This window comes from Psychrobacter sp. H7-1 (genome assembly GCF_904846585.1).
Classification (GTDB): domain Bacteria; phylum Pseudomonadota; class Gammaproteobacteria; order Pseudomonadales; family Moraxellaceae; genus Psychrobacter; species Psychrobacter raelei.
In genome coordinates, this window is the sequence record NZ_CAJHBH010000022.1 from 1 (window position 1) to 48,443 (window position 48,443).

At 46.5% G+C, this 48,443-nt stretch carries 39 protein-coding genes; 18 read left to right on the forward strand and 21 right to left on the reverse strand.

Features of this window, described 5'->3' with window-relative positions; genetic code table 11:
• Positions 1–235: 235 nt before the first annotated feature.
• The 3 genes from JMX92_RS07885 to JMX92_RS07895 form a co-directional block, all read right to left on the reverse strand.
• Complete coding sequence (locus JMX92_RS07885) at positions 236–496, reverse strand: hypothetical protein (protein WP_201545030.1); 261 nt, start codon at positions 494–496, stop codon at positions 236–238.
• 3 nt (positions 497–499) lie between these two features.
• Complete coding sequence (locus tag JMX92_RS07890) at positions 500–1,477, reverse strand: zinc-binding dehydrogenase (protein ID WP_201545032.1); 978 nt, start codon at positions 1,475–1,477, stop codon at positions 500–502.
• A 192-nt stretch (positions 1,478–1,669) separates the two neighbouring features.
• Positions 1,670–4,672, reverse strand: a complete 3,003-nt coding sequence (locus JMX92_RS07895) for a GDYXXLXY domain-containing protein (RefSeq protein WP_201545034.1) — start codon at positions 4,670–4,672, stop codon at positions 1,670–1,672.
• A gap of 599 nt (positions 4,673–5,271) precedes the next feature.
• Here JMX92_RS07895 and JMX92_RS07905 point away from each other — a divergent pair.
• The 9 genes from JMX92_RS07905 (at position 5,272) to JMX92_RS07945 (ending at position 16,220) form a co-directional block, all read left to right on the forward strand.
• Positions 5,272–6,873, forward strand: a complete 1,602-nt coding sequence (locus tag JMX92_RS07905) for an ABC transporter substrate-binding protein (RefSeq protein WP_201545068.1) — start codon at positions 5,272–5,274, stop codon at positions 6,871–6,873.
• Positions 6,874–7,034: 161 nt separating this feature from the next.
• On the forward strand, positions 7,035–8,711 hold the full coding sequence (locus JMX92_RS07910) for an ABC transporter substrate-binding protein (RefSeq protein WP_201545036.1): 1,677 nt from the start codon (positions 7,035–7,037) through the stop codon (positions 8,709–8,711).
• 54 nt (positions 8,712–8,765) lie between these two features.
• Entirely contained in the window at positions 8,766–10,451 is a 1,686-nt protein-coding gene (locus JMX92_RS07915; RefSeq protein WP_201545038.1) for an ABC transporter substrate-binding protein, read from the forward strand.
• Positions 10,452–10,553: 102 nt separating this feature from the next.
• Positions 10,554–11,474, forward strand: coding sequence for an oligopeptide ABC transporter permease OppB (gene oppB, locus JMX92_RS07920; RefSeq protein ID WP_011959318.1), 921 nt, complete (start codon positions 10,554–10,556; stop codon positions 11,472–11,474).
• Positions 11,475–11,572: 98 nt separating this feature from the next.
• Positions 11,573–12,478, forward strand: coding sequence for an oligopeptide ABC transporter permease OppC (gene oppC / locus JMX92_RS07925; RefSeq protein WP_011959319.1), 906 nt, complete (start codon positions 11,573–11,575; stop codon positions 12,476–12,478).
• A gap of 120 nt (positions 12,479–12,598) precedes the next feature.
• Positions 12,599–13,645, forward strand: coding sequence for an oligopeptide ABC transporter ATP-binding protein OppD (gene oppD, locus JMX92_RS07930; RefSeq protein ID WP_201545040.1), 1,047 nt, complete (start codon positions 12,599–12,601; stop codon positions 13,643–13,645).
• A gap of 3 nt (positions 13,646–13,648) precedes the next feature.
• Positions 13,649–14,692 carry a murein tripeptide/oligopeptide ABC transporter ATP binding protein OppF gene (gene oppF / locus JMX92_RS07935; RefSeq protein WP_201545042.1) on the forward strand — a complete coding sequence of 348 codons (1,044 nt, stop codon included), beginning with the start codon at positions 13,649–13,651 and terminating at the stop codon, positions 14,690–14,692.
• Positions 14,693–14,825: 133 nt separating this feature from the next.
• Positions 14,826–15,560, forward strand: a complete 735-nt coding sequence (locus tag JMX92_RS07940; protein WP_227675318.1) for a hypothetical protein — start codon at positions 14,826–14,828, stop codon at positions 15,558–15,560.
• Between the two features lie 99 nt (positions 15,561–15,659).
• A complete protein-coding gene (locus JMX92_RS07945; protein WP_201545043.1) occupies positions 15,660–16,220 on the forward strand; it encodes a hypothetical protein in 561 nt (186 codons plus the stop codon).
• 132 nt (positions 16,221–16,352) lie between these two features.
• Here JMX92_RS07945 and JMX92_RS07950 read toward each other — a convergent pair whose 3' ends face one another.
• The 8 genes from JMX92_RS07950 to JMX92_RS07985 form a co-directional block, all read right to left on the reverse strand.
• Positions 16,353–16,628 carry a DUF2798 domain-containing protein gene (locus tag JMX92_RS07950; protein WP_110815857.1) on the reverse strand — a complete coding sequence of 92 codons (276 nt, stop codon included), beginning with the start codon at positions 16,626–16,628 and terminating at the stop codon, positions 16,353–16,355.
• 199 nt (positions 16,629–16,827) lie between these two features.
• The gene (locus tag JMX92_RS07955) at positions 16,828–17,868 is read right to left on the reverse strand and encodes an NAD(P)H-dependent flavin oxidoreductase (RefSeq protein WP_201545046.1); all 1,041 of its coding nucleotides are present in this window, start codon (positions 17,866–17,868) and stop codon (positions 16,828–16,830) included.
• A 205-nt stretch (positions 17,869–18,073) separates the two neighbouring features.
• Positions 18,074–18,973, reverse strand: a complete 900-nt coding sequence (locus tag JMX92_RS07960; protein WP_201545048.1) for a COG2958 family protein — start codon at positions 18,971–18,973, stop codon at positions 18,074–18,076.
• Between the two features lie 64 nt (positions 18,974–19,037).
• On the reverse strand, positions 19,038–20,549 hold the full coding sequence (locus tag JMX92_RS07965; protein WP_201545050.1) for an MATE family efflux transporter: 1,512 nt from the start codon (positions 20,547–20,549) through the stop codon (positions 19,038–19,040).
• A gap of 263 nt (positions 20,550–20,812) precedes the next feature.
• Positions 20,813–22,348, reverse strand: coding sequence for a PepSY-associated TM helix domain-containing protein (locus tag JMX92_RS07970; RefSeq protein WP_201545052.1), 1,536 nt, complete (start codon positions 22,346–22,348; stop codon positions 20,813–20,815).
• A 297-nt stretch (positions 22,349–22,645) separates the two neighbouring features.
• Positions 22,646–23,188, reverse strand: a complete 543-nt coding sequence (locus JMX92_RS07975; protein ID WP_011959329.1) for an acyl-CoA thioesterase — start codon at positions 23,186–23,188, stop codon at positions 22,646–22,648.
• A 129-nt stretch (positions 23,189–23,317) separates the two neighbouring features.
• Positions 23,318–24,478, reverse strand: coding sequence for a YheT family hydrolase (locus tag JMX92_RS07980; protein ID WP_011959330.1), 1,161 nt, complete (start codon positions 24,476–24,478; stop codon positions 23,318–23,320).
• A 180-nt stretch (positions 24,479–24,658) separates the two neighbouring features.
• Positions 24,659–25,255 carry a YigZ family protein gene (locus JMX92_RS07985; RefSeq protein ID WP_011959331.1) on the reverse strand — a complete coding sequence of 199 codons (597 nt, stop codon included), beginning with the start codon at positions 25,253–25,255 and terminating at the stop codon, positions 24,659–24,661.
• Positions 25,256–25,504: 249 nt separating this feature from the next.
• Here JMX92_RS07985 and JMX92_RS07990 point away from each other — a divergent pair, with 249 nt between their 5' ends.
• Together JMX92_RS07990 and JMX92_RS07995 are read left to right on the forward strand one after the other, a co-directional pair.
• Positions 25,505–26,209, forward strand: coding sequence for a pseudouridine synthase (locus JMX92_RS07990; protein WP_201545054.1), 705 nt, complete (start codon positions 25,505–25,507; stop codon positions 26,207–26,209).
• Between the two features lie 348 nt (positions 26,210–26,557).
• Positions 26,558–27,673 carry a thioredoxin fold domain-containing protein gene (locus tag JMX92_RS07995; protein ID WP_201545055.1) on the forward strand — a complete coding sequence of 372 codons (1,116 nt, stop codon included), beginning with the start codon at positions 26,558–26,560 and terminating at the stop codon, positions 27,671–27,673.
• Positions 27,674–27,703: 30 nt separating this feature from the next.
• On the opposite strand, the gene JMX92_RS08000 is transcribed toward JMX92_RS07995, so the two are convergent.
• On the reverse strand, positions 27,704–28,363 hold the full coding sequence (locus JMX92_RS08000) for a DUF2939 domain-containing protein (protein WP_201545056.1): 660 nt from the start codon (positions 28,361–28,363) through the stop codon (positions 27,704–27,706).
• A gap of 213 nt (positions 28,364–28,576) precedes the next feature.
• On the opposite strand from JMX92_RS08000, the gene dnaJ reads away from it, so the two are divergent.
• Both dnaJ and dapB read left to right on the forward strand, forming a co-directional pair.
• Positions 28,577–29,710 carry a molecular chaperone DnaJ gene (dnaJ, locus tag JMX92_RS08005; protein ID WP_011959335.1) on the forward strand — a complete coding sequence of 378 codons (1,134 nt, stop codon included), beginning with the start codon at positions 28,577–28,579 and terminating at the stop codon, positions 29,708–29,710.
• Positions 29,711–29,932: 222 nt separating this feature from the next.
• Complete coding sequence (gene dapB / locus JMX92_RS08010; RefSeq protein WP_011959337.1) at positions 29,933–30,760, forward strand: 4-hydroxy-tetrahydrodipicolinate reductase; 828 nt, start codon at positions 29,933–29,935, stop codon at positions 30,758–30,760.
• Between the two features lie 115 nt (positions 30,761–30,875).
• Here the strand turns inward: dapB and def are convergent, their stop codons facing one another.
• The 6 genes from def to erpA form a co-directional block, all read right to left on the reverse strand.
• Positions 30,876–31,406 carry a peptide deformylase gene (gene def, locus JMX92_RS08015; protein WP_011959338.1) on the reverse strand — a complete coding sequence of 177 codons (531 nt, stop codon included), beginning with the start codon at positions 31,404–31,406 and terminating at the stop codon, positions 30,876–30,878.
• Positions 31,407–31,734: 328 nt separating this feature from the next.
• Complete coding sequence (locus tag JMX92_RS08020) at positions 31,735–31,983, reverse strand: GlsB/YeaQ/YmgE family stress response membrane protein (RefSeq protein ID WP_011959339.1); 249 nt, start codon at positions 31,981–31,983, stop codon at positions 31,735–31,737.
• Between the two features lie 341 nt (positions 31,984–32,324).
• Entirely contained in the window at positions 32,325–33,836 is a 1,512-nt protein-coding gene (gene mpl / locus JMX92_RS08025) for a UDP-N-acetylmuramate:L-alanyl-gamma-D-glutamyl-meso-diaminopimelate ligase (RefSeq protein ID WP_201545057.1), read from the reverse strand.
• A 58-nt stretch (positions 33,837–33,894) separates the two neighbouring features.
• Positions 33,895–34,410, reverse strand: a complete 516-nt coding sequence (locus JMX92_RS08030; protein WP_011959341.1) for a disulfide bond formation protein B — start codon at positions 34,408–34,410, stop codon at positions 33,895–33,897.
• Between the two features lie 235 nt (positions 34,411–34,645).
• A complete protein-coding gene (gene gshA, locus JMX92_RS08035) occupies positions 34,646–36,226 on the reverse strand; it encodes a glutamate--cysteine ligase (RefSeq protein ID WP_011959342.1) in 1,581 nt (526 codons plus the stop codon).
• A 421-nt stretch (positions 36,227–36,647) separates the two neighbouring features.
• Positions 36,648–36,977 carry an iron-sulfur cluster insertion protein ErpA gene (gene erpA, locus JMX92_RS08040; protein WP_011959343.1) on the reverse strand — a complete coding sequence of 110 codons (330 nt, stop codon included), beginning with the start codon at positions 36,975–36,977 and terminating at the stop codon, positions 36,648–36,650.
• Between the two features lie 259 nt (positions 36,978–37,236).
• On the opposite strand from erpA, the gene JMX92_RS08045 reads away from it, so the two are divergent.
• From JMX92_RS08045 to JMX92_RS08055, 3 genes are all read left to right on the forward strand, one after another.
• Positions 37,237–39,231: an ABC-F family ATP-binding cassette domain-containing protein gene (locus JMX92_RS08045; RefSeq protein WP_201545059.1), complete on the forward strand. Its 1,995-nt coding sequence runs from the start codon at positions 37,237–37,239 to the stop codon at positions 39,229–39,231.
• A gap of 231 nt (positions 39,232–39,462) precedes the next feature.
• On the forward strand, positions 39,463–40,482 hold the full coding sequence (locus tag JMX92_RS08050) for a DnaJ C-terminal domain-containing protein (RefSeq protein ID WP_201545060.1): 1,020 nt from the start codon (positions 39,463–39,465) through the stop codon (positions 40,480–40,482).
• A gap of 39 nt (positions 40,483–40,521) precedes the next feature.
• On the forward strand, positions 40,522–40,851 hold the full coding sequence (locus JMX92_RS08055; RefSeq protein WP_011959346.1) for a chaperone modulator CbpM: 330 nt from the start codon (positions 40,522–40,524) through the stop codon (positions 40,849–40,851).
• 109 nt (positions 40,852–40,960) lie between these two features.
• Here the strand turns inward: JMX92_RS08055 and sstT are convergent, their stop codons facing one another.
• The 3 genes from sstT to JMX92_RS08070 form a co-directional block, all read right to left on the reverse strand.
• Complete coding sequence (sstT, locus tag JMX92_RS08060) at positions 40,961–42,181, reverse strand: serine/threonine transporter SstT (RefSeq protein ID WP_201545061.1); 1,221 nt, start codon at positions 42,179–42,181, stop codon at positions 40,961–40,963.
• A 540-nt stretch (positions 42,182–42,721) separates the two neighbouring features.
• The gene (locus JMX92_RS08065; RefSeq protein ID WP_110815877.1) at positions 42,722–43,222 is read right to left on the reverse strand and encodes a DNA polymerase III subunit chi; all 501 of its coding nucleotides are present in this window, start codon (positions 43,220–43,222) and stop codon (positions 42,722–42,724) included.
• A 15-nt stretch (positions 43,223–43,237) separates the two neighbouring features.
• The gene (locus JMX92_RS08070; RefSeq protein ID WP_201545062.1) at positions 43,238–44,884 is read right to left on the reverse strand and encodes a leucyl aminopeptidase; all 1,647 of its coding nucleotides are present in this window, start codon (positions 44,882–44,884) and stop codon (positions 43,238–43,240) included.
• 559 nt (positions 44,885–45,443) lie between these two features.
• Here JMX92_RS08070 and JMX92_RS08075 point away from each other — a divergent pair.
• The gene (locus tag JMX92_RS08075; protein ID WP_201545064.1) at positions 45,444–46,844 is read left to right on the forward strand and encodes an LptF/LptG family permease; all 1,401 of its coding nucleotides are present in this window, start codon (positions 45,444–45,446) and stop codon (positions 46,842–46,844) included.
• Positions 46,841–48,199 carry an LptF/LptG family permease gene (locus JMX92_RS08080; protein WP_201545066.1) on the forward strand — a complete coding sequence of 453 codons (1,359 nt, stop codon included), beginning with the start codon at positions 46,841–46,843 and terminating at the stop codon, positions 48,197–48,199. The genes JMX92_RS08075 and JMX92_RS08080 overlap by 4 nt, the downstream gene beginning before the upstream one ends.
• The last annotated feature ends 244 nt before the right edge of the window (positions 48,200–48,443 follow it).

The window sequence follows — 48,443 nt, forward strand, 5'->3', positions numbered from 1 at the left end:
AGTTTTAGAGGAGGGAAAATTGTTTGTTATTCCTGAACGTAGAAAGCGATCTTGCCCGAGGGTGGTTAAGGGGAAACCACAAAAATATCCCAAAAAAATACCAGTCAGCCTTAACTGACTGGCATTACCCAATTAGGGTGCTTTTTAATGTCGATTCGATTAATTAAATAGGGGAGGAGACAAAGTAGGTAAAAAGCAGCAGTGCAGATAGCGCAAAGTTAGCGGTAACATTGGTTCACAATGGCTTAAACTGTGGGCTTTGCTTATCAAACGATATTTGATACAACCGAATCAAATACATAACCCCTGTCAAAAGCACGATAAAGAAGGGGTATAAGGTGACAGTCGAGGTAAACTCACTACGCCTAAAGTCCGCTATCAAAATAAAGATCAGCTGCACACTGCAATACAGCATCACAATACTGATGATAAACTTTAACCAGAATATCGCTTTATTCTGGCTAAAATCGGCTCGAATTCTATCCCATAGGTTCATACGCTAAACTCGTAGTAGCACCTTACCTTTCTTACCTTTTTGTACCTCACCAGACACGGCAGTAGTGATGTCATCTAGCGTATAAATAGCGTGTACAGGTAAAGACAGCGTGCCTTCGAGTACGCGCTGCTTTAACTCATCAATCAGGCGCAGCTTATTGTCTAGACTCATCTCACGGCTGGTTTTACTGCCCCAGAAGCCTTTGACGACCACTTCTTTAAATATCAAATTACTGGGGTTTAATACCATAGGCTGGCCGGCCATCACACCAAAAGACACCAGAGTGCCGCCGCTGCCAAGTAAGGTTAATAAATCATTGCTGGCCTCACTGCCGAGTGAGTCTACTGCGGCATCAATTTGGGCGGCGCCAACAATTTTGCGAACCTGATCTTGCCAGTCAGATTCAGACACATCGACCACATGTGCCACTCCCAGCTCTTTAAGAGAGTTTGCCGCTTCTGCTCGGCGCACCAGACTAATACTGTTGACGCCGCGCGCTGCTGCGAGCATGGCAAATGATTTGCCCACCGCCCCATTGGCTGCATTTAACAGTGCCCATTGCCCAGCTTTAAGCTCTAAAAACTCAAGCAGCATTAGGGCACTAAGCGGCATCGCAATCAGCTGAGCGGCGATTTCATCGTCAATGGCATCAGCAATAGGGAACACCATTTTAGCCGGTGCAGTGAAGTACTCAGCCCAGGTGGCGTGTACGCTGGCTGCCGCCACACGTTGACCGACTTCAAAGCCTTCTACCTCAGAGCCAATCGCATCGACAACGCCCAGCGCTTCACTACCTGCAATGGCAGGCAAGTTAGGCTTGTCGCCATATTGACCGCGGATGGTGATTAAGTCGTGATTGTGAATGGTGGCCAAAACGGTCTTAATACGAACCTCATGGGGTGCCGGCTCAGGAATGGGTCGGTCTGTTATGCTAAGTACGTCTGAGGGTTTGCCAAACTGTGTATAACTGGCTGCGCGCATAGTCAAGTCCTTTATTATTTAAGTTGTTGTTTCAATTATCCATTTTTAGAGTATTACATCCTTGGGTTGGTTCACAGTAGCAAAGCAAGTGTGTGTGCATCAACCGGTGTTTGGTTAAAAAATAAGACAGCGGTTATCGGCAGTCTAAATGGTAGGGTGTTTAACATAAACGGCCTTTAAACAATAGCTGGTCTAATTGGCCTCGGTAGGGTCAATAGAGCTGCCTGTAATCACTTGTCGCGTGTCATCGGCCATATCAGTCAATAACAGCTTACCCGATGGGCCAACCCGAAATAAGCCATACTCTGCCTTTTCAAACGCTTTGGCGTGACCTTCTTGGAAGAAGAACGCATTGCTGGCCAGCCTCACCTCACCATGACGCAGCCGATAATAGAGAGCCAACTCATGTGGGCCTAGCGTATTCGCCTCTGTAGGAGCGGTGTCTTGCAAGCGTACAAAGTGCCCAATGCCTTGAGCATCTTTTTTGACAATTACCCAGCCATTTTTCGATAGGTTGTACACCTCAGATCCACCCTTTTGATCGGGGTTTTTTGCTGCCAACTGAGCCTCAAGGGCGCGAATTATCTGCTCAGATAGGGCGTAATTAAGCGCCATATAATCGCCCTGCATTAAGCTGCGCGGATCTACAGGTGCAAGCTTTAGTAAAACGCTCTCTCCTGTGGCCAGTAGCTTCTCATTTTTGGCAATACTGATATTGACTACGCTTAACGTCAGAAGTAGCCCTAATATAGCGGCAGCAAGGTTTGTGCTCCAAGCACGAGTTGTAGTAGGTACATTGGCATAAGTAGGTACATTGGCATAAATAAGCGATTGGGCGTCCGCTTGAGAGGGCAGATGGCTTGGAGTGAGGTGCTCAGTCGACTTAGGTATCCCCACCAAGCGCCGCATGGCCCACCGGATCATAAACAGTGCGGCGGCGACGGCCAGCATAGAGCCGGCCTTTAACAATAAGCTGCTGTCTAGCTGATAGTAGTACCAGAAGATATAGCCGACCAAGGCGCTAATACCCAGACCTCGTAGAGTACGGTTTTGATTGGCCATGGCAATAATGATGACCAAACTGCTGGCAAGCACTCCTGAAACATAGACTGAAACCACGGCAAGAAGCCCAATGGCCAGTGCAATTAAGCCGCCTGTTTTTGAGATACGCTTAAGTTGATAGCGCTGCAAAATGATATACGCGGCGTAAAGACTACTTAAGGTCAGTAAGAGCTGTGCAAGCGCATAACGGTACTGAAAGTCTGAGCCAATACCGATCAAGCCGTCTTGATATTCAGCGGCAATAAACACCACTGAGATAAGAAGTAAAACAAAGCTTGTGGCATAAGCCATAGCATTTAGTAGTGACGGCGAGAGGGTTTTTCTTCCTTTCAAGGGCTGCTTGACACTCTGTAGGTGCACGCCAAAAAGCACAGCAAGCAATGCCAATATGGCCGGTGACGCTTCAGGAAGCTGCACGTAAGCCAGTAGCCATACGAGCGCTAAAAGCCCCATAACACTGCTAAAAAATCGTGATAAAACATCGGTGAATAACGTAAGAAGCAGCGCCTGCATCAGCATAAAGGCGGCGATACTTAAGGCAATATCATCGATGATTTCAAACAAGAAAACCGCCAAAAACGCCTGACCTGACAGACTCAAGGCAAACGCCAGACTATCGCTAAAGGCTTGTTGTTTCGAGGGTTTATTCAGGTCACGACGAATAAATAATTCTTGGCGTGACAGCACAAAACTGACAAACAGTAATAATAGGCCAATGGTTAGCTTAATGATATCGTCTTTTAAGGCCACGTTTAGTAATAAAACAATAAAGCCGCTGATCAATCCACCAGCCAATAGGCCACTTAAGATCAAAAACAGCTGCAAATACCAAGGTGTATTTTGCGAAGAGGAGGGGGTTTTCGATGCAGTGGGGGCGGGTGGGGTGAGCTTGGTGGCCAAATCATTGGGTACGTTTGCGGGCAGCTGCTTGGCGTGCGTCCGCTGTACGCGGCCTGGTGTGTCTAGCGGTTCACTGGGCGGCTGTTGATTCGGTGGCTGTTGACTGTGCAAGTTACGCAGCCAACTGACTGCATAAGCGCTCATGGCAATCAGTAACAATGCCAAGATAAATAAAGCACTGGTGCTCATAAACTGCGACAGTACCCGAGTTGCCAGTCCTAACACAACGATAATAACCGACCCTGAAAGGCAAGTCAGCATAAATAAATCCGTGCGTCGACGACGAAACTGAGCATAGAAAAAACCAATAAATACCAGCCACAGACTTAGACAGGCGATACTGATCATATCGAGATGAAAGCTTTGTTGTAATACCGCAAATAATCCCAGCCGGGTGGCAAAATAAGTGGCCAATAATCCTACCAAATAAACAGACCAAGGCAGAGCGGTGGCCTGAAAGTTGGCGTCAGCAGAAGCAGAAGAGGCGGCTTGGGGTGGATTTTTTGAATTGGCCTTTTTATAAAAAAACAGCTTATTAAACATCGAGGTGTTGAATAGCTTTTGGCCAAAAAAACCATTAACAGCTGCCGACAAAGCCATCAAAAGTGCCACAGAGTTTATCGCGGTCATCAGCATCAGATACACCCCACGAAACAGCTGGTAATCCATCCCAGTGCCTAGCCAAGAGTCAACAAACCAAAAGCTGACATCGGCAAAGGACAGCTTAAGACTGACATTAATCAGTAGCAGCCACAATAGCCATAAAGCCGGCAGCCGCGCGATAACTGCCCAAGGCGTAATCAGCAATGCCCAATAAAAAAACAGCTGCCAACTGTCAGCCCCAGTCTGATAAATCTGACCAAATAATGCCAATAAGCTGCCCACCACTACGCTTGCGATAAGTAGCAGCAACGGCTCGATGAGATAAGTTTTATGCTGAGCCGATACTGTGCTCCGCTTATAGGCAAAGGCCACGTAGCCCAGCACACTGACAATCAAGGCCGACTGAACCAGAGCAAATTTGCCCATCTTGCCCATCGCTGTCCAGTTATAAGCCACAAAAAATATCAAGGCCAGCGCCAAGGCCGTGGCGGCAATGATTAATAAGCTGTTATCAAAAAACTTTATCCAGGCAAGCGGGCTGGGGCGGACACCATTAGGCTGTGAGGCTAGAGCGACTGCGCTATTAGGATCAGAGGCGGGCAGGTTCGATTTAGGGGCAGGCTGGGTCATAATTTTCTCGGCACGCAGCTTAAGATACAGCGAAAGCGGCAAATTGAGTGCAAGGTTTATTAATCATTTAATCAATTAATCATTGAGTATTTATAGCGGTTAAGAGTAACAGTTTTTAGGCCAATAGCGATGGATAAACTCTGGGTAATGCTGTTAATAGCAAACAAAAGTTTGCTAATTTTTAGGATATTGTCAAAATCGAGTCGATTTTTATCGTTTTAAATAAATAAAAAATCAAAGGTGTATTATCGTGTAAAGCCTTGCTACTATTGACTTTAATTTTTAATAAGTGACTTTGTGTATCACAGATACATGAATATTTATTGACAGACTCATATATTTTTTTTATTAATATAACTACAATGAATAACAAGTCTGTAATTTAGTTGCCAAAAAGAATTAGCTTGTTAGTTAGGTTTGAGCTTTTGTAAGATAGTGTGTTTTATTAACTATCGTGTTTTTGTTAGATTGTTGTTTTATTCGTTTATGCAAGCTTTGCATGAAAGCTTATATTTGCCATTGCCCAAAAGGATTTTATTGTGCGTAAATCAACCTCTTTAGTGAATACAGTTTTTCTTCCAACCACGTTAGCCTTAGCAATGATGATGGTCGGATGTGGTGATAAATCAGCCAGCAGTGGCAGTTCAGCCAAAGTAGACCCCAATGTTTTAGCCGATAAGCAAGAGCTGGTTATTAATAACGCAGCTGAGCCTGAGTCATTAGACCCACAAAAAGTCTCTGGGGTACCAGAAGCGGCAGTCATTCGTCAAATGCTGGTGGGTCTAACCACCACAGACCGAGATGGCAAAACCATTCCTGGCATGGCCGAAAGCTGGGAGAGCACAGACAATAAAGTTTGGACCTTTAAAATTCGCGATGCCAAATGGTCAAACGGTGACCCGGTTACTGCCAATGACTTCGTGTACAGCTGGCGCCGTCTGTTAGATCCCAATACAGCATCCCCTTATGCCAGTTACTTAGTCGATGCCAAAGTGGCGGGCGCTGAGGCCATCATGGAAGGTAAAGCTGCGGTAGATAGCTTAGGGGTTAAAGCCCTTGATGATAAAACCTTACAAGTGACTTTATCAGAGCCTGTGCCTTATTTCCCAGACACTTTAATCCATACCTCTGTAAAACCTGTGAACCAAAAAGCGGTAGAGCAGTTCGGTGATAAATGGACCGATCCGGCCAATATCGTGGTCAACGGCCCATACAAAATTAGCGAATGGCAGGTCAACGACAAGATTGTGTTAACCCGTAACGAGAGCTACTACGACAATGCCAACACCACCCTAGAAAAAATTACCATGTTGGCCATCCCCTCTAGCACCACCGACGTGGCACGCTATCAGGCTGGTGAGATTGATGTGACGAATGAAGAATTGCCCTCAGAGCAGTTCAAGTCTTTAAAAGAGCAGTTGGGTGATGAGGTAAGCGTATCGCCTATGCTATGTACTTACTACTACGAGTTTAATACCGTTAAGCCGCCATTTAATGATGCACGCGTCCGCCGTGCTCTGGCCTTAGCATTAGACCGTAACACCATTACCGATAAGGTCGTTGGACAAGGTCAGACGCCCGCTTATCAGTTAACTCCAGTATCGACCAATGGCATGGAAAACAACACACCTGAATGGCAAAACTGGGATCAAGCACGCCGTGTAGAAGAGGCGAAGAAGCTACTTAATGAGGCCGGATATAGCGAATCTAAGCCCCTAAAATTTGAGCTGTTATATAACACCAGTGACAACCACAAGAAAATCGCTGTCGTGGCAAGCTCGTTATGGAAGCAGTCACTTGGTTTCGTTGACGTAAGCTTAATTAACAAAGAGTGGAAAACCTATCTAGATACGCGCCGCAATGGTAACTATCAAGTGGCCCGTGCGGGCTGGTGTGGCGATTATAACGAGCCTTCTACCTTCTTAAATATCGTCAAATCTGGCAACAGTAATAACCAAGGTAAGTACTCAAGTGCCGCCTTTGATAGCTTGATGACTCAAACCTTAAAAGCGGGCGTTACCCCAGAGCAGCGTGCCAACTTGTACAAACAAGCAGAAGTGCAGCTTGACAAAGACATGCCAAATATCAACGTCTACCACTATGTAAGCCCTCGTCTTATCAAGCCTTATGTGGTCGGCTTCCCAGTTAATGATCCTTTAAACAACTGGCAAGGTAAAGATCTAAAAATCGCTAAGCATTAATCACTGATAGGCTTATTGCGACATTTAGCATCCCTGAGCGCCAGCCGTCTTCGGCTGGCCGCATCCTCATTAAATAGACAAACGGATAAGTCGACACTCAAGCGGCTTATCCGGTATTGATTTTAGCGATGGCCAATGTGACAACTAATAAGGATATAAGTATGGTCTCATCTTCGCGCAGGACTTTAAAAGCACTCCCTTCAATCACCTTAACTGCGGCGATAACCACGGCCGTTTTTTTAAGTGGCTGTGGCGACAAGTCGGCCAGTAATGCTGGGGCCTCAGCTAAGATAGACCCTAATGTCTTGGCCGAAAAACAGCAGATTGTTATTAACAATGGCACTGAGCCTGAGTCGCTTGATCCGCATAAGATATCCGGCCTACCTGAAGCCAATATTATCCGTCAGCAGCTGGTGGGGCTCGTCACTACTGATGCTAAAGGTAAGACCATTGCTGCGATGGCTAAGAGCTGGCAGAGTGAAGATAACAAGGTTTGGGTGTTTAAACTGCGTGATGCCAAATGGTCAAATGGCGATCCTGTGACCGCACAAGACTTCGTCTATAGCTTACGCCGAGTGGTGGATCCTAAGACCGCATCACCATATGGCAGCTACTTGGTCGATGCCAAAGTGGTGGGCGCTGAAGCCATCATCAATGGTAAGCAAAGCCCAGATACGTTAGGTGTTAAAGCTTTGGATAATAAAACCTTAGAGGTGAGATTAACTGAGCCGGTACCTTACTTTGTCGATATGCTGATACATACCTCAACCTCTCCGGTACATCCGGCCACGGTTGAAAAATTTGGGGTGAAATGGACCGATCCTAAGAACATAGTGGTCAATGGCCCTTATAAAATTAGCGAGTGGTCGGTCAATGACAAGATAGTGCTGCAGCGTAATCCGGCCTATTACGACAATGCCCACACCACCATAGATACCATTACTTTACTGCCGATTGAGTCGGAGACCACCAATGTGGCTCGTTATAAAGCGGGTGAAATTGATATTGGTGCCGGCATGCCAACTGAGCAGTTTGATGAATTAAAAGCAGAGCTGGGTGATCAAATTCAAGTCTCACCAAGCTTGTGCAGTTTTTATTATCAGTACAACAACAAAAAGCCACCTTTTGACGATGTGCGGGTGCGCCGAGCGCTGGCCATCGCCTTAGATCGCGATACCATCACCCAAAAAGTGATGGGACAAGGTCAAACGCCAGCGTATCAATACACGCCGCCATCGATTCAAGGAATGACCCCTTTTACACCTGAGTGGCAAAGCTGGGATCAGAAAAAACGGGTTACAGAGGCCAAAAAGCTACTCAATGAAGCCGGCTACAATGAGCAGCATCCGCTGAAGTTTGAGTTGTTGTACAACACCAATGAAGGCAATAAAAAGCTGGCTGTGGCCACAAGCTCGCTGCTAAAAGAGGCCATTGGCTTTGTCGATGTGAGCCTAATGAACAAAGAGTGGAAAACCTTTTTGGACACCTTTCGTAATGGTAATTATCAGCTGGCACGCTATACCTGGTGTGGAGATTACAACGAGCCATCTACCTTTTTGAATATTGCCAAGAGCGGTAATAGTAATAACTGGGGCGGTTATTCTAGTGTTAAGTTTGACAGCATTATGAATCAAACGCTCAAAGAGGGCGTGACCGCCGAGCAGCGAGCAGAGCTGTATCGTCAAGCAGAAGCTCAGCTCGATGCTGATATGCCGCAGCTTAATGTATTCCATATCGTCAAGCTCAGCATGGTTAAGCCTTATGTGATCAATTTTCCTTTGCAAGATCCTTTGAGCAACTGGCAGATTAAGGATGTCTCTATCGCCAAGCATGACTAAAAAAGAGTGGCTGCGATGAGGGTTGGATTTGGTATTAATAAAAGTGATTAAATTATGAAGATTTTAAGTCGTACAACATTACCGACACGCTTGCCACTGGTAATGGCTGTCCTAGCTGGCCTATCACTGAGTGCGTGTGGTGACAAAAACCCACAAGAGAGCGGTAGCACAGCCAAGACCTCTGAGCAGATTGAGCAGACAGCTTTGGCCGATACGCAGCACATCGTCATTAATAACACTGCCGAACCTGAGTCGATAGACCCGCACAAAGTCTCAGCGGTGCCAGAAGGCAACATCATCCGTCAGATGTTCACTGGATTGGTCGATACAGACCGAGAAGGCAAAACTGTGCCTGGTATGGCTGAAAGCTGGGAGAGTAGTGACAATAAGGTCTGGACCGTTAAGCTGCGTGATGCCAAGTGGAGTAATGGTGATCCGGTAACCGCTGGCGACTTCGTTTACAGTTGGCAGCGCCTCATTGACCCAAATACCGCTGCACCTTATGCCAGCTACTTGGTCGATGCCAAAGTGGCGGGCGCTGAAGCCATCATGGAGGGCAAAGCTGCAGTAGATACCTTGGGCATTAAAGCGCTTGATGACAAGACGCTACAAGTTACCTTAACCGAAGCTGTGCCTTACTTTCCTGACATGCTTATTCACACCTCTACCAAGCCGGTGCCTCAAAAGGTCATTGCTGAGTTTGGGGAGAAGTGGACGGCACCTGAGCACATCGTGGTGAATGGGCCTTATACGTTAAGCGAGTGGTCAGTGAATGACAAAATTGTGCTGACCCGCAATACCCATTACTTTGGTAATGCGAACACCAAAATTGATCAAGTCACCATTTTACCGCTGTCATCGCCCACAACAGATGTGGCACGTTACCGAGCAGGCGAGGTGGATGTCAGTGCTGAAGTACCGCCTGAGCAGTTTGATATGCTCAAAAAAGAGCTGGGCGATGAGCTCAGAGTAGCACCTAGATTGTGTACTTATTACTACAAATACAACACCGTCAAGCCCCCATTTAATGATGCGCGCGTACGCCGAGCTTTGGCCTTGGCTTTAGATCGTGACACCATCGCCACTAAGATTATGGGACAAGGTCAAGCGCCTGCTTATCAGTTGACGCCGCCGATTACCAATGGCATGGAGAACTTCACTCCGCAGTGGGAGAGCTGGAGCAAACAGCAGCGTATTGATGAGGCAAAAAAACTATTAAACGAGGCAGGCTACAATGCCAGTCATCCGCTGAAGTTTGAGCTGTTGTATAACACCAGTGACAACCATAAAAAAATTGCCGTGGCCTTTAGCGCTTTAATGAAGCAAGCGCTAGGGGAGGACACAGTGGATGTTACCTTGGTCAATCAAGAGTGGAAAACCTACTTAGATACCCGCCGATTGGGCAACTATGACATTGCCCGCTCAAGCTGGTGTGGGGACTATAATGAACCATCCTCGTTTTTAAACACACTTAAGACTGACAACACCAATAACCACGGTAAATACTCCAGTGCTAAGTTTGACAGCATTATGAATCAAACCTTAGTTGAAGGGGTCGATGCGACGCTGCGTGCCAAGCTATATCAACAGGCTGAAGCACAGTTAGATGCGGATATGCCCAATCTAAACATGTTCCATTATGTTGGGGTACGTCTGGTTAAGCCTTATGTGGTGGGCTTCCCAGAAAACGATCCACTAGATGTGTGGCAAGCCAAAGACTTGGCCATCGCTAAGCATTAAGGGTAAAACACACCCATAGCAGATAAAGAATAAGCACCAAACACGGATATTAATTATCGATTTTAACAACGGAATCAATGCGTTACTGATAACAGAGGGTTTATGTTAAAGCTTATATTTCGGCGGCTATTAGAAGCCATTCCCACCATGTTTATCCTTATTACCGTGTCATTTTTTATGATGCGATTGGCGCCGGGTAGTCCGTTTAGTGGCGAGCGTAGCTTTTCACCCGCGGTAATGGCCAATATTGAAGCCAAATATCACTTAAATGACCCCATGTGGCTGCAATATGTGCATTATTTAAAGCAAATTGCAGTGGGCGACTTTGGCCCCTCCTTTAAGTACAAAGACTACACCGTCAATGAGCTGTTATCACAAGCGCTACCGGTTTCGGTGGAGCTGGGCCTTTATGCCTTTATCCTAGCCTTAGTGCTCGGACTTATCTTCGGTATTGTCGCCGCTTTAAAACAAAACTCATGGATTGACTATATCGTTATGGCTTTTGCCAATATCGGGGTGGTTATTCCAAGCTTTGTCAAAGCGCCCCTGTTGGTACTTATTTTTGCCATTACTTTAAAGTGGCTGCCCGGTGGCGGCTGGAATGATGGGGCGGTACAAAACCTTATCTTGCCGGTGACGGCACTGGCTTTGGCTTATACTGCCAGCATCGCGCGTATCATGCGTGGCTCTATGATTGAGGTGATGAACAGCCAGTATATCCGTACCGCACGTGCCAAAGGCTTGCCGATGCAGCGTATTGTATTTAAGCATGCACTGCGCCCAGCGATGCTGCCGGTTATCTCATATTTAGGCCCTGCTTTTGTGGGTATTATCACCGGCTCAATTGTGATTGAGACCATTTTTGGTCTGCCCGGTATCGGTCAATTATTCGTTAATGGCGCCTTAAACCGTGACTATGGCATGGTGCTTAGCTTAACCATTTTGGTGGGCGTATTGACCATTGCCTTTAACGCCATTGTCGATATTTTATACGCAGTTATTGACCCACAGATTAAGTACTAGGCCGTTAAGTAGGCTCGCCAAAGCATCAATGAAATGCCCATTGCCCTAACGCCTACTTACCCCATTCACCTGCAAAAGATTAAGTAACAAGGATGACTATGAGTGTTATCACTGACAAGCCCATTGATTTAGTAGCGCCCACCGCACCTGCCATTAAAGGACGAAGCTTATGGCAGGATGCTTGGCGTCGTTTTTATAAAAACAAAGCGGCGATTGCCAGCTTGGTTATCTTATTTTTGGTCACAGTATTTGTGATTTTTGTGCCGATGTTTGCACCTTTTGGTTATGCAGAGACTGATTGGGGCTATATGCAAGGGGCGCCATCATTAGAGAATAAGCATTATTTTGGCACCGACTCTTTGGGCCGTGATTTATTGGTACGTACCGCCATTGGTGGTCGTATCTCGCTACTTGTAGGTATTGCAGGCGCCACTGTGGCGGTGATATTCGGTACCGTTTATGGTGCAGCTTCTGGCTACTTAGGTGGTAAGATTGATGCGATTATGATGCGCTTTTTGGAAATCCTAAACGCCTTTCCATTTATGTTCTTCGTGATTTTGTTGGTGACTATCTTTGGTCGTAACCTGATGCTTATTTTCGTGGCCATTGGTCTGGTTTCTTGGCTGGATGTGGCGCGTATTGTACGTGGTCAAACACTAAGTCTTAAGAGCAAAGAATTTATTGAAGCGGCGCACGTGGGCGGGGTATCAGGCTTTAATATTATTATGCGTCACATCGTGCCAAACGTACTTGGCGTGGTGGTGGTGTATGCCTCACTACTGGTGCCTAGCATGATTTTATTTGAGTCTTTCTTAAGCTTCTTAGGCTTAGGTGTACAAGAGCCGATGACCAGTTGGGGTGCTTTATTACAAGAGGGCTCGCAGACGATGCAGGTGGCACCATGGCAGATTTTGATACCTTCTGTGTTTTTGGTAGTGACTTTGTTTTGTTTTAACTTTATTGGGGATGGTTTGCGTGATGCGTTTGACCCCAAAGATCGCTAGTTAATGGTTTGAGTTAACCAATTCAATCCATAACGTGCATACATAAGTGAGTTAAAACCACAAAAAATACAGTGGGTAATGCCCGCCAATAGCCAAATAGCCAATACAGGGACAACCATTATGAGCGTATTACAAGACAGCAAAGCGCCAGATTTATTGCAGGTCAAAGACTTATCGGTACAATTTAAGACCGAAGATGGACTGGTCACTGCCGTAAATGGGCTAAATTTTAATCTTCACCAAGGTGAAACTCTGGGCATCGTAGGGGAGTCCGGCTCGGGCAAGTCACAGACTGCCTTTGCCATCATGGGGCTACTTGCCAAAAACGGTCTGACCAAAGGCTCAGTATTATTCGAAGGTCGTGAGCTGCTAGGCATGTCACAAAAGCACTTAAACAAGCTGCGTGCTGAGCAAGTGTCAATGATTTTCCAAGATCCGATGACCTCGCTAAACCCTTATATGAAAATCGGCGATCAGCTGGCTGAAGTGCTTATCTTGCACAAAGGCATGAGCAAAAAAGAGGCTTGGGAGGAGGCCATCAAGATGCTTGATGCGGTAAAAATCCCCGAGGCCCGCAAGCGTATCGGCATGTATCCGCACGAATTCTCAGGTGGTATGCGCCAGCGGGTAATGATTGCTATGGCGCTGCTTTGCCGTCCTAAGCTGCTGATTGCCGATGAGCCGACCACCGCACTTGATGTGACGGTACAAGCACAGATTATGACTTTGATGAATGAGCTAAAGCGTGACTTTGGCACCACCATCATTATGATTACCCATGACTTAGGCGTGGTCGCAGGTATTTGTGATCGGGTATTGGTCATGTATGCCGGCCGTACTATGGCTTATGGTCATACCGAAGAAATCTTCTACAATCCGACTCACCCTTATACCAAAGGCTTGCTGCGAGCGATTCCACGTCTTGATAATGACAGCGGTCAGCTTGAGACCATCCCTGGTAGCCCGCCAAACCTACTCAACCTGCTTGCCGGCTGTCCTTTTTATGAGCGCTGCACTTATGCGATGGAGCTGTGCCGTGATGTGCCACCACCGCTTGAATTTCTGCCCAATGAAAGACAGCGTGCTTGCCACTGGAAGCCTGAAGATGTGGCCAATACAGAGCCGCAAGATGCCCAAGCTCAACTTGCAAATAACATAGAGGGATAAGCCATGACACAGACTACAAGCAATCGAATCGATGTGGTAAATGATGCCCCTTTATTACAAGTAAGGGATGTGGTGACCAGCTTTGATATCAAGCAAAAGGGCAGCTATTTTTGGCAAAAGCCGGCGACTTTAAAGGCCGTCAACGGCGTCTCCTTTGAATTATTCGCTGGTGAAACCTTAGGCGTGGTGGGTGAGTCGGGCTGCGGTAAATCGACGCTGGCTCGCACCATTATTGGCTTAGTGACTGCCCGTTCGGGGAGTATTAAGTTCAATGGCGAGGAGATGATGGGCGCCACCAAAAAGCAGATGCGTCTTAAGCGAAAAGACATCCAGATGATTTTCCAAGACCCCTTAGCGTCACTAAACCCGCGTATGACGGTGGGTGATATCATTGCCGAGCCATTACGCACTTACTATCCCAAGATGCCAAAATCTGAGGTCGAACAAGAAGTACGGGCCATGATGAAAAAGGTCGGTCTACTGCCCAACCAAGTCAACCGTTATCCCCATGAATTCTCAGGCGGTCAGTGCCAACGCATAGGCATTGCACGCGCTCTTATCTTAAGACCTAAGCTGATTATCTGTGATGAGCCAGTATCGGCGCTGGATGTGTCGATTCAGGCGCAGGTGATTAATCTACTACAAGACGTCCAAAAAGAGATGGGCTTGGCGCTTATCTTTATTGCCCATGACTTATCTGTGGTCAAGCACATCTCAGATCGGGTACTGGTGATGTATCTGGGTAACGCCGTCGAGCTTGGTGTTGATAAGGACATATATGACAATCCCACCCATCCTTATACCCAGGCCTTGATGTCAGCTGTGCCCATTCCAGATCCACAGATTGAGCGGAACAAAACCATTCAGCTGTTAGAGGGGGATTTACCCAGCCCTATTAATCCGCCTTCAGGCTGCGTGTTCCGTACCCGCTGTCCGATAGCAGATGATGGCTGTGCGCAGACAAAGCCAGTATTAGAGGGCACACCAGATCACCAAGTGGCATGTCTAAAGAACAAAGTAACTCAATTACCAGGTGCCGTGGCTTAACGTATTAAGCCACTCAGCACAGCGCCATATACAAAAAACCTGCAGGGTTGGTAAAAGGATATTGACACTCAAGCGTACTGATAATATATACTAAATATTGGATTTAAAACATCATAATAAATAAGGATATTTTATGAATAAAGCGCTTAAGCTGCCAAATAAGGGTCTGAAACTAGCGGTAGGCGGTGCCTCACTAATGTCGCTATTATTGGCATCAGGCTGTGCTACTACTGAGCTGCTAAACTCAGGAAGCAGTAGCAGCCATACCACCACCAGCGAGCAGGTGTTGGTGGAGGATCAGTTGGTGGCCTTTGGTCGCCCTGCCACGCCGCTGGCCAATATGCCCTCAAGTAGTGTGGTCATAGTGGGTGAAAAGTACAGCTATGTACTCAGCCAAGGCGGCCCGGAGATGGTCAATCTATTGACCAATCTAACCCCTAAAAATATCCGCGTTGATAACGACATGCGCTTTTACTCTCCCAATAACGACGGGCACTTCCAAGGACAAATGAAGCTGTCTTATGCCAAGCTAAAAGATGAGTTTCAGCGCAGCGATTACAATTTCTTCTTACAAAATGGCGGTAAAGAGTGCAGTAGCTCAAGTGATGAGCGTATGAATGCCCAGCGCTTTTGCTTTACCGTACCCATTAAAGGTGGTGTCTATCCGGCAGTCAGTAATCTGAGCCTGATACAATCTAAATATAGTGCCTTAACCAAGCCTTATCCGGTCACTATCTATACCAATGGCAAAACCACCACAACCACCAGCAATGGTGCCAGTGCGGCGGGCAAGCTGGTGTTATTGCCTTTCGCTCTAGCCTTTGATGTGGTGACGTTCCCCTTCCAGCTGCTTGATGCCGCCAATTAAGTCGCTATAGCGTCAAGTCATAGGCTAAGGGCTAGAGAATAGAAATGGATAGCCCAAGCCTAGTGTTGATAAAACAGAGAATGGTGAGGATGTATAACAATGAATAGAGGTATAAAGACGTTAGCTATAGCACTGGCTTCACTGTTAACGGTGAGTGGCTGCGCAACCCTAAACGAGGTACAGCAGCGAAATATAGACAAACAAGCGATGAGAAGCTTACCTACGGCACAAGAGTATCAGGATATTTTGGATGCGGTGAAAAAGGTTGAGCCTACCACAGTAGTAGGTTCAGAAAAACCGCGGCGCTGGCTGTTGGTCAATGAGATACCACCGTTACTTGGTAATGCTGAAAACCAAAAAGAGTATTTGGATGTGGATAGTCCTTACCGCTCGAGAAATGTTGCTTATGGTGAAGTAAGGAGTGTGAAAGCCAGTGGTGCGTACACCGATACCACTTATCGTGTATTTTGTGAGGATGGTTATTATCGGGCATATACTGTCAATCAATATACTCGAAACCATAACAAGATACCGTGGTTATTGGCGTTAGGCAGAGACGATTATGATAAAGGTGTGTTTGAGTATCATATTAAAATGGCGAAACATATCTGTGCGCTATCTGGATTCTATAAAGGTATGCCAGATTCTAGCAAAAAATAACGGCATGCTTATGATTGGCCGTTCAAGCCCATTATAGCAGTCAATCATTAAAGTGAAAAAACATAGTGAAGAAGCCCCAAACGTAACCGTTTGGGGCTTTTTACCTAATATGTGCGGTGTTACTGATAAGCGTTAGTCATCATTATGGAAATGAATGCGGGTCAGTATTTTGGTCTGAATCACATAAGCACACACATAAGCACTGGGCCAAGCGAATATAAACGAGGTGCCCCATGAGTGCATCAGCTCACTAAAGAAGTGCTGACTATACCCTTGTTTTAATAGGATAAGCGCAGATGAAATGATCAGCGACATCAATAGCGCCATCAGACCAGTAAAAATCAGACGATAGTATTTGGTGTGAATACGTAACCCTTGATGAGGATTATCAGATACTCGTTCATTCATAAATATGCCCCAAAACTCAAATCAATAAATCATTAGTGACTCTTAGTATGGGTATGAAGATGAGAATTTAAATAGGGGCAAATGTTAAGTTTTATTAACTGATGAGCAATTATTAAATTATCATTTCAATAATTGCTACTAACAACAAGCCACTGCTCTTACTGCGGGCGACACACAGTCAGCTTAAAGCGCAGAGCAGCTAACCATTAGTCAACTGCGTCATGAGCTCATTAACCGATAATGCTTGAACCTGACTTACCCCTTGCCCTGCCCACAGTGACATATACTCTGGATTATTGGCTGTCGCGGCTGCCGCTCGCATCGGCTGAGTCATGGCATTGAGCTGAGGGTAGGCGGGCAGGGTCTCGTTATCATAGGAGCTAAAGCGCTCAAGATAGTCATTGACCAAACCGCGTGCCTGCTTGCCTGAGAACAGGCGAGTCAGGCGAGTTTGTGCCCGACGTTCACCCTGGGCAGCTTTCAATAACTGTGCCTTATATAGGTCGCTGACACCGCTTTCAGTCGTGGTCAAAAATGCCGTCCCCAGCTGTGCCAACTGCGCACCTGCTGCCTGTACCGCTTTAATCGCTTCAGCGCTCATAATGCCGCCTGCCGCAATAAGCGGTACGTCGGTCACCGCCTTGGTCTGCGTAATTAGCGTCAGTAAACCCAGTGGGTCTTGCTGACTTTGGGGCAGCCAGCCGCCACGATGCCCGCCAGCTTCGACCCCTTGCACACAGACCGCATCGGCTCCGATATCTGCCCAAGCTTTGGCTTCTAACGGATGGTTGGCGGTGCCCACTACTTGAGTGCCAACCGCATGTAACGCTGCCACTTGGGCCTTACTGATAATACCAAAGGTAAAGCTGGCCACAGGAACCGGATTGTTGAGCAGTACTGCAAACTGCGCTTCAAAAGATTGCGCCGGATGAGAAGGCAAATCCACTGGTATATTAAGCGTATCGTAATGCGCCTGTAACCACTCTGGCATCGGTGTATCAAAGGTGGTCGACTCAGTTGCAGACAATACCATCAGATTGACTGCAAACGGCTTGTCAGTAAGCGCTTTGATTTGATTAATCTGCTCATTAATCTTACTAGGTGCAGTGGTGCCCGCACCCAAGCTGCCCAATCCACCGAAGTTACTCACCGCAGCGATCAGCTCAGGTGTGGTGGCGCCGCCTGCCATTGGCGCTTGGACGATGGGGCAGGTTAGGTTTAGGGTAGTTAATAAGCTCATGGCAGGCATCCTTATCTTATGGTCTGACTTCTACAGTGATTTACAGCAGATATGGCTTTGATTTACTTTAGCAGATATTAAGTGATAGCAGTTCTTTTTCGTCAGTAGTTTAAACGTTTTATAGGTACAATATTTTATAGGTACTTAGTTAACATCGATTAGGGGCAGTCTATTTATTCCACAAACTTTTGGTTAGCCTGCCAGTCTAACTGTAAATACCAACTTGATCGATGAAAGCTTCGTAATCCTGATTCTCCTCTACAATACGATTTACCGAAAGCCAGTCAATATTAGTACGCTCACGAGCAGGGATTAAAATTTGACTGTCAAATAAAGACTGCTGATTTAATAGTAAAACCCCAACACCATGTAAACCTGAGAGCATTTGTAATTCAGCTTCGACAGCAGAGTCTAAATTGGCGGTCACTAAATAAGCAAAATTTGCCCAACTAGAATTGGATACGGCTTGGAAAAAGCTTTTGCGGACATTACTTCTATTCAAACTCTTTTTTACTTCAAATGACCATAGTCTAAAGAATGAGTCGTTACTGCCTCGTACGCAAGCACGAACCACCTCGCTCCACCCTTTATCCAGAGTCTCTAATGCGACAATATCTGGATGTAGCCAATGATTACCTCCTGAGCCGCGCATATTTCTGGATCGGCGCTCATCGATTCGGCGACAAAAAAGACCTAAATCCTCTGATAAATATGAAATCAGCATAGGGTATAGGTCGTGCTCTGAAAAGGAGCTAAGACTTGGGGCAATATTTTCTGCCAAGTCGTCATTGGCATCGATATCATCTTCTTCAATTAAATCAAAAGTATCGGGTGTGGCTTGCCAATAATAACGTCTAGGTCTGGGCTTATCTTGAGTCACGATATTTGGGCAAAGTCGTTTCGCCGCTTCAGTTCGTTCACCGCCAATTTCTGCAGCAAGCTGGATGATAAGGTCTGCATCAGTTTTATAACGAGGGTTTTTTCTTTTTTCATCTAAGTCGTGTGGATAACGTTCAAGAAACAGTTTACCTAACTGTCTTGCGGTGAACATTTGATCTGGGTAATCGCGTAACGTCTCTATTATCATCTGTACTCGAGTGGTCATACCCTATTCCTAATAAATTAATCTTCTATAAAGTTTACCTATTTATATTATCAGAAACCCACCCTCAAAACCGACGAGCCGCAACTTGCTGATCCTCTAAAGGCTCCCACGCCGTAGTGGAGGCCACATCACGACACGAGGCGCTACAGCTTCCCTGAGCACGGTAGCCCTCAGTGATTTGCGCCGCTTCTTTGGGCGGTAACACCTGACCTTTACGCCACTTGCCATGTAGATATAGCCCTGCACCCATAACCGCAGTCGCCACCATCCCCGCAGGGAACGACAGCCACAATGCATCGGCGCCAAGCCAGGAGTAGAAGCCAAAAGCAAAGCCAAGACGTACCGGATACATAGAGATGACCATCACCATCAATGGCCAAATCACATAGCCATTTGCTCGCATCGTACCAAAGAATACCTGAGCTATCCCGAAGAATAAAAACCCCCACGTCGCCATAATCTGAATATGACTGGCGATGGGCAACGCAGTACTGTCAGTGCCCAAGAATAAACTTAATATGGATTTATCGAATAAAGTCAGTGCTCCGATAAGTAGACCTGTCAATAATACGTTAAAAATAAGCCCCCAACGGGTGATGTCAGAGACCCTATGCCATTGGTTAGCACCGATATTTTGAGCCACCATAGCACTGGCTGCGGCACTGAGCGCCATTGCTGGCATCTGCACATAGGTCCAGAGCTGCTGAGTGGCACTATAGGCTGCGGTCGTCTGCACCCCTTCGCGGTTAATCAGCGAGAGCATAGTCAATGCGGCCGAAGAGATGACTATCATTTGTAGACCCATCGGCAACCCTTTAGAAAACATCGAGGCAAGAATACCTCGATCAGGGCGCAAAAAGCGTAAGTCAGACCTATTAAGAGCAAGTACTGAGCCGCGCAAATACAGGGTGATAATCATACCAATCAGCGCCAATGTATTGGCAACAGCCGTCGCAAAGGCTGAGCCAAAGATGCCCCACTGAGGAAAAGGACCCACGCCGATAATAAGCAGAGGCGTCAAAATCAAATCTATAGCCACCGACAGCGCTATAAACCAAAGCGGGGTTTTAGAGTCGCCCGTCCCTCGTAGCGCCATCATCATCAAAGTGAAGGTGAGGGTGATCGGCATGGCCACAAAAATCATGCGCAGATACGTCAATGCCAAATCAAAGGCACTGCTTGGCGTGCCTAATATATCGAGCAAGTTGGGCGCAAATAGCCAGCCTATAGTAGCCAATATGGCACTGATAGGAATAATACTGCCAAGGGCTGTGCCGAGCGTGCGCTTGACCATCACGTTGTCACGCTGTCCCATGGCTTGCCCAATCAAGATGGTAGAGGCCATACCAAAGCCAAACACAAAAGAGATCAAGATGAACATGACAATATTGCCGTTGGCGGTGGCGGCCAGTGCTTCTTCTCCCAAAAATCGGCCCACCCAAACCGCATTTATCGACCCATTTAACGACTGCAGTATCGACGACCCCAATGTGGGGAGTGCGAACAGCAGCATGGTTTTGGCGATCGACCCTTGGGTGAGATCGAGTTGTTTATTAGGGGTGGTTTTTTGACTCAATGTGGATCCTTGTACGTCATCTGGGGCCTATTAAATAACAGGCCAGTAAATGCAATGGTTTATCATAGAGGATAAAACCTATAGCGTCTTTAATAGAGCTGTAATCATATTTATCCGCCATTTACACTAGGCTCTCGTTAGGATGTCATAAAGAGATTTCAATAAAAAAGAGCTTACCGGTTGCGATAAGCTCTGATTGGTTTGCAGTGCTGGTTTATGCCACTATGAATAATCGACTATAGGCTAAACCATCTTATCTTGGCCTACTTAAGCAGCCTTTTTAATACAGGGACTCGGCCGATAATTACAAAGTCGAGCACCGCAATGGCCACAATGGCAATAATGGCGGTGGGAAAAATCACCGATACTATCAATAAGATAATGGCCAATCCCCAAGGGATATCGCCTTTGCTCGGTGGTGGATTTAGGCCTGATTTTTGAGTTGCAGCGGTATTAAGCTTACTGGGACGGCGCTGCCACCACATAACATAACCACTGATACATATGGTAATGACCGACAGACAAAATAACACATTGGCCATTAAGATCCACAGTCCCAAAGTACCCATATGAATGGCATTGCCTGCGGCCATAAATTTACCAAAGGCATTGTAATCCTCGAAGCGAATATCAGCCAATACCTTGCCCGAATAGCGATCTATATGCATGGTGCGATCTGCCATTGGGCTTGGCGTATCATAGCTCATCGAGTCTTGACTCAAGGTCCAGACGCCGGTTTCACCTTGCGGCAAGTTAAGCTGATAGCGGCCCTCAAACCCACTGTCACGGGCAAATCTGTCTACAGTATCTAGGGTTATCGGTAAGCTTGGGTCAATGCCTTTTTCACCAAGCGTGGAGCCTGACGTTGGCATAGGGGTTAGCTCAAGAATCCAAGGCACTTCTTTTATGCCACTGCTGTTTAAAGCCTCGCCGTGGGTAGGGGGTAGGGTGGAGGCGAGCATAGGCCCATTGCCCCATTTGCCGGCTGGGAACTGACTCCATGCCTGCACCACCTTACCGCCCCAGATACCTGCCCAGGCCATACCCGACACACAAAATAGCAATAACAAAACAGACAGCCAAGTGCCTAAAGTGGCGTGTATGGTGACGAAGGTTGAGCGTTTGTTGTTTAGCTTGGCATCTGGAATCAGCATGGCTTTGATCGATTTACGGCGGTACCACCACAGATACCAACCCGTTAATACCAGTAGCGTGGTGAGTGATGCTGCAGTCTCTAGCAGATAATCACCAACTTTTCCGATAAGCAAATCAGAGTGGATATTGTCAAAGGTATGGTAAAGGTTGCTGTCGCTAGGGGCGATTTTTATGACTTTTGCGCTATAAGGGTCGACAGCGACCATGGTTTGGCCTGTCTCTGAGCCCACACGAAATAAAGCCACATTGTGATCGCTTTTGGGCGCAATATATTGCTTTAGCGTGCCATCAGGGACAGCGCTCAAAGCGCTATGGGCCTGTACCGATACAGGCGTTATCGTGTCTTGTTTGGAGACAGTGAGCAGCTCATTATTTGGCCCCACTGTATTGGCCATAAACAGCATACCCAGCGCTGATAACGAGAGTATGAGCAAAAAAGGCGCAATAAACATGCCGGCATAGAAGTGCCATCGCCAAATAGTGGCGTATTTTTTATTGTTTTTGCCATCACCTTTAGCTGGCTTATTAATATTGGGCTTGGCAGTGGTGTGTAAAGGAGCAGGAGACTTGTTGAGCGGATTATTTGCCGGCGTATCGGCAAGGCCATGTAAAGGGGGGGTTGACGGAATGTTTGACGGGCTCATGAGTGGATATTCCAATATTCTGCCTAATAACAGCAGTTAACTCAATAGGATCTGTAGCAAAGCAAGGCAGGTATTCTACACCTCTCATGGGTATTTTTATAATGCGAATTTGGCTCATTTTTGCATCGAATGCTTTAAATACATCGAATATTTTAAATACCGAATTACAGTTACACCCACAACCACAATCACAGCCACAGCCATAAAAAAAGAACCCACAGTATCGGAGTTCTTTTTGACACTTAGTCTTTTATTTAGCTACTGATTTAGAGGGGGATAACGGCTATCTGGGAGGGCTTAAACACTAGGCGGCCAAGGGCGATCGGCATCGCTTTTAATCCACTCGGCCACATAGCCTGTGGGCGGTAGTTTCCAGTCAGATTTACCCAGCGCATCTAGCACCTGTTGGGTCTGCAAAACGCGTCCACCTTTGGTCACCCCAGTACGCAGTAGTGCCGAAGAGCAAGGCTGACCTTTAACCCACATTGACTGCTCCACATAGATCCAGCGCTCATCAATAGCAGCAATACGCGTCTTGATGGTGACCAAGTCAAAAGCCCGAATACGCTTGCGGTATTGAATGGTACTGCCTGCCACCACCAGTCCCCAGCGGTTCTCAAGCAGCTGCTTGCCTAAGCCACTGCGCACCGCAAAGTCGGTACGACCCAAGTCATATAAGGTAAACACGCGGCCGTTATTCATCTCCAAGAAGTTATCGATATCCGTCAGGCTGCATCGAAACTGCATCGTGGCCACATCTTCTAGGCCAACGGTGTCCCCTTTTTTTTGGGCGACAATCGCCTTAACAATAGATTTGGTATAACGATAAAAAGGATACATACACAGGTCTCAAGATTGAAGGTAGGACTTAGATTATGCGCAAAACTGTCCTGCTTTCAAAGCAGCGGGCGTGCCTAAGGCGTCACCCGCAACCATTTTCTTGAGACCATAGGCAGGCAGTAGCCGCCTTTATGAAGAGTGAGCGGCCTCATCGATGCCTACTGATTTAAAGTAAGCACTGACGGTTTCTGGAATCCAGTTGATATCGAACTTACCCTCTTTTGTGCTGGGTTTAGCGGCGCCATTTCGAGTGGTTTTAGCGGCTTTGGGTTGGTAGCGCAAATAGCCAATATGACCGCCATGCTTGGTGTCTAAGATAGTGACTTGGTCAGACACATCATTGGCGGTGGCGGTAAAGCCGATAAAGGGGTCATCTTTGGCACTGATCAGCAGCATAGGATGGGTCACATCACCAAGATGGGGCAGAGCCGATGAGCGATAGTAGTAATCCGTATTTGAGCGGTAGCCATGGCGCGGCGCTGTAAAGATGGTATCAAAATCACTGATACGATCGACCGACTTAATGGCTTCAATCTCCTCTTCACTGATCTCATTGAGCAAGGCTTTTTTAATAATGGGATTGAGCAGATATGGGGTGTAAATCTTATGGCTGACAAAGCGGTGCATACTTACCGCAGCAGAAGACATATCTACTGGAGCTGAGACCACCACTGCCGCCTCACACTGTGCATCATCTGCGTATTCGCCCATATATTTGGCCAAGGCATTACCGCCTAGCGAGACCCCAACGGCATAGATATTCTGATAATGCTGTCTTAAGGTTTGTAGCATGTGGTGAATCTCAGCGGTGTCGCCGGCGTTATAGAATACTCGGCCTTTAGCCGGGACGCCGCCGCAGCTACGAAAGTGCGCCACCACAAAGTGCCACCCTTCAGCGTGCATCTGATGCGCCAATACTCGGGCATAGTGGCTGTCACTGCTGCCCTCCATACCATGGAACAATACCACAAGCGGGGTTGTTTCGATTTTATCATCGGTATTATCTACCGGATGTGCATCATAAAAGTCATAGGCCACATCGCTTTCATTCAACGAGTCGCGCAGGATTTCACGTCTGTATTTAGGCGCCTGTGGGGCAACAAACTTTGGCAAAATGGTTTGTAAATGCGGGTTGCTTAACCAAAATGGAGGGTTAAAAGGCGGAGGATTAAATTGGCCTCTTTTGCTCAATGAGAGTTGAGATCTGGCGGTGGCTCTTTTCTTTTTGGCAGCTTTTACGGCCACAATTCTTGTTTGTAATTTTATTTGTTTTTTTATTAGATCGATCATAGCAATGAGCTCATCTTGTTATTGGTATAAAAATATTATTGATACAGATGAAAAAGGCCAATAACTTCTCCGTCATCAACGGGTCGTTATCAACCTTTCAGAACGCTATAATGCCGTTAAAATGAGAAAAAACCAACAACTTTCAGTGAACGATTGGTTACTGAGATTTGTTATATTATGTTATTCCTGCTCCAATAGCCTGCCATATATGCTCAAACGCTCTTTTAGCGCCTCGACATCAGCCTCTGGCAAAGTGGCAGTTAAGGTAACACACTTACTATAGCTGACATCACCAATTTCACCGCCCATGTCCTCTACCACATAGCGCACTTGCGATTCATTGGCAAAATCCGCCTCAATCTCAACCTGAGTCATCGGCACATAAGTAGTGAGTGTCATCTCATCTACCACGGCCTGAGCTGAGCCGGCATAAGCCCGAGTCAAGCCACCAGCACCGAGCTTAATACCGCCAAAATAACGCACCACTATGACAATCACATTGCCAATACTTTTGTGCTGCAACACATTAAGGATCGGCCGCCCAGCAGTCCCATTGGGCTCTCCATCATCATCGAAACCGGCACTGGTGGTGTTATTGGGGTCACCGATTATGTAAGCCCAACAGTGATGGCGGGCATCGGGATATTTGGCCCGCAATTGTTCCACGTGAAACATAGCTTTTTCACGGCTGTGAACCGGATAGGCGTAAGTAATAAAGTCAGACTTCTTGATTTCAAGTCGGGCGCTAACGGGCGCAGCTAAGGTTTGATAAGTCATAAGCGTTAGGGATTTAAGCGTTAGGGGTTATAGGTTATCGGGCTATAGATTTGTGAGTGGTTGATTAAAAATAAAAATAGACAAACTGCCAAAAATAGGTCGGGTCAAAAAAGTCATCAATCGCACCTAGAGCGGGTGTGTTAAACTGTGAATCATATTAACCACCCAAAAATATTTATATCTGATAAGTGAGGTTACCGCTATTTTGTATAGTAGACCCATTCAGTTATAGAACCAAGGATACCATAAATGCGTTTAGACAAATTTATCAGCAAGGCCACCGAACTGTCGCGTAAAGAAGCGAAAAAAGTGCTGCACGCCAGTGAGATTACGGTCAATGATGAAGTAGTAAAAGATGGCAGCGTACACGTTGATGTGCTTAATGATGAAGTGATGTGGGCCGGTGAGCCGTTATCAGTGGCGACCGGTAGCCGCTATATTTTATTGCATAAGCCTGAAGGCTTTGAGTGTACCCTAAAACCCAAAGAATATCCGATTGTTACTGAACTTATCGCAGTGCCTGAGCTGAGTAACTTGCGTATCGCAGGCCGTCTCGATGTGGATACCACCGGTGCCTTAATCTTAAGTGATGATGGCAGCTGGCTACACCGAGTGACCAGCCCGCGTCATCTGCATGAAAAGGTGTATGAATTAACCTTAGCCGATGCTATGGATGAAGAAGCGCAAGCGCATGCGGTCAAAAAAGTAGGCCAAGGCATCTTGCTAGATGGCGATTATGAGCCGACCAAGCCTGCGTTATTAGAATTCATTGATGAGACCCACGCGCGTCTAATTTTGACCGAAGGTAAATACCATCAAGTCAAACGTATGATGGCCTATTTTGGCAATAAAGTTGTTGAGCTACACCGTGCCAGCATTGGCGGCATAACACTTGAAGGATTAGAGAAAGGCGATAGCCGCTTCTTGACCGAAGATGAAGTAAATAGCTTCTAAATGATAGTAAGTTTATTCGTTTTTTTATTTAAATGGGCGCTTTAGGTGTCCATTTTTTTTGGCTATTTATGAGGCTGCTTAACGAGATTGCGAGCAGTAAGGGCAGGGTAGACGACAGGGTAAATGACTAAACGAAATCTAGCCGGCGTTGTCTGCCTAACAAAATATAACAAATAGAGTCATCGGGGTAGGATAAATAAGCTATTGTTATTATATCAATGCTGCTAAGAACATCCTTGCGGTCGGGCTTGACCGTCTAGCTGTACAATCCCCTCACTTTAGCGAGGGGAGGAAGTCAATTGTCCTCAGTACTTGTTATTGCATTAAGCGCTGAAATTAGGAGTTGTCATGTCGCACTTTTTAAACACACTTAGGCTCATATGCAGTAAATCATTGACCCTATTGCTAGCTATGCCAGTTCTACTATCGGCCTTGGTCATCATGCCCTCAGCCCATGCTGATTTGTCAGCCTTTAATGAGGCCTATGACAAGCTTGCTGCCAACGATATCAGCCCATTAAAAGCGCCAACGCCGCAGCAACAGGATTTTATTAAGCAGATACTGAGTAATGCGGGTATGATGACGCCCATTGCCTCTATACAGCCCTCAAAGCTGCCTTCTATGTACCAGATAACCTTGGTACAAAATCCCTCAACTGAGCCGCAGCCACCACTGCACATCACCGCTGACGGTGCTTATATTTTGCAAGGCGAATTAAAGCCCAATCCCAGTCCAGTAAAAGTCCCCACGCCGCAGCAATTACCGAGCAAAACTTTAAGTGGGATGCCAGTCAGTGATGATTTGCGAGCCTCTATGTTAAAAAACAGCAGCCTATTAAAGAATATGACGCCCGATGTGGCGCTATATCACACCGCCGTGCCAGGGGTGATTTGGGGCGCAACCTTAAAGGGGCAGCCTTTTATTACCAATACTGAGGCCACTGTATTTACCAGTGGTGAGATTTCGGTCATTGAAAATGGTCAATTTGCCGGTCTAGATGCTGATTTTGAACAAAAGAAGAACCTTCATGTCCTCTCTAGTCTTGATGACGACAATCTGGTCATTTATCCGGCGACCACTACCGAAAAAGCAGTCATTTATGTCGCCACCGACATCAATTGTCCTTATTGCCGAGTTCTACATCAGGATATGGCCAAGCTGAATGCCAAAGGTGTGACCGTTAAAGTCATCGCTTATCCTTACTATGAGCAGTCACCAGAACAAATGCGTCAGATATGGTGTGCCGCTGACAAAGCAGCTCGCAAACAAGCCTTAGATGAAGCGATGAGTGGCAAGCCTGTGACCAATACCTGTCGCAGTGGCATCGATCATCTAAAGGCAAATCAGGTGAAGGCAGCAGGGCTGGCAGTATTTGCTACGCCTGCTATTTATCGAGAGGATGGGGCGGCATTTAACGCACCCTATAAAGACCCAAGTTTTCTCCCTTTTTTAGGGCTAAATTAACGCCTGAAGGCCGAACGAAATGTTAAGCGGCTAAGGCAACACCACGTTAATAATTTTCCAGCCAATTAGACCCTCACGCTGCATCTGTAGCGTCAGCGGGTAGCCTTTAACTTGACCTGACAGGGTAAAGCAGTTGATGCCGCAGTAAGACAGCTTTGGTTTGGCGCTGTCCTCGCCACTTTGAACATGGCTTTCAAGCTCTGTGGATTGTGCACTCATAATCTGCTGCATTTGGTTTTTGAGTACCGCATTGATATCACCACGCTGCACGATGATGTCTTGAATCAAGCGCTGCAAATCCACCTTATTACTGGCAATAGCCCACGCGGCAGCAAGCTCTTTGGTGGCTTGATTGGCTTGGCCTTGGGTATTAATTAGGCTACGGATATTTTCCTCAGTGACCGCCTTAGTGACTGACGCATGGATGAACTCATCGGCCGCTTCGGTTAATGTTTCACCGCCCAATTGTGCCACCAGCGGATACTGCTGCAAAGTGTTGGCAAACTTGCTGGTGAGCTGGTTTTGGATATTGGGCTGTAGCTGCTCAAAGTCGATGTGATGGGTCAAAGTAGCGCCATCATGGGTGTCATAAGCATTCTTGAGTTGATACGCAGCGTAGTAAGGTGATCCTGCAAAAATCACAACGGCAATAATAACTAGGCTAATCAGTAAAAATTTTAATGATTTCATAGAGGCGAGGTATCAACTTCAATAAATAACAGGGAGAATAGGGCGATTTTAGCATAATTGCTTGATAATTGAGGTGTTTGTCACCATTAAACAGGCAAAGTATTGATTAATTATTTTGAATCATTTAAACCATTGTGTGTTTAGTACCCATTTTAATGCCAACTATAAATGTGTTTCACGTGAAACATAGCCGGCATGTTGATAGGAGCCTCCATGAGTAAGCGAGATTTTTACGAAGTTTTAGGCGTTGATAGAAGCGCAGATGAGCGCGAGATTAAAAAGGCCTACCGTAAACTGGCCATGAAATACCACCCAGATCGTAATTCTGATGATCCTGATGCAGAAGAAAAATTCAAAGAAGCCTCGATGGCTTATGAAGTATTAAGCGATAAAGAAAAACGCTCAGCCTATGACCGCATGGGTCATGCAGCCTTCGAAAATGGCATGGGTGGCGGCGGCTTTGGTGGCGCAGGTGCGGGTAACTTCCAAGACATCTTCGGTGATATCTTTGGTAACTTCGGTGATATCTTCGGTCAATCTCGTGGGGGCGGTGGTCGTCAGCGCCGTGGCTCAGACTTACGCTATGTCATTGAGCTGAGCTTAGAAGAGGCCGTACGAGGCTGCAAAAAAGAAATCAGCTTTACCGCACCTGCCCCTTGTGAAACTTGTGATGGTAAAGGTGCTAAGAATGCCTCAGATATCCAAACGTGTAGTACTTGTGGTGGCCATGGTCAAGTACGCATGCAACAAGGCTTCTTTGCAGTGCAGCAAACCTGTCCTAACTGTGGCGGCAGTGGTCAAGAGATTAAGAACCCTTGTAATGACTGCCATGGTACTGGCGTAAAAGATAAGTCACGCACCCTAGAGGTCTCTATCCCAGCCGGTGTTGACGATGGTGATAGAGTACGCTTGGCCGGTGAAGGTGAAGCGGGAGGCGCAGGCGTCCAAAACGGCGACTTATATGTTGAAGTGCGTGTCAAAGAACATCCTGTGTTCAAGCGCCAAGGTGCTGACCTTTATATGGATGTACCTGTGAGTATTACCGATGCGGCGCTCGGCAAAGAAGTGGAAATTCCAACGCTTGATGGCAAGGTCAAAATCAAAGTGGCTGAAGGCACCCAAAGTGGTAAGCTACTGCGTGTCCGCGGCAAGGGTGTCACCCCTGTACGCACCACCATGAAAGGCGACTTAATCTGCCGTATCATGGTTGAGACGCCTGTGAACCTAACCCGTGAACAAAAAGATTTACTGCGTCAGTTCCAAGACACTTTAGATGGTGACAGCAAGCATCATCAGTCGCCCAAGAAAAAATCTTTCTTTGAAAAGTTAGGCGATCTGTTTGACTAAGATAGCTTAGATGGCTTAGTTATGGCCCATATGTTTCACGTGAAACGTATGGGTTTTTTTGTGGGCTGTCTGCTACCCCCCTTATGGCTAGATAATGGGGCAATCAAAATCAAAGGACGACTGTCAGGTAGACGTCAAACTTATCATGGCAACTTGCAAATTTAGCAGCATAGATAATCATGCTATTATTAGCCTCATACAGATTACTTAAAGGATAAAATAATGACTCAGACTGCATCACAGACCATCAAAGTAGGCGTGATTGGTGCCGGCGGCCGGATGGGGCGCATGTTAATTGAAGCGGTACACAACAATGCTAACACCGTATTGGCTGCCGCCATTGAGCGCAGTGGCTCAAGTCTTATCGGGGTAGATGCGGGCGAATTGATTGGTCAACACAAAAATCAGGTCGCCTTATCAGATGACTTAGCCGCTGAGCTTGGCAACATTGATGTGCTAATCGACTTTAGCTTGCCTGACGCCACTGAAAAAAATGTGCAGTTGTGCGCGAAGCACAAGGTGGCGATGGTGATCGGTACCACAGGCCTCAGTGAAGCCCAAGAAGCCATGCTTAATGCCGCCAGTGCTCAAATCCCTGTGGTATATGCCGGCAACTATTCTACTGGTGTTAACGTGTCATTAAAGCTTATTGAGATGGCCGCTAAGGCTTTTGGTGATAGCGCTGATATCGAAGTCATTGAGTCACATCACAAGCACAAAGTCGATGCCCCTTCAGGTACCGCTTTTATGATGGCCAATGCCGCTGCGACCGCCCGTGGTCAGGACTTAAAACAAGTGGCTGTCTATGGCCGAGAGGGGCAAACTGGCGAGCGAAAACCAGGTAGCATTGGCATCCACGCTATTCGCGGCGGTGAAATCATTGGTGACCACAGTGTGATGCTAATAGCGGATGGTGAGATGGTGGAGATTAAGCATCATGCCCGTGAGCGTATGACCTTTGCCGCAGGTGCTGTGCGTGCGGCCACTTGGGTAGTGGCGCAGGCCCCAGGTCGCTATGACATGCAAGATGTGCTGGGTCTAAAGGGCTAAGGGCTGAGCCGCTCTGCTTTGATCTTCTAAATGGCCTAAAGTCAAAAAAGCCCATCACAGTTAAGTGTGATGGGCTTTTTTTTGGGTTTGATGTTTACCACGGTATCGTTAGCGACTAGGCTTTGTTGTGCTGTAGTTGCTTTTCACGGGTTTTAAGATATTTTTTGACCTTATCACGGGCACGGGTCTGCTTTAGGCGTGATAAATAATCGACGAACAAGACACCGTTTAAGTGATCCATTTCATGCTGGATACACACTGCCAATAGGCCTTCTGCAATCTCTTCAAAGGCATTGCCATCTGCATCAAGCGCTTCGATTTTCACTTTTACTGGACGATCCACTGAATCATAGACATCTGGTACCGATAGGCACCCTTCCTCGTAAGGCTTTTTATCTTCCACCAACGGGGTAACTTTGGGGTTAATAAATACCCGAGGCGAGTCATTGTTTTCAGACAAATCCATGACGATAAGCTGAATATGACGATCCACTTGAGTGGCTGCAAGCCCAATGCCTTTGGCGTCATACATGGTTTCAATCATGTCTTTGATAAGCTGTTTTATTTCAGCATCAACAGTTTTGATCGGCTCTGCGATGGTACGCAGCCTAGGGTCGGGGTAGCTTAAAATCGGTAATATGGCCATAAGAAATCACGCAATGAGTTAATTAATAGGTAAATGAGAGATGCAATTAAACGAAAAGTGCCGTTAAATAAAACGTGTAATCAAATCAAAAATGCAATAAGGGACAGTCGTTAGACTATTATATCTAACTGAATGAGGGGGGAGGGCATAAATATCAAGGTGCTACATTCAAAAAAGGCGAGTCAAAAAAAGGTGAGTCAAAAAAAGCGGACTTGAGGAGAAGTCCGCTGCAAACATAGTTAGGGTTACCGCTTGTTATTATTATTATTTAGTGAGCCATTTGATCTCATAAGATGTTTGAGCTCAATCACGTCTTAATCGTGCTCTATTAGCGTTTGCTCATGATCAATTCATAGATGAACAATAAGATAATAGCACCAATTACTGAGAAAGCCAGACCAATAAAGCCGCCATCAGCGTTCACGCCAATTGCACTGGCGATAAAGCCACCAACCAACGCCCCTGCGATACCCAGTACGATGGTCATAATCCAGCCCATAGCATCGTTGCCTGGCTTAATAGCACGTGCCAATAAACCGGCAATCAAACCTATAATAATTGTCCAAATAATACTCATGAAGTCTCTTCCTTACAAAAATTGTGATGGTGTTTTAACCATCTAATATGTTTAACTAATAATTTTAATAGTCGTTTTATGAGTTACTTATACCGTCGCTGAGACGGTACAGAACTTTTCTAATAAGGATTTTAATCAATAACTTATACAGGTGCTAAGGCTGAATTGTTAAGTACGTACGAGCTATGTGAGTTTAGTTGGGCGATTGATTGAAATTGGCAGTTTTTGGGTAATTGATTGTATAACTTATATAGAGTTTTGTTTCAAGCGAGGTTGACACATAAAAAAGCCCCATTGTGTTACCAATGAGGCCGTCTTATGTATTTGATGTGATTAAAAAATTAGTCTTTTTTTAGTGCCGCAATTAAGCGCTGATGAATGCCCTCAAAGCCGCCATTAGACATAATGATAATGGCGTCATCTTGAGAGGATTGGCCAAGCTTGGCGCAAATATGGTCAATGATCTTTTGGGTGTCATTCATCACGTATTGTTGGTTGCTGTTATTAGCGCCCTCAATGACATCAGTTAGACCCCATTCCAAACCGGCAGGCTCATACCAGATCACCTCATCTGCCAGCTGTGCTGAAGCCGCCAGATTGTCCTTGTGTACCCCAAGCTTCATGGTATTGCTGCGCGGCTCAATAATGGCCCAAATTTTGGCGCCTTTTAATTTCTTTTTGGCACCATCTAAGGTGGTGGTAATCGCTGTGGGATGATGGGCAAAGTCATCAAATACTTTCACCCCAAAAGTGCTGCCACTCTCAGCAGCGCCTAGCTCTGCGATCAGCTCCATGCGGCGCTTAATACCAGAGAACTGCGATAACGCCGCACAAGCATCGGCCACGCTGATACCGATGTCATAAGCGGCCGCCACGGCCACCATAGCATTCTCGACATTGTGACGGCCACTCATGCCCCAGTGTACCTCGCCACTCAAGATGTCGCCTTGGGTATTGGTGAAGTGAATGGCAAATTGACTGCCATCTTCGCTGATAAGCTCAGCCTGCCAGGCGATAGAGTCATCTTGGAGGGCTTTATCTTGAGCGCTCTTATCTTGCTGCCCGTTATTGGCAATCTGGGTGCGCCAGATGGGGGTCCAGCAGCCTTTGTCTATGGCGGCCTCTAAGCTTGGCGTATGAGCCGGCATAATAATTTGCCCAGAGCTTGGGATCATACGAATCATATGGTGGAACTGCGTCTGAATGGCATCCAAATCTTTAAAAATGTCAGCGTGATCAAACTCAAGGTTATTCAAGATAGCGGTACGCGGGCGATAATGTACAAATTTTGAGCGTTTATCAAAGAAGGCTGAATCATACTCATCGGCTTCAATCACGAAGTAACCACGCCCGCCTTGGGCATTTTTATCAGCGCCCAAGTAGCTGCTGTGAGCAAAGGCTTTAGTCAGATTGTCATTCTCGCTCTCGACCAAAGGCACACCACCAATTAAGAAGCCGGCATCGATACCGCAGTAATGCAGCACCCAAGCGAGCATAGTGGTGGTGGTGGTTTTTCCATGCGTACCCGCCACCGCCAATACATGGCGATGTTGTAACACATGCTCTGACAAAAACTGCGGCCCTGAGGTGTAGGGTATGCCAGTATCCAGCATGTACTCTACCGCTTCAATGCCCCGTTTCATGGCATTGCCCACGATAACCAAGTCAGGCGCAGGCTGTAAATGAGTGGCGTGATAGCCTTCTTGAATACTGACCCCAGCACGTTCTAGCTGAGTGGACATAGGGGGATAAATATTGGCGTCAGAACCGGTGACAGTATGGCCAAGATCGCGAGCCAACAATGCAAGTGACCCCATAAATGTGCCACAGATACCTAAAATATGAACGTGCATGGAACCTCTGATGTCTATCTAATAAATGAAAGCTAAATGAATGAACGCTGATGCACTACTAAGCGGTGCGCTTGCTAATAATACGCCATAAGACTAGTAGGTTAACCAAAATCAACGCGGTAAACAAGATAAGCGCTTGTTCTGGGATAGATAAGCCCAAAAATCTCCAGCTGATCTCAGCACACTCGCCTGAACCGGATAAAACTTGATTAATCACCTGCTTCATCGGTAACGCCTCAAGGAAGTAATCCAGACCAGGGCCACACGCCGGTACTTGATCAGCGGGCAAATGTTGAATCCACACATGACGCGCTGCCACACCTGCCGACCATAAGATACCAGCCATTGACCCTATCCACAGCAGTAATTGCATTCCCATTTTTTTGGGATGGCCCACAGCAGCAATCAGCGAAAATCCGCCCATGACCATCAAGCCGATACGTTGAAAAATACACAAGGGGCAAGGTTCAAGCCCTTTGTAGTTTTGCAAAAATATAATGGCAAATAGCATGGCCACGACAGAGGCGATGAACAAAATAAAGTTTAACGCACGGTAAGTGAGGAGACGCTGCATAAAAGTTTGCTCCTTAGGAACACTAACAAAGAGAGCCAGTATAATTAGCTAATACAGCTAATAATGATATCGGCAACATTAAGCGTTATATTCTAAACTCAAAAACCAGATTCAGAAAATTATTTCTGTGAACAGCTCAGATAAGGCTTTGCATCATTTGTGGTCGCTTCTTGACAGCCTAATAACCCTTATTGTCTGGCAAAACCTGACACGCTGATGATGAGCGCAAAAGCCTTTATCTATAATGCTGAATATAGTCATAGAAGTCTTGTGAGTCGTCTTTTTCAAGCTCCTGCTGTTGTAGCCAAGATTTTTCGGCCAACACTTCATATTTGGCCTGAGTTTTTGGACTCAATGAGCTGCGCAGGATAGATTCACGGTGCTGCTGGGCTAGGGCATGACCCAGCTGCCAAGTACTGCCCAGTCTTTGGGTATCGGCCAAGACTTGAGCAGATAAGGTGGCATCGGGGTATACCGCTTTACCTAGCATTAAGGTGACGGCCACACGATAATTATTGCCGCCATATTCTGCATCTAATAACGTGGCTAGAGGCATCATGGCCTCTAAGTGCTGCTGCATCCACTCGCTTAGGTTTTGCTCGCTACCGTCACAAGTTTGGATGGTCAAGCCTGGAGCACGACCGTTATTGACCACACGCTCAAGGTTTTCTGCCAGTACCGCATCCTCTTCTGGCAGTAAGTCAGGTGAGTCGGTAAGCAGGCAGTACAGTGCCAATACTTCTAAGAAACAGGCGGTCGATAAGCGAATACCGATATCACTATAGGGGTCTAAGTCAACGGCTCTAAACTCCACATAAGCGATGCCGCGCGCCTCTAAGGCATGGCTTGGAGCTTCTTCAGACTCAGCAATTTGTTTGGGGCGGATTGGGCTGTAGTATTCATTTTCGATCTGTAAAATATGATCGTTAATCTGAATCGGATTGCCCTCATCGTCATCTAGACCAAGCTCGGTAAAGCCTGAGAACGGGGTATTGATAGCGCGGCGCAGACCTTCGATATATTCAGGTAAATTGTTATAGCGGATGTCTAATTGATCTTGAACACTGTTGGTATAGCCCAATTTGCCCATACGCAGACTGGTGGCTTTGGGACTATAGTAAGTGGTGTTATTCATCAGCTGTAAGTTGTGCTTACGGCCAGTTAAGAAGCAAGGACATACTGAGGGACTGGCGCCAGTTAAATACAGCACCAAGCTGCTCATGCGCTTAAAGTTACGAATCAGGCCTAAGTATTTGGCATTTTTAAATTCGCTCAATGACTCTAATTGCTCAGACTTAGGGGTGTTGTCACGCCAAGCGCTGAATAAATCATCCCCAAATGACAGGTTGTAATGCAGACCGGCGATGGTTTGCATCCGGCGACCATAACGTATGCCAAGCCCACTGCGATATAAAGTCTTTAAGCGGCCGACATTAGAGCTGCCATATTCGGCAAGAGGAATGTCATTGTCATCGGATGAGAGCATACAAGGCATAGACAGCGGCCACATCAGCTCCCCATCTTCTAAAGACTGATACACCAAAACATGCAGCTCACGCAGCATATTAAGGGTCTCGGCCACAGTGGACTTAGGCGAGGTGATCAGCTCAAGTAAGCTCTCCGAATAATCGGTGGTGATATAAGGATGGGTCAATTTTGAGCCCAAAGATTGAGGATGCGGCGTCTGAGCCAAGTATCCATCAGACTGCATTCTTAACCCCTCTTTTTCTATACCACGCAACATGCCAGATAAGTGCTGGCTGGTTAACCAAGAGGGTATTAGAGGCTGGTGATTTGGGGCGGTTACTTCAGTCATACTATAGTCTCAAAATCAAAGGGGCCCATCACTGTTATTATAATTTTCAGTGGATATGGCGTTGTTTCTATCGGCAATATTTGGCCATTTATATTGTGATTAAGTGTAGCTTAAACCCATTTAAAAATCATATGTGGTTACAAATGATTGTAAAACAATAGGTAATAAGTCTTCAAAATATAGTTAAAAAATAACCGCTACAGTCTAAATAAAGACAGCTTGTAGCGGTTTTATGGCATTACTTTGCACAATAACGTGTCATTAGCAATCAGGTCTTTGGTATTCATAACTTATCTGCTTGAAATAAAAGCAGATATGGCAGGCTAAGCGATAGACGGTGTCAGAAGTTAAAGCAATGTGGTAGAGCGGTGACACTCATGTTGCCAAGGGCTTTAACCCAATGCTTAATGTGGGTCACAGCCTAAATAGAAAAAGAGGAGCCACAGCCGCAAGTGGTGGTCGCATTGGGGTTGGTTACCACGAAGCGTGCCCCTTCAAGCCCTTCTGTATAATCTACCGTTGAGCCTTGCAGGTATTGGTAACTGAGTGAGTCCACCAATAAGGTAACATCGGCATTCTCAAAACTGGCATCATCTTCGCCTTCTTCATCAGCGAAGTTAAAACCGTATGAAAAACCCGAACACCCACCACCAGTGACATACACTCGTAGCATAAGGTTGTTATCGCCTTCTTCTTCACGTAATTTGCGAACTTTATTAGCCGCACTGTCAGTTAGGGTAATGGTAGTCATAGTATCCTCGTAAAGCGCAAAACTTCACTGAACGTAAAATCAAATAGTCACACGCACCTGTCTTACAATAAGCAAAGAGGCAGATGAATAACTTAGCAGTGATTTTACGGTTATTTAAATTATTAGTCATTCAGTATAGCATAATGAGGCATAATGCTTGATTTTCAATGTCGCATAGCTGACCCTTTGTCCGTTTTTTGTTGAAAAAATTGTTAACTGGCTTAACCCGCGAAGAAATAACCAAAAGTGATTATTATCCATGATTGAATTTAATAAAGTTAGTGTCCGCCGTGATGGTAGAGTGCTATTTTCAGAGGCCACCTTTCAGATCCATCCGGGTCAAAAAGTGGGGTTGACCGGCAATAATGGTACCGGCAAATCCACCCTTTTTGGGGTAATCTTAACCTATATGGGTGAGCGCACCACCGATGAGCTGACCGTGGATGCGGGCAATATCAGTATTCCAAGCGGCTGGGAAGTGGCGCACATGGCGCAGGAAGTCGAGGGCAGCGCTCAGCCGGCCATTGACTATGTGCTAAGCGGTGATAAAGAGTGGTATGAGATTAACCAAAAAATGATGGCGCCTGATGAGTTAAGCGATGATGACATTGCACACCTGTATCAGCGCTTTGATGAGATTGATGGCTATCGTACGCCGACCACAGCAGCGCAAATTATGGCCGGGCTTGGGTTTCAGCCTACTCAGCATGAGCTGCCGGTGAATGATTTTTCAGGCGGCTGGCGCATGCGCTTAAACTTGGCCAAAACCTTGATGAGCCGTGCTGACTTGCTACTGCTTGATGAGCCCACCAACCACTTGGACTTAGATGCCATTTTATGGCTTGAGGACTGGATTGCTAAGTTTGATGGCACTGTCCTGCTGATCTCACATGACCAGACTTTTTTGGATGCCACCATTGGCTTTATTTTGCATGTCGAAAATCAGCGCTTGACCTTATATACCGGCAACTATTCGCAATTTGTGCGTACCCGCAGTGAGCGTCTGGCGCAGCAGCAGCAAGCTTATGAGAAGCAAGAGACCACGCGTGCTCATTTAGAAGACTTTGTACGCCGTTTCCGTGCCAAAGCGTCTAAAGCGAAGCAGGCGCAAAGCCGCTTAAAGCAACTAGAGCGTATGGCCGACCTGTCGCCTGTGATGGCAGACAACCCCTTTACTTTCCAGTTTTATGCGCCCAGTCACATGAGCTCACCCCTTATTTCGCTTAAGGGTGCGGACATTGGCTATAACGGTAAGCCGCTATTGACCCACACCAGTCTGGAGATTACCCCTGACACCCGCATTGGTCTGCTGGGTATGAATGGCGCGGGCAAGTCGACCTTGATCAAGGCCTTGGTGGGGGAGCTTGAGCCAATTACCGGAACTTATAAAGTATCGGACACCCTGCATATTGGCTATTTTAACCAGCATCAAATGGACAGCTTAGATGCAGAAGCCACGCCGCTGATTATGATGCGTCGTTTGGCCGGCAAAACCTCGGATGCTGAATTAAGATCATTTTTAGGCAGTTTTGATTTTCGTGGTGACCGTATTGATACCCCAAGCAAGCTATTCTCAGGGGGTGAGCGTGCTCGCTTAACGTTGGCACTGATCGTCTGGCAAAAGCCCAACGTCTTGGTGCTTGATGAGCCGACCAACCATTTGGATTTGCAAATGCGTCAAGCGTTGACCATGGCGCTACAAGGCTTCGCTGGTGCGGTAGTCTTGGTATCGCATGACCGTGAATTGATTGCCAATGTCTGTGATGAGCTGTATCTGGTGCACAATGGCAAGCTGCAAGAGTTTGAAGGGGATGTCTCAGACTATGGTAAATGGCTGTCTGAGCAGCGCAAATCTGATGCCAAAGAGGCGGCAAAAGAAAGCCGTGATGCCAAAACGGTTCAAGCGGCAGCTGCCAAAAAAGCAGAAGAGGCCAAAAAAGCCGCAGCAGCTAAAGCGGCGGCTGAAGACAATCAGTTGACCAAAGAAGAGCGCCGCAAATTGGCCGCAGAGCAGCGTAAGCTGACTGCCCCCATTCGTAAGCGTATTGAGCAAGCTGAAAAGCAGCTGGATAAAGTGACCGCAAGCTTAGAGGCACTGGAGCAGAAGCTGGCTGATACCTCACTGTATGAGGACAGCCGCAAAGATGAGCTGTTAACGCTGCTTGATGAGCAGGCCAAGCTACAGCAGCAGCAAGCTTCGCTTGAAGAGGATATGCTGATGGCGATGACTGAGCTTGAACAGTATGAGTCGTAAAGTGGGTATATAAAACCATATTGCCCAAACTGTTATGAAGCGTTATAAAAAAAGAGTCGTTAAACGGCTCTTTTTTTGTGGAAATTTATCTGTCAAAACCTAAGCCATTGCCTTTAATTAACCGACGAGCACAAAAAAGTATCAATAAGCAACGGTGAAATATGAGTTAATAACCCTTATATATACCGATATAAAGCAACTCTTTAGACCGCTTAAATAAGGATAATAACAATGGCAGAAAAAAGTTTTTATGAGGTTTTGGGTGTCAGCAAAGACGCCTCAGAACAAGATATTAAAAAGGCTTATCGTAAATTGGTGCGCAAATATCATCCGGATGTCAGTGATGCCAAAGATGCCGATGAAAAAATTGCAGAAATCAATAATGCCTATGAGACTTTAAGAGATAAAGAAAAACGCGCCCAGTACGATGCGATGCAGGCCAATCCCTTTGCAGGTGCAGGCTTTGGCAGCGGTGCAGGCTTTGGGAGCGGTGGCTCTGGAGCACAAGGTGGCTTTAGATGGGAGGACATCAAAGATCAGTTCGGGGAAGGGGCGCCATTTGGCAGTGGTAGCTTCCGCTTCGATGATATTTTTTCAGCATTTGGTGCCGGCAGGGGTGGTGCTCAGTCCTCTCGTCAATCTGGCTTTGAGGGCTATGACCACTTTGGCAGTGGCTTTAAAGATGCAGGCCCAGCGCCCGGTCAAGACCAACACGCTGAGATTAATGTCAGCTTAGACTCGGTATACAGCGGCGATGACTATAGCATTAAATTAAATGTACCCAGTCGCCAGCCCAATGGTAGTGTCATTCAAGAACAAAAAACCCTAAAAATTAAGATTCCTAAGGGCATCACTGAAGGTAAGCAAATTCGCTTAAGTGGCCAGGGCGCGGCAAGCTATGGCGGCGGCAAAAATGGCGACTTGTTCTTAAAAGTAAAAATCACCCACGATGCCAATATTCGCCTAGAAGGCGCGGATGTGTATCAAACCGTGAATATTACCCCTTGGGAGGCTGCGCTGGGCGAGAAGATTAATATCAGTACCCCCGCAGGCACACTTGGGGTTACCATTCCCAAAAACAGTAAGTCGGGCAGCAACTTACGAGTGAAAGGTAAAGGCATTCCCGCCAAGCAAGCTGGGGATTTATATTTGACCTTAAATATTGTTAATCCTGAGCTGACCACTGAGGCCCAAGAGGAGGCATTCGCTGCGCTAAAAGCCAGCTTTGCTGAGGCTGAAATAAAGCGTTGATAGCGCCAATAAAAATATAAGCATAAGAGGAGAGTTATCATGCAACACTCTAGTGAATTCAACGATATTATTATGAGCCTAGATGAGCTCATTGCCGCTTGTGGGGCTGAGCGCGGTTGGGTTTTGGCGTTGATTGAAGAAAATATCATTGAATATGATGTGCCCGAAAAGCAGCAATTCACCGGTTCTCAGCTGGCCACAGTACGCCGAGCTTCCCGATTGAGCCGAGATTTTGAGGCCAGTATTCCGGCTATTGGCTTAATTTTAGAACTGTTAGATGAGGTTGAGCAGCTGCGTCAGTACAAGCGTCAGCAAGAAGCTGCCACCCACTCTGTGTACACCATTGAGGTCGACTTTCAGCAAAAATAGGCCAAAGCCATATCTTAAGTGATAACCATAAAAAAAACCTCAGCACTATGGTGCTGAGATTTTTTTATGGCTTATTAATTATTGGCTTAACCGTGCTAAAACCTAGCCATTAAGCGGTTTTGTTTTTCATTATCGGATCAGCTGCAGCGGTGAATAGCACATCGGTTGATGAGTTAAGCGCAGTTTCTGCAGAATCTTGTACCACCCCGATGATGAAGCCGATGGCCACAACTTGCATTGCAATATCGTTTGGAATGTTAAATAAGCTACACGCCAGAGGGATAAGTAGCAATGAGCCACCTGCCACACCAGAGGCACCACAAGCGGCAACTGTCGCCACCACACTCAGCAGTAGCGCAGAACCGAAGTCAACCGGCACGCCTAAGGTATGGGCCGCCGCTAAGGTTAAGACGTTAATGGTGATGGCAGCGCCGGCCATGTTGATGGTCGCGCCCAAAGGTAGGGTCACAGAATAGGTGTCTTCATGTAGGCCAAGTTTTTTGGCTAAGTTCATATTGATCGGAATGTTGGCCGCTGATGAACGGGTGAAAAAAGCGGTGATACCAGACTCACGCAGGCAGGTGAAGACCAGTGGATATGGGTTTCTGCGGATATTAAAGGCGACAATAATGGGATTAACCACCAAGGCGATAAATAGCATACAGCCCACCAAGATGGTCAGCAGACGACCGTAGCTCATTAATGCGCTAAAGCCGGTCTCAGCAATGGTATTGGCCACTAAGCCTAAGATACCAATAGGCGCAAAGGCGATAACAAAGCGCACCACATTAGAGATGGCTTCTGATAAATCAGAGACCATGGTACGGGTCGTGGCAGAGGCTTTACGCAGCGCAAGACCGATGATTAATGCCCAAGCTAAGATGCCCATGTAGTTGGCATTAGCAATGGCATTAACTGGGTTGTCTACCAAATTCATAAGTAGTGTGGTCAATACCTCTTTTAACCCTGAAGGCGGTGCTTGGTCGGCCACCGCTTCAATGGTGTTTAGACCAAGAAGCTCGGTAGGGAAGGCAAAGCTTGCTACCACCGCTGTTAAGGCCGCCAAAAAGGTGCCAAAAATGTACATGATTAACACCGGTCTAACATGAACTTGGCTCTCGCCTTGATGCTGGCTAATGGCTGCCATGACCAATATAAACACCAAAATAGGTGCCACAGCCTTCAAGGCACCCACAAATAAGCTACCGAGTAGCCCTAATGCGACACCGACTGAAGGCATTAACCAGCCTATTAAGATGCCAAGTACTAGCCCAACAATAATTAGGGGTACCAAGCCAATACGCTGGTACATATCAATAAGGGCTCTCATAAGCGCTCCATACTAGTAAATACTCGTGCTGAGTAAATACAAAAAATTTAAAAATAAAAATGTTAACAGCCCTGTCAAACAATCTGATTGATGCTGCAATACTTTCGTTTTGCTAAGGGTGATTGTGCGATAGAGTCTCGAGAGCCCGTCATCTTAAGTAGTAATAAATATCGTGGCCCGTAGCGAAGTGATCCCTATCTCATAATCAATTCATGCACTGATTATACAAAACTTCAACTCAACTGCAACATATAACTATAAATTGGTATAGTCAATTTAGGATAAATAAATAGATTTTAGGAATGAGTTGAGCTTAAGTTTTTGATAGTTAAATGAAAACTAAGCGGGCGGGGCAGCTGCATAGAAGATCGAATACACAGGTCGTAAAGAGGTGGAGCTTGAATAAGGAGAAATTAAGGGAGCGATTTATGAGCAATTAACAAAGACGTCACGTGAGGAATTAAGAGAGAGGTTAACAGAAAAGAGACGTTAAGAAAGAGGTTAACAGAGAAGCTAAGACTGCTGCGACTCTATTGATTTTTATTTATTGATCGGAAAGTAGTTAAGCTCAAAGCCCAGTTGCTGATAGGCACGGTACTTGTCACGGCCAAGTTGCTTGCCTGCCTCATCGGGGGTAATGATTTCAAGAACCCGTTCTGGCAGCACAGCGGCTGTCGTTTCTACAGATAAGGGAAGGGGAGTGGCAGCAAGGTTTAAAATAACGCCATCAAAACCCTTAGGCAGCGTTGATACCAAGCTAACAGGTGCCGAAAGCTGGCTGACAGCGGCTTCTTCTAAGATAAAATCATGAGCGACGAAGCTGACTGGGTCAAAAGACCACAGCTGAGTATCGAGCTGTTTAAGACGCTCTACTTGATCGTCAACGATGACCAAACTGTGCTCGCTTTTTTGCAAAACCGTCTGGGTCAATCGGCACACAAAGTTAAGCACTGCCTCGGCGTTGGCCGCTGAGGCAGTGCTTGATGCAGCGGCGTTATCGTTAAGATAACGCTCACCCAACACATAAAAACTAATTTGCATTGCTAATGGCTTTGATTATTGAGCTAGGTTTTTTAGGTACTGCATGAATAGCGGTACCGGACGGCCTGTTGCCGCTTTTTCTTTGCCTGAAACCCAAGCGGTACCAGCGATGTCTAAATGCGCCCACGCTTGGTCTTCTTTTACGAAGCGTGATAAGAAGCAGGCAGCGGTAATGGCGCCGCCATCACGGCCACCGATGTTTTGAATATCAGCGATGGGCGAGTCAAGCTGGGTTTGATACTCATCATCCATAGGCATGTGCCAGATAAGATCGCCTGATTGTTCACTGGCGTTTTCTAAATCAAATAGCACATCTTCGTTATTACTAAATACCGCTGAGCGCACGTGACCCAATGCCACCACACAAGCACCAGTTAAGGTGGCCACATCAATGATGGCACGTGGGTTATAGCGCTGTACATAGCATAAGGTATCTGCCAGTACCAAGCGGCCTTCGGCATCGGTGTTTAAGATTTCAACGTTCATACCGCTCATGGCTTTAACGATGTCGCCTGGGCGAGTCGCTTCCCCTGAAGGCATGTTTTCGGCACAAGCCAGCGCGCCCACGACATTGATTGGCAAGCGGGCTTCACATAGGGCTTTGATGGTGCCCAATACAGACGCTGAACCGCCCATATCAAATTTCATCTCATCCATTGCCGCACCAGGCTTAATAGAGATACCGCCTGAGTCAAAGGTCACGCCTTTACCCACTAAGACGATAGGGGCATCGAAATGCTCTTCTACAACGTCATCTGCAGCCACTTTGGCGGCTTTGGTTTTGGCAGATTTTTTGGGTAATTTATCGGCCACAGCCTTGATGTTATTGGCCAAAGTATCGGCTAGGCTTGAGGTAGTATTGGTAGGTGCTGCATTGGCTTGACCTTTATATTCAAGGATAACCAATTGACCTTCGCGTGCTGAGCCACGTGATACTGACAAGAAGCAGTTCATGCCAAGCTCTTGCATTTCGCTTTCGCCAAGCACAGTGACTTGTAATAATTCAGGGTAGGCTTTGGCCAAAGCACGGGCTTGATCAGCCATGTATTCTGGGAAACAGACGTTGCCAGGCTCATTGGCCACATCACGAGCTAATGATTGACCGCTGTGAACTGCCGCGGCGTAATCTACATCTGCTTGAGCCACACTGCTTGAGACTAAAGTGATTTGATTTAACGCAGCGTCTGTTTGTTCTGATTTGTATTTATCAAAGCGATAGCTTGCGTTTAGCAGCTCAAGTACCAGTTGATGTAGGCTGTCATCCGCTAAGTCATCACCGATGGCAATGGCTAAGTCAGTGACTCGGCTTTGGGTGTTTTTATACAGTGCACTGGCAATTTTTTTAATAGAGGTTGAGCTGAATTTATCTGGGTTACCAATACCCACCAACAGCAGCTGCAAAGGTGTCTTTTTGGCGTCTGCGGCTAAGGCAAAATCTGCCACAGTTTCGCCCAACTTGCCCTTAAAGTTAGAAGCTGCAATTAAAGCTTCAATACGGGGCTTATAAGCTTCTAGGCCTTTGAAGCTACCAATTAGATTGGCATCATCATCTACCAACACTGCTAAGCAGTGGCTTTGAACCGCTTCTGGGGCTGATTTTTTTAGTAGTTTTTTTGTTGTAAGCTTTGGCAAGGTTTTGCTGACTGAAATACTTAAGCTCATGATAATTCCTATGTGTTTATAAAAATGAAAGTCTATTTGTTATTGAATATCGCCTGCCATTTGCGACAGCAGTTATGCGGTTATTATTATATCCTGAGCAGGCGCGGCGCAGTCGGCTATAAGCCGCTTTGCTTTAAGCAATAGTTTAACATATTGGCCTAAGTTGTGGGCCTTAGCACTTATTGGGCACGCTTATCTGGGCTATCTATTTTTACGGTAAATCAAGTTGACCGGTTATTGGCAACCCTATTATTGACAGAAACATGCTAGGATATGAGGGCTATCTTACACTCAATATCACTATCATCGCGATAGTGCTTACGATTATAATACGTGTTAGTTATTAGGGACTGATTTCTAAAAGATAAGCGAACACAGCTTTGCTGTATAGCATATGTAATCAAGCGGTATTGAGCCCTGGAATATAGCTATCATGTCAGTACTTGATGCAAGCTGTGCTTGATTTGGCTCATCCCTGTAATTTATCTTTATCTTTCTTCAATAATTTGAGTTTTCTTTCTTCAATAATTTGAGTTTGCCTGTGATTTTACGCCGATATATGACCCGACAAGTTGCCTCAACTACCGCCTTGGTGTTGGGGTTTTTAGTGGTTTTACTGCTAGGCGGAAGAATGATCCGTTACTTCGGTATTGCTGCTGAAGGGCGCTTGGATGTGGGGCTATTGTTTTCTATTATTGGCTACAACTTGCCCTACTTCTTAGAGCTGGTATTGCCACTGTCCTTTTTTATTGGCTTAATGTTGGTATTTGGGCGTCTGTATGTAGACCACGAAATGGCGGTACTCAACGGCAGTGGTATCTCACGCGGCCGTCTGGCACGATTAATTATTCCGCTGATTTTGGTGTTGTTCGTGTTAGAAGCAGGGCTGTCTCTTTATGGTAAGCCTTGGGGGGTAAAAAACTCTGAGAGTATTTGGCAGCAGCAGTCTTTAAGCAGTGCCTTTGACCTTATTCGTCCGCAGACCTTTATCAATAGCGATGACTACCATTTGTATGTCAGCAGCATGAATGACAACAAAACCGAGCTGCAGGATGTGATATTAATCCAAACGGCCAAAGATGCCGCCAAATCGGTAAAGCCTGGCGCTACAGTACCGGAGGCGACTACCAACGCCCCTGCGGTGCGCTTAGGCCAGCAAGAGCTTGAGGGCTCAAACTCCGCCAATCAGTCCGTCTCCTCTATTGATAAAGACAAAGCCATTACCGCCGTCACCAACCCTGTCGCTGCCTCGCAAGATAAACCGGCAGCAAAGTCTGCAATCACGGCCGATGACGATCGCGATATTATCGTGTTGGCCAAACGCGCCGTTCAGGTCAAGGGCAGTGAAGAGAGCGGCAAGACACAACTTGATCTGTTTCAAGGTCGACGTTATGAAGTAGGCGCAGATAGCTTGGTGTATAGCCAAATTGGTTTTGAGCGTTATCGCATCAGTATCAATCAACCGCCTGCCGATGTTTTGACAGAAGAGAACGTGACTACCCAATCGGTACCTGCCCTATGGAAAGCGGCCACTGGGCAGAAGGTGGCTACCAAAGCAGATGGCAGCACTGAGCCTGAGCCACAGCAAATCTTATCCGCCCAAGCAGAATTGGGCTACCGTTTGGCACTGCCTTGGCTAATTATTCTAGCGCCTATGCTGGCTGTGCCCCTAGCTCAAGTAAAACCGAGACAAGGGCGCTGGCTGCGACTGTTGCCGGCAATTTTGATATTTACCAGCTGCGTGTTGGTGATTATTTCTCTTAAAAACGCCATTACCAAGGGCACCTTGTCTGTGCTGAGTTATCCGCTGGTATTAATTGGCTTTATTGTGTTGGCACTTTATCTTAACTGGGCCAGTCGTATCCATCACAGGGTACGCTTTAGACTCGGCCAACGGGCACTACAAAGTCAGACAAATCATTCTTCTAATCCTGATATCAATCAAGGAGGCCGGTCATGAAACCTAGGCACACTGACCACTCCGATGCGTCAAAAGACATCCGCTCAGGCCGGATTATCTCGCGCTATGTCAAAAAAAATGCCCTGTTTGCCATGCTATTTGCCGTACTAGGCTTGTGGGCATTGCAGATGGTGTTTGCTTATTTAGCAGAGCTTGAAGACATCTCTGATGCGTATACTTATGTTGATGCCTTAACTTATATTTTTTATCGATCGCCTTACTTTTTGCAGCAGTTTATGCCCACAGGTGCCCTACTTGGGGCAGTGGTGGGACTGGGCTTGTTGGCCAATAACTCTGAGCTGATCGTCATGCGTGCGGCAGGATTAAGCATTTATCGCATTGTGGGGTGGGTGCTGCAGCCGGCTTTTATCTTTGTGATTTTAGCGCTGCTGATTAACCAGTTTATATTGCCACAAAGCAATGTCAAAGCGAGTCAAATCCGTAAGCCAGATACTGCTTTATTGGCGTCAGTTAATGGATACTGGACACTACAAAATGTACCCACTGAAGCGGGAAGCACGGGCAGCACTACGGATAATAAAGAGGGCTTAGCCAGCGAGCAGGCGCACAATATTATCTTTATTGACTATGCCGATGCCAATGGCAATATCGGTGAGGTCAAGCGCTGGCACTTAGATGCGGACAATAACTTAACCGCTGTCTCTAAGGCCACGGGTGGCACTTATGTGCCTAGTCTGCAACAGGGTCAAGACAAGCCGGTGGTAGCGGCGCAAGATCAATCAGATTCTTTGGCCAATTACCAATGGCAGCTGGATAATGTCACCACCTTAAAGGTGGCCGATAAGGCAGCTATTTTAGAGTCAGATACCTTAGGCAATCAGCCAGCAGCACAGCTAACGGACACGCAGGCTACCTCAGTGGATAGCGATCAGTCAGGACAAGCAATGGCGCTCACGAGCCAGCCTTTGGTGGCCAAGCAAGCTGAGTCGACAGATGTTATTAACCTGCCCATCTCACCAAGCTCGGTGTATCTGCTGACCCGCCGTGCCGAAGATTTGTCATTGACTCAGCTGTATGAGCACAAGCGCTTTAACGCCTCACAAGGCACACGATCACTGGAGCATGAGGTGGCGTTTTGGCAGAAGCTATTGTCACCTTTTTCAGTGTTATCCTTGGTGATCGTGGCCTGCTCATTCGTATTTGGCTCACTGCGTACACACAGCTTAGGCCTGCGTATTGTGGTGGCAATTATTTTTGGCCTGCTGTTTAGCTATATTCAAGACTTGACCAGCTTCGTGTCCTTGGCCACCGGCGCACCGCCATTGTTAATGGTACTGTTGCCCATTATCGGTAGTGGACTGTTGGGTTTTTATTTAATTCGACGTCAAGGCTAAAGGGGACAAGTTGCCCTAACAGTGTGAATAGCGTTGACCATAAAACAGTTGGTAATAAAAAGCCCTTCTAATTTTTTTAGAGGGGCTTTTTTATGGTGCTGATCTATTGTACTTATCGGTGTAATGGACATTATTCATGCTGGCGTAGTGTCTAACGCTATATACTGTCTATATTTGCAAGGAATCAAAGCCATGAATCAAAAAACTGCCCTTTTTGTCATGATAAACACACCAAGAAGAATGG

What these genes read in the sequence shown, in the direction of transcription:
- dapB (WP_011959337.1), top strand. Translation starts at nt 29,933, where the DNA reads ATGACTCAGACTGCATCACAGACCATCAAAGTAGGCGTGATTGGTGCC.
- JMX92_RS07990 (WP_201545054.1), top strand. Translation starts at nt 25,505, where the DNA reads ATGCGTTTAGACAAATTTATCAGCAAGGCCACCGAACTGTCGCGTAAA.
- erpA (WP_011959343.1), bottom strand. Translation starts at nt 36,977, where the DNA reads ATGACTACCATTACCCTAACTGACAGTGCGGCTAATAAAGTTCGCAAA.
- JMX92_RS07945 (WP_201545043.1), top strand. Translation starts at nt 15,660, where the DNA reads ATGAATAGAGGTATAAAGACGTTAGCTATAGCACTGGCTTCACTGTTA.
- JMX92_RS08065 (WP_110815877.1), bottom strand. Translation starts at nt 43,222, where the DNA reads ATGCAAATTAGTTTTTATGTGTTGGGTGAGCGTTATCTTAACGATAAC.
- JMX92_RS08070 (WP_201545062.1), bottom strand. Translation starts at nt 44,884, where the DNA reads ATGAGCTTAAGTATTTCAGTCAGCAAAACCTTGCCAAAGCTTACAACA.
- JMX92_RS08050 (WP_201545060.1), top strand. Translation starts at nt 39,463, where the DNA reads ATGGCAGAAAAAAGTTTTTATGAGGTTTTGGGTGTCAGCAAAGACGCC.
- JMX92_RS07890 (WP_201545032.1), bottom strand. Translation starts at nt 1,477, where the DNA reads ATGCGCGCAGCCAGTTATACACAGTTTGGCAAACCCTCAGACGTACTT.
- JMX92_RS07975 (WP_011959329.1), bottom strand. Translation starts at nt 23,188, where the DNA reads ATGTATCCTTTTTATCGTTATACCAAATCTATTGTTAAGGCGATTGTC.
- JMX92_RS07895 (WP_201545034.1), bottom strand. Translation starts at nt 4,672, where the DNA reads ATGACCCAGCCTGCCCCTAAATCGAACCTGCCCGCCTCTGATCCTAAT.
- oppB (WP_011959318.1), top strand. Translation starts at nt 10,554, where the DNA reads ATGTTAAAGCTTATATTTCGGCGGCTATTAGAAGCCATTCCCACCATG.
- JMX92_RS08000 (WP_201545056.1), bottom strand. Translation starts at nt 28,363, where the DNA reads ATGAAATCATTAAAATTTTTACTGATTAGCCTAGTTATTATTGCCGTT.
- JMX92_RS07905 (WP_201545068.1), top strand. Translation starts at nt 5,272, where the DNA reads ATGATGATGGTCGGATGTGGTGATAAATCAGCCAGCAGTGGCAGTTCA.
- JMX92_RS07955 (WP_201545046.1), bottom strand. Translation starts at nt 17,868, where the DNA reads ATGAGCTTATTAACTACCCTAAACCTAACCTGCCCCATCGTCCAAGCG.
- JMX92_RS07985 (WP_011959331.1), bottom strand. Translation starts at nt 25,255, where the DNA reads ATGACTTATCAAACCTTAGCTGCGCCCGTTAGCGCCCGACTTGAAATC.
- gshA (WP_011959342.1), bottom strand. Translation starts at nt 36,226, where the DNA reads ATGACTGAAGTAACCGCCCCAAATCACCAGCCTCTAATACCCTCTTGG.
- JMX92_RS08045 (WP_201545059.1), top strand. Translation starts at nt 37,237, where the DNA reads ATGATTGAATTTAATAAAGTTAGTGTCCGCCGTGATGGTAGAGTGCTA.
- JMX92_RS08075 (WP_201545064.1), top strand. Translation starts at nt 45,444, where the DNA reads ATGACCCGACAAGTTGCCTCAACTACCGCCTTGGTGTTGGGGTTTTTA.
- mpl (WP_201545057.1), bottom strand. Translation starts at nt 33,836, where the DNA reads ATGCACGTTCATATTTTAGGTATCTGTGGCACATTTATGGGGTCACTT.
- JMX92_RS08055 (WP_011959346.1), top strand. Translation starts at nt 40,522, where the DNA reads ATGCAACACTCTAGTGAATTCAACGATATTATTATGAGCCTAGATGAG.
- JMX92_RS08080 (WP_201545066.1), top strand. Translation starts at nt 46,841, where the DNA reads ATGAAACCTAGGCACACTGACCACTCCGATGCGTCAAAAGACATCCGC.
- oppD (WP_201545040.1), top strand. Translation starts at nt 12,599, where the DNA reads ATGAGCGTATTACAAGACAGCAAAGCGCCAGATTTATTGCAGGTCAAA.
- oppC (WP_011959319.1), top strand. Translation starts at nt 11,573, where the DNA reads ATGAGTGTTATCACTGACAAGCCCATTGATTTAGTAGCGCCCACCGCA.
- dnaJ (WP_011959335.1), top strand. Translation starts at nt 28,577, where the DNA reads ATGAGTAAGCGAGATTTTTACGAAGTTTTAGGCGTTGATAGAAGCGCA.
- JMX92_RS07980 (WP_011959330.1), bottom strand. Translation starts at nt 24,478, where the DNA reads ATGATCGATCTAATAAAAAAACAAATAAAATTACAAACAAGAATTGTG.
- JMX92_RS07940 (WP_227675318.1), top strand. Translation starts at nt 14,826, where the DNA reads ATGAATAAAGCGCTTAAGCTGCCAAATAAGGGTCTGAAACTAGCGGTA.
- JMX92_RS08030 (WP_011959341.1), bottom strand. Translation starts at nt 34,410, where the DNA reads ATGCAGCGTCTCCTCACTTACCGTGCGTTAAACTTTATTTTGTTCATC.
- JMX92_RS07885 (WP_201545030.1), bottom strand. Translation starts at nt 496, where the DNA reads ATGAACCTATGGGATAGAATTCGAGCCGATTTTAGCCAGAATAAAGCG.
- JMX92_RS07960 (WP_201545048.1), bottom strand. Translation starts at nt 18,973, where the DNA reads ATGACCACTCGAGTACAGATGATAATAGAGACGTTACGCGATTACCCA.
- JMX92_RS07915 (WP_201545038.1), top strand. Translation starts at nt 8,766, where the DNA reads ATGAAGATTTTAAGTCGTACAACATTACCGACACGCTTGCCACTGGTA.
- JMX92_RS07995 (WP_201545055.1), top strand. Translation starts at nt 26,558, where the DNA reads ATGTCGCACTTTTTAAACACACTTAGGCTCATATGCAGTAAATCATTG.
- JMX92_RS08020 (WP_011959339.1), bottom strand. Translation starts at nt 31,983, where the DNA reads ATGAGTATTATTTGGACAATTATTATAGGTTTGATTGCCGGTTTATTG.
- JMX92_RS07910 (WP_201545036.1), top strand. Translation starts at nt 7,035, where the DNA reads ATGGTCTCATCTTCGCGCAGGACTTTAAAAGCACTCCCTTCAATCACC.
- def (WP_011959338.1), bottom strand. Translation starts at nt 31,406, where the DNA reads ATGGCCATATTACCGATTTTAAGCTACCCCGACCCTAGGCTGCGTACC.
- JMX92_RS07970 (WP_201545052.1), bottom strand. Translation starts at nt 22,348, where the DNA reads ATGAGCCCGTCAAACATTCCGTCAACCCCCCCTTTACATGGCCTTGCC.
- sstT (WP_201545061.1), bottom strand. Translation starts at nt 42,181, where the DNA reads ATGAGAGCCCTTATTGATATGTACCAGCGTATTGGCTTGGTACCCCTA.
- oppF (WP_201545042.1), top strand. Translation starts at nt 13,649, where the DNA reads ATGACACAGACTACAAGCAATCGAATCGATGTGGTAAATGATGCCCCT.
- JMX92_RS07950 (WP_110815857.1), bottom strand. Translation starts at nt 16,628, where the DNA reads ATGAATGAACGAGTATCTGATAATCCTCATCAAGGGTTACGTATTCAC.